The 56,580-nt window shown below is 72.4% G+C and carries 51 protein-coding genes and 1 tRNA gene (1 of these 52 cut by a window edge); 21 read left to right on the forward strand and 31 right to left on the reverse strand.

Features of this window, described 5'->3' with window-relative positions:
* The first annotated feature begins 80 nt into the window (after nt 1–80).
* Together ACWDAS_RS16870 and ACWDAS_RS16875 are read left to right on the forward strand one after the other, a co-directional pair.
* Nucleotides 81–1,064, forward strand: a complete 984-nt coding sequence (locus ACWDAS_RS16870) for a glycosyltransferase family 2 protein (RefSeq protein ID WP_450390915.1) — start codon at nt 81–83, stop codon at nt 1,062–1,064.
* On the forward strand, nt 1,061–2,410 hold the full coding sequence (locus tag ACWDAS_RS16875; protein WP_450390918.1) for a polysialyltransferase family glycosyltransferase: 1,350 nt from the start codon (nt 1,061–1,063) through the stop codon (nt 2,408–2,410). Before ACWDAS_RS16870 ends, ACWDAS_RS16875 begins: the two co-directional genes overlap by 4 nt.
* 60 nt (nt 2,411–2,470) lie before the next feature.
* Here the strand turns inward: ACWDAS_RS16875 and ACWDAS_RS16880 are convergent, their stop codons facing one another.
* The 5 genes from ACWDAS_RS16880 to ACWDAS_RS16900 form a co-directional block, all read right to left on the reverse strand.
* Nucleotides 2,471–3,577, reverse strand: coding sequence for an acyltransferase (locus ACWDAS_RS16880; RefSeq protein ID WP_450390921.1), 1,107 nt, complete (start codon nt 3,575–3,577; stop codon nt 2,471–2,473).
* A gap of 21 nt (nt 3,578–3,598) precedes the next feature.
* Nucleotides 3,599–4,057: a hypothetical protein gene (locus tag ACWDAS_RS16885; RefSeq protein WP_450390924.1), complete on the reverse strand. Its 459-nt coding sequence runs from the start codon at nt 4,055–4,057 to the stop codon at nt 3,599–3,601.
* A 170-nt stretch (nt 4,058–4,227) separates the two neighbouring features.
* The gene (locus ACWDAS_RS16890; protein ID WP_450390927.1) at nt 4,228–5,124 is read right to left on the reverse strand and encodes a hypothetical protein; all 897 of its coding nucleotides are present in this window, start codon (nt 5,122–5,124) and stop codon (nt 4,228–4,230) included.
* Nucleotides 5,121–5,975, reverse strand: coding sequence for a VTC domain-containing protein (locus tag ACWDAS_RS16895; protein WP_450390930.1), 855 nt, complete (start codon nt 5,973–5,975; stop codon nt 5,121–5,123). Before ACWDAS_RS16895 ends, ACWDAS_RS16890 begins: the two co-directional genes overlap by 4 nt.
* Nucleotides 5,972–6,619, reverse strand: a complete 648-nt coding sequence (locus tag ACWDAS_RS16900) for a DUF4956 domain-containing protein (protein WP_450390933.1) — start codon at nt 6,617–6,619, stop codon at nt 5,972–5,974. Before ACWDAS_RS16900 ends, ACWDAS_RS16895 begins: the two co-directional genes overlap by 4 nt.
* 428 nt (nt 6,620–7,047) lie before the next feature.
* Here ACWDAS_RS16900 and ACWDAS_RS16905 point away from each other — a divergent pair, with 428 nt between their 5' ends.
* Nucleotides 7,048–7,233, forward strand: coding sequence for a hypothetical protein (locus ACWDAS_RS16905; RefSeq protein ID WP_450390935.1), 186 nt, complete (start codon nt 7,048–7,050; stop codon nt 7,231–7,233).
* 100 nt (nt 7,234–7,333) lie between these two features.
* Here ACWDAS_RS16905 and mfd read toward each other — a convergent pair whose 3' ends face one another.
* The 3 genes from mfd to ACWDAS_RS16920 form a co-directional block, all read right to left on the reverse strand.
* Complete coding sequence (gene mfd, locus ACWDAS_RS16910; RefSeq protein ID WP_450390938.1) at nt 7,334–10,873, reverse strand: transcription-repair coupling factor; 3,540 nt, start codon at nt 10,871–10,873, stop codon at nt 7,334–7,336.
* Nucleotides 10,874–11,140: 267 nt separating this feature from the next.
* Complete coding sequence (locus ACWDAS_RS16915; protein WP_450390941.1) at nt 11,141–13,720, reverse strand: ABC transporter permease; 2,580 nt, start codon at nt 13,718–13,720, stop codon at nt 11,141–11,143.
* Nucleotides 13,717–14,505: an ABC transporter ATP-binding protein gene (locus tag ACWDAS_RS16920; RefSeq protein WP_450390943.1), complete on the reverse strand. Its 789-nt coding sequence runs from the start codon at nt 14,503–14,505 to the stop codon at nt 13,717–13,719. Before ACWDAS_RS16920 ends, ACWDAS_RS16915 begins: the two co-directional genes overlap by 4 nt.
* A gap of 331 nt (nt 14,506–14,836) precedes the next feature.
* On the opposite strand from ACWDAS_RS16920, the gene ACWDAS_RS16925 reads away from it, so the two are divergent.
* Nucleotides 14,837–16,357, forward strand: a complete 1,521-nt coding sequence (locus ACWDAS_RS16925; protein ID WP_450390946.1) for an MFS transporter — start codon at nt 14,837–14,839, stop codon at nt 16,355–16,357.
* A 4-nt stretch (nt 16,358–16,361) separates the two neighbouring features.
* The gene (locus ACWDAS_RS16930) at nt 16,362–16,946 is read left to right on the forward strand and encodes a Uma2 family endonuclease (RefSeq protein WP_450390949.1); all 585 of its coding nucleotides are present in this window, start codon (nt 16,362–16,364) and stop codon (nt 16,944–16,946) included.
* On the opposite strand, the gene ACWDAS_RS16935 is transcribed toward ACWDAS_RS16930, so the two are convergent.
* The 4 genes from ACWDAS_RS16935 to ACWDAS_RS16950 all read right to left on the reverse strand — a co-directional run bounded on the left by ACWDAS_RS16935 (nt 16,931) and on the right by ACWDAS_RS16950 (nt 22,008).
* Nucleotides 16,931–17,875, reverse strand: a complete 945-nt coding sequence (locus tag ACWDAS_RS16935; RefSeq protein ID WP_450390952.1) for a cellulose-binding protein — start codon at nt 17,873–17,875, stop codon at nt 16,931–16,933. The genes ACWDAS_RS16930 and ACWDAS_RS16935 overlap by 16 nt on opposite strands.
* A 91-nt stretch (nt 17,876–17,966) precedes the next feature.
* Nucleotides 17,967–20,360 (reverse strand): SUKH-4 family immunity protein, encoded by a 2,394-nt coding sequence (locus ACWDAS_RS16940; RefSeq protein ID WP_450390955.1) that lies wholly within the window; start codon nt 20,358–20,360, stop codon nt 17,967–17,969.
* Between the two features lie 8 nt (nt 20,361–20,368).
* Nucleotides 20,369–21,355, reverse strand: a complete 987-nt coding sequence (locus tag ACWDAS_RS16945) for an HNH endonuclease (protein WP_450390957.1) — start codon at nt 21,353–21,355, stop codon at nt 20,369–20,371.
* 77 nt (nt 21,356–21,432) lie between these two features.
* Nucleotides 21,433–22,008, reverse strand: a complete 576-nt coding sequence (locus ACWDAS_RS16950; RefSeq protein ID WP_450390959.1) for a hypothetical protein — start codon at nt 22,006–22,008, stop codon at nt 21,433–21,435.
* Between the two features lie 313 nt (nt 22,009–22,321).
* Between ACWDAS_RS16950 and ACWDAS_RS16955 the strand changes: the two genes are divergently transcribed.
* Complete coding sequence (locus tag ACWDAS_RS16955; RefSeq protein ID WP_450390962.1) at nt 22,322–22,816, forward strand: YwqJ-related putative deaminase; 495 nt, start codon at nt 22,322–22,324, stop codon at nt 22,814–22,816.
* Nucleotides 22,813–23,319, forward strand: a complete 507-nt coding sequence (locus tag ACWDAS_RS16960) for an SUKH-3 domain-containing protein (RefSeq protein ID WP_450390965.1) — start codon at nt 22,813–22,815, stop codon at nt 23,317–23,319. Before ACWDAS_RS16955 ends, ACWDAS_RS16960 begins: the two co-directional genes overlap by 4 nt.
* A gap of 308 nt (nt 23,320–23,627) precedes the next feature.
* Here the strand turns inward: ACWDAS_RS16960 and ACWDAS_RS16965 are convergent, their stop codons facing one another.
* The gene (locus ACWDAS_RS16965) at nt 23,628–25,007 is read right to left on the reverse strand and encodes a sensor histidine kinase (protein WP_450390967.1); all 1,380 of its coding nucleotides are present in this window, start codon (nt 25,005–25,007) and stop codon (nt 23,628–23,630) included.
* A 139-nt stretch (nt 25,008–25,146) separates the two neighbouring features.
* Here ACWDAS_RS16965 and ppc point away from each other — a divergent pair, with 139 nt between their 5' ends.
* Entirely contained in the window at nt 25,147–27,873 is a 2,727-nt protein-coding gene (gene ppc / locus ACWDAS_RS16970; protein WP_450390969.1) for a phosphoenolpyruvate carboxylase, read from the forward strand.
* Nucleotides 27,874–27,944: 71 nt separating this feature from the next.
* Here ppc and ACWDAS_RS16975 read toward each other — a convergent pair whose 3' ends face one another.
* A complete protein-coding gene (locus ACWDAS_RS16975; RefSeq protein WP_361800227.1) occupies nt 27,945–28,547 on the reverse strand; it encodes a TetR/AcrR family transcriptional regulator in 603 nt (200 codons plus the stop codon).
* 76 nt (nt 28,548–28,623) lie between these two features.
* Complete coding sequence (locus ACWDAS_RS16980) at nt 28,624–29,613, reverse strand: acyl-CoA desaturase (protein WP_450390971.1); 990 nt, start codon at nt 29,611–29,613, stop codon at nt 28,624–28,626.
* Between the two features lie 245 nt (nt 29,614–29,858).
* Between ACWDAS_RS16980 and ACWDAS_RS16985 the strand changes: the two genes are divergently transcribed.
* From ACWDAS_RS16985 to ACWDAS_RS17015, 7 genes are all read left to right on the forward strand, one after another.
* Nucleotides 29,859–29,929, forward strand: a tRNA-Gln gene (locus tag ACWDAS_RS16985).
* A gap of 106 nt (nt 29,930–30,035) precedes the next feature.
* On the forward strand, nt 30,036–31,475 hold the full coding sequence (gene glmU, locus ACWDAS_RS16990; protein WP_450390974.1) for a bifunctional UDP-N-acetylglucosamine diphosphorylase/glucosamine-1-phosphate N-acetyltransferase GlmU: 1,440 nt from the start codon (nt 30,036–30,038) through the stop codon (nt 31,473–31,475).
* A 141-nt stretch (nt 31,476–31,616) separates the two neighbouring features.
* Nucleotides 31,617–32,594 (forward strand): ribose-phosphate diphosphokinase, encoded by a 978-nt coding sequence (locus tag ACWDAS_RS16995; RefSeq protein WP_018559811.1) that lies wholly within the window; start codon nt 31,617–31,619, stop codon nt 32,592–32,594.
* A gap of 196 nt (nt 32,595–32,790) precedes the next feature.
* A complete protein-coding gene (locus ACWDAS_RS17000; RefSeq protein WP_450390978.1) occupies nt 32,791–33,399 on the forward strand; it encodes a 50S ribosomal protein L25/general stress protein Ctc in 609 nt (202 codons plus the stop codon).
* 66 nt (nt 33,400–33,465) lie between these two features.
* Complete coding sequence (gene pth / locus ACWDAS_RS17005) at nt 33,466–34,068, forward strand: aminoacyl-tRNA hydrolase (RefSeq protein ID WP_450390981.1); 603 nt, start codon at nt 33,466–33,468, stop codon at nt 34,066–34,068.
* A gap of 48 nt (nt 34,069–34,116) precedes the next feature.
* Nucleotides 34,117–34,611 (forward strand): hypothetical protein, encoded by a 495-nt coding sequence (locus ACWDAS_RS17010; RefSeq protein WP_450390983.1) that lies wholly within the window; start codon nt 34,117–34,119, stop codon nt 34,609–34,611.
* Between the two features lie 183 nt (nt 34,612–34,794).
* Nucleotides 34,795–35,511 carry an LPXTG cell wall anchor domain-containing protein gene (locus ACWDAS_RS17015; protein ID WP_450390986.1) on the forward strand — a complete coding sequence of 239 codons (717 nt, stop codon included), beginning with the start codon at nt 34,795–34,797 and terminating at the stop codon, nt 35,509–35,511.
* A 62-nt stretch (nt 35,512–35,573) separates the two neighbouring features.
* Here ACWDAS_RS17015 and ACWDAS_RS17020 read toward each other — a convergent pair whose 3' ends face one another.
* A complete protein-coding gene (locus ACWDAS_RS17020) occupies nt 35,574–35,939 on the reverse strand; it encodes a VOC family protein (RefSeq protein WP_450391177.1) in 366 nt (121 codons plus the stop codon).
* A 5-nt stretch (nt 35,940–35,944) separates the two neighbouring features.
* Nucleotides 35,945–36,766: a trans-aconitate 2-methyltransferase gene (locus ACWDAS_RS17025; RefSeq protein WP_450390989.1), complete on the reverse strand. Its 822-nt coding sequence runs from the start codon at nt 36,764–36,766 to the stop codon at nt 35,945–35,947.
* Nucleotides 36,767–36,887: 121 nt separating this feature from the next.
* On the opposite strand from ACWDAS_RS17025, the gene ACWDAS_RS17030 reads away from it, so the two are divergent.
* Together ACWDAS_RS17030 and ACWDAS_RS17035 are read left to right on the forward strand one after the other, a co-directional pair.
* On the forward strand, nt 36,888–37,385 hold the full coding sequence (locus ACWDAS_RS17030) for a MarR family winged helix-turn-helix transcriptional regulator (protein WP_361800145.1): 498 nt from the start codon (nt 36,888–36,890) through the stop codon (nt 37,383–37,385).
* A 240-nt stretch (nt 37,386–37,625) separates the two neighbouring features.
* Nucleotides 37,626–39,146, forward strand: a complete 1,521-nt coding sequence (locus ACWDAS_RS17035; protein ID WP_450390991.1) for a hypothetical protein — start codon at nt 37,626–37,628, stop codon at nt 39,144–39,146.
* Between the two features lie 75 nt (nt 39,147–39,221).
* Here the strand turns inward: ACWDAS_RS17035 and ACWDAS_RS17040 are convergent, their stop codons facing one another.
* Nucleotides 39,222–40,019, reverse strand: a complete 798-nt coding sequence (locus tag ACWDAS_RS17040) for a LuxR C-terminal-related transcriptional regulator (RefSeq protein ID WP_450390994.1) — start codon at nt 40,017–40,019, stop codon at nt 39,222–39,224.
* Between the two features lie 259 nt (nt 40,020–40,278).
* Here ACWDAS_RS17040 and ACWDAS_RS17045 point away from each other — a divergent pair, with 259 nt between their 5' ends.
* Nucleotides 40,279–40,728: a GNAT family N-acetyltransferase gene (locus ACWDAS_RS17045; RefSeq protein WP_450390997.1), complete on the forward strand. Its 450-nt coding sequence runs from the start codon at nt 40,279–40,281 to the stop codon at nt 40,726–40,728.
* Between the two features lie 33 nt (nt 40,729–40,761).
* On the opposite strand, the gene galK is transcribed toward ACWDAS_RS17045, so the two are convergent.
* From galK to galT, 3 genes are all read right to left on the reverse strand, one after another.
* A complete protein-coding gene (galK, locus tag ACWDAS_RS17050; RefSeq protein WP_450391000.1) occupies nt 40,762–41,907 on the reverse strand; it encodes a galactokinase in 1,146 nt (381 codons plus the stop codon).
* A complete protein-coding gene (gene galE / locus ACWDAS_RS17055) occupies nt 41,904–42,893 on the reverse strand; it encodes a UDP-glucose 4-epimerase GalE (protein WP_450391003.1) in 990 nt (329 codons plus the stop codon). The genes galK and galE overlap by 4 nt, the downstream gene beginning before the upstream one ends.
* 100 nt (nt 42,894–42,993) lie before the next feature.
* The gene (gene galT, locus ACWDAS_RS17060; RefSeq protein WP_450391006.1) at nt 42,994–44,058 is read right to left on the reverse strand and encodes a galactose-1-phosphate uridylyltransferase; all 1,065 of its coding nucleotides are present in this window, start codon (nt 44,056–44,058) and stop codon (nt 42,994–42,996) included.
* 103 nt (nt 44,059–44,161) lie between these two features.
* Between galT and ACWDAS_RS17065 the strand changes: the two genes are divergently transcribed.
* Together ACWDAS_RS17065 and ACWDAS_RS17070 are read left to right on the forward strand one after the other, a co-directional pair.
* Nucleotides 44,162–45,832, forward strand: a complete 1,671-nt coding sequence (locus tag ACWDAS_RS17065; RefSeq protein ID WP_450391009.1) for a sodium:solute symporter family protein — start codon at nt 44,162–44,164, stop codon at nt 45,830–45,832.
* An 11-nt stretch (nt 45,833–45,843) separates the two neighbouring features.
* Complete coding sequence (locus tag ACWDAS_RS17070) at nt 45,844–46,176, forward strand: hypothetical protein (RefSeq protein WP_450391012.1); 333 nt, start codon at nt 45,844–45,846, stop codon at nt 46,174–46,176.
* Here ACWDAS_RS17070 and ACWDAS_RS17075 read toward each other — a convergent pair.
* The 3 genes from ACWDAS_RS17075 to ACWDAS_RS17085 all read right to left on the reverse strand — a co-directional run bounded on the left by ACWDAS_RS17075 (nt 46,100) and on the right by ACWDAS_RS17085 (nt 50,568).
* Nucleotides 46,100–46,831, reverse strand: coding sequence for a helix-turn-helix transcriptional regulator (locus ACWDAS_RS17075; protein ID WP_450391015.1), 732 nt, complete (start codon nt 46,829–46,831; stop codon nt 46,100–46,102). The two genes, ACWDAS_RS17070 and ACWDAS_RS17075, sit on opposite strands and share 77 nt — an antisense overlap.
* 275 nt (nt 46,832–47,106) lie before the next feature.
* Entirely contained in the window at nt 47,107–48,672 is a 1,566-nt protein-coding gene (locus ACWDAS_RS17080; protein WP_450391018.1) for an outer membrane protein assembly factor BamB family protein, read from the reverse strand.
* A gap of 105 nt (nt 48,673–48,777) precedes the next feature.
* Complete coding sequence (locus ACWDAS_RS17085) at nt 48,778–50,568, reverse strand: ABC-F family ATP-binding cassette domain-containing protein (RefSeq protein WP_450391021.1); 1,791 nt, start codon at nt 50,566–50,568, stop codon at nt 48,778–48,780.
* Between the two features lie 92 nt (nt 50,569–50,660).
* Here ACWDAS_RS17085 and ACWDAS_RS17090 point away from each other — a divergent pair, with 92 nt between their 5' ends.
* Entirely contained in the window at nt 50,661–50,939 is a 279-nt protein-coding gene (locus ACWDAS_RS17090; protein WP_450391024.1) for a type II toxin-antitoxin system RelE family toxin, read from the forward strand.
* Between the two features lie 8 nt (nt 50,940–50,947).
* Here the strand turns inward: ACWDAS_RS17090 and ACWDAS_RS17095 are convergent, their stop codons facing one another.
* The 7 genes from ACWDAS_RS17095 to rsmI all read right to left on the reverse strand — a co-directional run.
* Complete coding sequence (locus tag ACWDAS_RS17095; RefSeq protein WP_450391027.1) at nt 50,948–51,148, reverse strand: hypothetical protein; 201 nt, start codon at nt 51,146–51,148, stop codon at nt 50,948–50,950.
* 153 nt (nt 51,149–51,301) lie between these two features.
* Nucleotides 51,302–52,240 carry a 4-(cytidine 5'-diphospho)-2-C-methyl-D-erythritol kinase gene (locus ACWDAS_RS17100; RefSeq protein WP_450391030.1) on the reverse strand — a complete coding sequence of 313 codons (939 nt, stop codon included), beginning with the start codon at nt 52,238–52,240 and terminating at the stop codon, nt 51,302–51,304.
* A gap of 54 nt (nt 52,241–52,294) precedes the next feature.
* The gene (rsmA, locus tag ACWDAS_RS17105) at nt 52,295–53,188 is read right to left on the reverse strand and encodes a 16S rRNA (adenine(1518)-N(6)/adenine(1519)-N(6))-dimethyltransferase RsmA (RefSeq protein WP_450391033.1); all 894 of its coding nucleotides are present in this window, start codon (nt 53,186–53,188) and stop codon (nt 52,295–52,297) included.
* A gap of 38 nt (nt 53,189–53,226) precedes the next feature.
* The gene (locus tag ACWDAS_RS17110; protein WP_450391036.1) at nt 53,227–54,465 is read right to left on the reverse strand and encodes a ubiquitin-like domain-containing protein; all 1,239 of its coding nucleotides are present in this window, start codon (nt 54,463–54,465) and stop codon (nt 53,227–53,229) included.
* Between the two features lie 240 nt (nt 54,466–54,705).
* A complete protein-coding gene (locus ACWDAS_RS17115) occupies nt 54,706–55,605 on the reverse strand; it encodes a TatD family hydrolase (RefSeq protein ID WP_450391039.1) in 900 nt (299 codons plus the stop codon).
* A gap of 30 nt (nt 55,606–55,635) precedes the next feature.
* Complete coding sequence (locus ACWDAS_RS17120) at nt 55,636–56,034, reverse strand: hypothetical protein (protein ID WP_450391041.1); 399 nt, start codon at nt 56,032–56,034, stop codon at nt 55,636–55,638.
* Between the two features lie 190 nt (nt 56,035–56,224).
* A protein-coding gene (gene rsmI / locus ACWDAS_RS17125) for a 16S rRNA (cytidine(1402)-2'-O)-methyltransferase (protein ID WP_450391042.1) crosses the window boundary here: on the reverse strand, nt 56,225–56,580 show its 3' end. Its footprint extends 529 nt past the window's final position; the window shows 356 of its 885 coding nt (coding positions 530–885); its start codon lies off the right edge, out of view; the stop codon is at nt 56,225–56,227.

A 56,580-nucleotide genomic window follows, 5' to 3' on the forward strand; every position in this document is an offset into this window, starting at 1 on the left:
TCACCCCGTGTACAGCGGGTGGCCGCACACCGAAAGCTAGCCTTTCGCTGGTTTCCGCTGTACGAGAACTAGGTGAACATGTGACCAATAGGCCGACGCTCTCCGTCGTCGTCCCGTGCTACAACATCCGGTATTACCTCTCCGACACGGTGTCCAGTCTCGTCAGAAATGATCGAGACGATTTCGAGTTCATCTTCGTCGAGGACCGGTCCTCCAAGGACGACACGTACGAAGCGCTAATCGACATGTCCAAGCGGTTGCGGAACAGCCGGGTCATCCGGCACGAGACGAACCAGGGACTCGCCACCGCCCGCAACACCGGGATCGACGTGGCGGAAGGGCGCTTCCTCACCTTCCTCGACGGGGACGACTGGCTCGCCCCCGGCTACCTGCCGAAGCTCGTCGACGCGATCGAGCGTCACGACGTCGACTTCGTGCGCACCGACCACGTCCAGGTCACCGGCGTGGAACGCAGGGTGCACCGCGCGCCTGAGGGACGCCGCGACACACCGCTGGATCCGCGCGGATCGATCCTGCCGACGGACGACACCACGATGGTCGACTACCCGTACGCCTGGGCGGGCATCTACCACCGCCGGCTGCTCGACCGGGGCCTGCTGCGCTTCCACGACGGGCTGCGCACCGCCGAGGACCGCCCGTGGATCTGGGCGCTGCACCGCAAGGCGGACTCCTACGCGGTGGCGAGTCTGCACGGCGTCTTCTACCGGCGCGGCATCACGACCTCGCTCACCCAGATCGGCGACGTCCGGCAACTGGACTTCATCCGGTCCTTCGAACTGGTCCTGCAGGAGCTGGCGAGCGACCCGGACGTCGCGGACCTGCGCCCCAAGGCCATCCGGAACTACTGCGTCGTGATCGCCCACCACCTGCGCGAACGGGACCGCTTCGAACGGCGGGTCGCCACCCGCCTGAAGGAGCTCAGCGCCGAGGCACTGCGCCGCATCCCGGAGAACGAACTCCATGCGGCCCTGGCCGGTATGGACGACCAGCGCAAGCGGACGCTGCGCCGGATACGCGGCGGTTTGAAGGAAGCCCTCGTATGACCCAGATCTTCTTCGCGGCCACCCAGTACGCCGCCGCGACCATCACCAGCGCCATCAGGGCGGGTCTCTTCGGACCACGTGAGGGCCGGCGGCTGCTCGTGGTGAGCAACACTTCCGCGATCCCCGAGCTGAGCACCCCGCTGGACAAGATGCCCGGCTTCGAGCAGCTGCGGCCGGAGTTCGACGCGGTGCACTCGTGGAACGAGACCATCGCTCCGCATCACCCGGTCGGCTGGTCGCCGCGCCCCGAGGACACCCTGCTCTGGGAGCGGGCCCTGCGCCTGGCGTGGGACTTGGGATCCGAGCCGGTCGAGATCGCGTGCGAGTCCATCCAGGCGAATCCGTCCCGTGCCATCCTGGAGATCTTCGCCGACAGCCCCGTCCACGTGTACGCCGACGGCCTGATGAGCTACGGCCCCACCCGTAACCGGATCCCGGTCGGCGTGAACAGCCGCATCAAGCGGCTGCTCCACCTCGACCTCGTGCCGGGGCTGCGCCCGATGCTGCTGTCCGAGTACGGCGTCGAGCCGGTCGTCATTCCCGACGAACCGTTCCTCCAGGTCCTGGAACAGATCGGCGGGAACGGCGTCGCCGCTCTCGAGGAGCATCTGCCCACCGACGACCGGCCCACGGCCGTGCTGCTCGGCCAGTACCTCTCCGCCCTCGAGCTGATCACGGTGGCCGAGGAGGACGCGCTGCACGTGAGGATGCTCCGCGGCGCCGTCGCGGCCGGACACCGGCATGTGCTGTTCAAACCGCACCCCAGTGCGCCGGCCCAGTACTCGCAGTCGCTGGAGCGGACGGCGGAGGAACTGGGGGTACGGCTCACCGTCCTCGACGTCCCCGTGCTGGCGGAGACGGTGTACCAGCACGTCCGGCCCGGCCTCGTCGTCGGATGCTTCTCGACCGCGCTGATGACCGCGGCCGCGTTCTACGGGATACCCGTCGCGCGGGTGGGCACGGAACTGCTGCTGGAGCGGATCACCCCCTATGAGAACAGCAACCGGGTGCCCCTCACCGTCATCGACGCCGTCCTGCCGGACCTCGAGCGGGACACCGCCCAGGTCGGCAAGCCACTCGACCTGTCACCGGAGCTCATCACCGGCGAACTGGCGCCCCTGGTCAGGACCGTGAGCTACTGCATGCAGTCGGCCAAGTACGCCGCACTGCGGGACGAGGCCGTGGCGTGGCTCACGAACCGCCTTTCCACGCACCCGAAGTACTTCAAGCGACGCCGGCTGACCAGTCTCGGGCTGCCGGGCGGCAGCGGGATCAGGGCCGAAGGCCTGCGCCGCAACCCGGCCGTCCGGCGCCTGGTGAGGACCATTCGGACCGCCCAGGGCTGAATCCGGTCGGGCCGGCCCACGCGTCTGCGGCCGGCCCGACCGGGTCCGGCCGGGCCGGGTTCAGCCCAGCCAGCGGTTCAGCCGCAGTCGCGTCCACAACAGGCTGGCGGCGAAGGACAGGGCGACGGTCCCCGCCACCAGCAGCGTGAGCAGACCGGCCGCGCCGAGCCAGCCCGCATCCGCCGTGACCATGTGCGGGGCGAGGGCGCGCAGGAACATCAGGTGCACCAGGTACGCGCCGAAGGCCCCGGCGCCCAACCGGGACAGCAGCGGCCGGAAGCGCGCGGGCACCGTGATCCGGTTCAGGGCCATCAGCAGCGCACCGGCCAGGAACGGCACGAACACCCCGGCATACGGGGACGGGTAGTGCACGAAGTGCTCGTAGCCGACCACCGCGGCCCATCCGCACACTCCGCCCGCCAGCCACAGCAGGCGCCGGCCGCGCCCGGTCGTGGCGGAGGGCGGCAGCGCCAGCAGGATGGCCCCGGCGGCGGCATAGGCGATCTGGTACGGGTCCGGGTTCCACGCGAAGGCGGGCAGCTTCACGTGCCGCAATCCGGCGGCGTCGTCCAGGAGGGTCGGCGCGATCGCGAGAGCGACGAACACGGCCGCCAGGCCGTAGGGCCGCTTCCCTTCCTTGACCAGGGCGACGAGCGACAGCAGCAGGATCACCGGCACGTAGGCGTACAGGTACCAGAGGTGGAAGGCGGGCTGGACCGCACCGAACAGCGACTCGTAGGCCACCCGGAGCGTGGGGCGGGGGTTGGCGTCCCGCACCCAGTCCCACACCAGGTACCCGGCCGTCCACACAGCCATCGGCACGATGATGCGCGTCAGCCGGATGCGCACCTGCGCCCCGTCGCGGGGCGGCGCGCCCGACAGCACGACCCAGCCGGCCATCGCGAAGAACAACGGCACGGCGCAACGGCTGAGGCCGTCGCCGGCCAGCGCGATCCAGTAGACGGGCCGCCCGCCCTCCGGCTGACGGCCGACCGCGTTGAGGAACTGGCCCGCGGAGTGGCAGACGATGACGCCGATCGAGCACAGGACGCGCAACAGGTCGATGTCGTATCTGTGTTCGCGCGGCCGGACGGCGGGCGGCGCGGAGCGCGCCTCGCTCGTCCCGGTCGCGTGACCGGCTGTCGGGGCGGTGGGGGCGGTGGTCATCGGCTGGGCGGAGATCGGCGGTCACTCCCGGTTGCACTCGCGGGGCCCGGCCGGTGTCCGGCCGGACCGCGGGATCGGATGGTTGCGCGGCACGCCCCCGCCGCGGACGGGGGCGTCCCGGTCCTGCCGGCGGGCGGACCGGCGCCCCGACGTGCGGGAGGTGGCGGCTCCGGCCCGCCATCGCGGGCACGGCGGGCAGGGGATCCGTGGACGGACCGGCCCGGCCGTCCGTGCCCGGTGGTCCGGGGCGAAACCCATCCGCTCTCCGAACCGCGCGATGTCGAACAGTTCCTGCGACCGCGTGTACCCCGGTTCGCCGGCTTCATGGCCGGGCGTCTCACCCGGCCCCGCGAGGGCCGGTCCGGGCGCGTACCCGGGCAGGACGGCCACAACGGCGGGCTCTCCGGACAGGTCGGCGTCGCGCGGTGCGGTGGCCGATCCGGCGGCCACCGGGGGCTCGGCGAGGACGGCGATGTGCATGGATCCACGTTCCGGTCGATGTCCGATATCACCTGTCCCGGCAGACTATGGGACGTCCCCGGGAGTGCGGGGCCCGAACGGGTGGGGAAGGCCGGCCGCCTCGGGGTGGCGTCCAGGTGAACCTGGCCCGGATGCGTGCTCCCTTGCCAGGTCAGCAGGGGTGCCGTCGGTCATGCACGACTTTTTCCCGTGCTGTCCGCCGCCCGGATGTAATCGCCGACCAGTGAGCCGAGCAGCACACCGGCGAGCAGGTCGTCCCTCAGGTGGTCGGCGGTGTACAGACGGGCGTGCACCACCTGGACCTGCATCCAGCGGTACTCGGCGGCGCGCTGCGGGGCCAGGGCGGTGAGGACGGCGACGGCGGAGGAGGAGAGGACCGCGGGGGCCGCCGGGTAGGCGCAGGCGCAGCCGTCGTCCCGGGTGGCCGCCGGGTCGGGGCGCAGGGCCGGGTCGAGGACAAAGGGGTACGGCTGCCGGTAGTGGCCGGCCAGCCGTACGCCGATCGTCCCGGCCAGTTGCAGCGCGGCGTCGAGGCGGGCCTGCGCGGCCTCGCCCTTGGTGCGCGGCAGCAGTTCGCGCTGGTCGGCCAGGTACAGGCGCCAGATGTCCTGCTCACCGTGGGCGGTGAGCCAGGCGGCGGCCGTCCGGCCCGCGGTGGTGCGGGTGCGGGCGAGACGGCGGACCTGCCCCAGTTCGGCGGCGCGTTCGGCCGCCGGGGGCGGGTCCGGTACGTGGTTCGCCGCCCAGCGGACGAAGCCCGGGTCGTCGCGGACGGTGCCGTGCCCCGCCCGCCATCGGGCGTAGAGCGCGTCGGCGGCCCGCCGCTGCTCGTCGAGCCGGGCCGTCCAGCCCCGTACGTCGGCGTCCGGGAACAGCGCGGGCGGCGGGCTCTGCTCGATCCGCCGGACGGCGTCGGCCTTGCCGGGGTCTGCGGGGGCGGGGTCGTGGGTGGAGATCAGGCCGAGGACGGCGGCCGCGGCGGCGATGACGGCGACGGCGGGGTATCGCCAGCCAGGCGTGCGGGGGATCCGCTGGTGGACCGGTGGCCTGCGGTGGGCCGTGCTCACCACACGGTTCCGGTGGTCTCGATCGGCGGCGGCCCGGGCGGGGCGGGGACCCTGGCCGCCGGTCCGGTGCTCGGGAGGGCGTGGAAGCACTGCCGCACCAGACGGCGTACGTCGTTGCCGGGGAGACCGGGGACGAGCAGGACCTGCCCCACGATGTACTTGCTGAGCGGCAGCGGCCGCACCCCCAGCCCGAGGAGCAGCCGGTCGGCGACGCCCGGACGAGGGCCGCCCTTGGTCTCGACGAGGACGAAGCCGTGGTCGAGCGCGGCGGTCGCCCGGCCGCAGTGGCAGGTGAGCCGGCCGTCGAGGGTGACCCGGCTGCCCGCTTCCAGGTCGGCGAGGGTCGCGCGGACGTAGCGGATCTCCCCCGCGGGAGAGAGGATCCCGGAGCGGACCGGGACCCCCGCTCCGCGGAGCACGTCGTCGACGAAGGAGGCCGCCCCGGCCCCCATGCGGCCGTAGTCCTGGGCGCCGAGCGAGCGGGCCTGCTTGACCGTGGCGCCGCGCCCGTCCTTGGTCTTGACCTCGACACGGCACAGCCCGTCCTCGACATAGAGCCGGGTGCGCACCTTCCAGCGCCGCCTGCGCCCCTGCACATGGGCGTGCCAGGCGCTCAGCCCGGCGGTGTCGAAGTACGTGCTGCGGTAGCCGGTGGTCCGGCGGCCGCCGAGGTCCAGCACGTGGTGCGTCGGCGCCAGGGCGGCGACCAGGCAGCGCGCCGACAGGAGCGGGAGCAGGTACTTGCGGTCCACCCGGTGCTGCAGCGCGGCCGCGGCGTCGACCTCGGCGAGTGTCGCGCCGCGCAACTCGGCCAGGCCGAGCGCCTCGGCGAAGGCCTCCGGGGCGGTCACACGAGCCTGCTCTCGAGCGGGCTGCCGTGACCGCCCCGCCCCACGGGCGGTCCCGCCCCGTCGTCGGGCAGGCTCCAGCTCACGGGCGAGTCGGCGCGGTAGCTCACCGACACCCGGGTGGTCTCCCGTACAAAGTCGACCTCGTCCACCAGCACCGCCACGGGTTCCTGGCCGAACCGCAGGACGACCTCCCGGTGGATCGCCGCCGGGTCGGCGTACAGCCGGTCCAGGGTGAGCCGCACCACCTGGGTCGGCTGGTGGGCGTGCGGATCGTCGACGACCAGCACCGCGACGAGCACCAGCGCGAACAGCGCCACGACGAGCCACATCTCCCGCTGCGGCAGTCCCCCGCACAGGGCGATGACCAGGGCCACGAAGGTGTACGCGACGTCCCGGGCGGTGAAGGCGGTACTGCGCAGCCGGACCAGCGAGAGCATGCCGAACAGCCCGAACCCCACTCCGGCGGGGAACTTGCCGGCGCCCATCGCGCTCATCGCCGCGAACAGGCCGATGTTGAGCGCGGTCAGCACCAGCGGCATCTGCGGGGCGGGGCAGCCGCGCCGGTACAGCAGGCCCACCAGGGCCATGAGGGCCAGTACGTCCAGTCCCCCGCGCGCGATCAGGTCCCAGGGTCCGTGGGTCATGCGCGGCACCGGGCGGGCGGGTGTGGTCCGGGCACTTCTTCCTCCGAAGAGCTGGGGCGTGAAGCCCGGGTCCTGGGGATCCGTCCTTGGAAAGGGGGATGGTCCGGCGGATCCCCAGGCCCGGGAGTCCGGCGCGCGCGGGGCGCACCGTCGCGGGCGTGGGCGGGCGTCGGCGGAGCCCCGGCGTCGTCCATCCACGCCGGACGATCCGTCTAGCGATGTTGGACGGTAGCCCCGCGCCCCACGCCGGGCAAGCTGCCCGGAGGGGCCCCCGAAACCCCGGACGGCGGGGGAAACACCAGGCGGGAGGGGCGGGTCCGGCACCACACACCCGTTCCGGCCGCCGGGTAACGTCACCCGAAGGGGTGACAGAGGGCCGGATCGCGATCCGAAGGCCGACGTGCACCCGAAGTCGGGGCGAACCAGGGGTGAACAACCGCCCGGCCGGACGGCGCGGCTTCGTCGGGGAACCGGCGCATCCCCTGGTGCCGCCGGACCTGAGCGGACCGGTGGCGGCGGTGCTGCTGGCCGGGCTGGTGGTCACGGTGATGACGCTGTGGTTCTCCGCCGGCCTGCTGCGGGGCCGGTTGAACCTGCGGCGCCTCCTGGGCTGATCCGCGGGGCACGTCCGGCACGAGGAGGCCCCGTCCCCGCGAGCCGTTCGGCTCGCGGGGACGGGGCCTCGCCGTATCCGGCGCCGGGGCGGCGGGCGCCTCAGCTGTCGAGGACAGCCGACAGCAACTCCGCCGTCCACGACAGCAGTTCGCGGCCCACCACCGGCTTGCCGCCGATCCGCGCCGTGGACGGACGCGGCACGAGGATCTGCTTGGCGGCCTGCTTGACGACCGTGCGCGGGTAGAGCCGGTTCAGCCGCAGCTCCTGCGACTCGCGCAACTCCACCGGGGAGAAGCGGACGTTGTTGCCCTGCAGGGTGATGTCGCAGACCCCGAGGCGGCGGGCCAGCAGCCGCAGCCCGGCGACGAGCAGCAGGTTCTCCACGGGCTCCGGGAGCTTGCCGTAGCGGTCGGTGAGCTCCTCGCGGACGGCCTTGATGTCCTCCTCGGAGTTCACCGCGGCGATCGACCGGTAGGCCTGCAGACGCAGCCGCTCTCCCGGCGCGTAGTCGTGCGGGACGTGCGCGTCGACCGGCAGCTCGATCTTCACCTCCAGCGGGGCCTCCTCGACCTCGCCGCCACCCGCCTCCAGGGAGGCGCGGTAGTCCGCGACGGCCTCGCCGACCATGCGGACGTACAGGTCGAAGCCGACGCCCGCGATGTGGCCGGACTGCTCGCCGCCCAGCAGGTTGCCCGCGCCGCGGATCTCCAGGTCCTTCATCGCGACGTACATCCCGGCGCCCATCTCGGTGTGCTGGGCGATAGTCGCCAGCCGCTCGTGCGCGGTCTCGGTCAGCGGCTTCTCCGGCGGGTAGAGGAAGTACGCGTAACCGCGCTCGCGGCCGCGGCCGACCCGGCCGCGCAGCTGGTGCAGCTGCGACAGGCCGAAGGTGTCGCCGCGCTCGACGATGAGGGTGTTGGCGTTGGAGATGTCGATGCCCGACTCGACGATCGTCGTGGAGACCAGCACGTCGAACTTCTTCTCCCAGAAGTCCACCACGACCTGCTCCAGCGCGGACTCGCCCATCTGCCCGTGCGCGGTGGCGATCCGCGCCTCGGGGACCAGGTCGCGCAGCCGCGCCGCGGCCTTGTCGATGCTCTCCACCCGGTTGTGGATGTAGAAGGCCTGGCCCTCGCGCAGCAGCTCGCGGCGGACGGCGGCGGCGATCTGCTTCTCCTCGTACGGTCCGACGAAGGTCAGCACCGGGTGCCGCTCCTCCGGCGGGGTGGTGATCGTCGACATCTCGCGGATGCCGGTGACCGCCATCTCCAGGGTGCGCGGGATCGGGGTGGCGGACATGGTCAGCACGTCCACGTTGGCGCGGAGCTTCTTCAGCTGCTCCTTGTGCTCCACGCCGAAGCGCTGCTCCTCGTCGACGATGACCAGGCCCAGGTCCTTGAACTTGGTCTCGGACGAGAAGAGGCGGTGGGTGCCGATGACGACGTCCACCGAGCCCTCGCGCAGGCCCTCCAGGACGGCCTTGGCCTCGCCGTCGGTCTGGAACCTCGACAGCGCCTTCACCACGACCGGGAACTGCGAGTAGCGCTCGGAGAAGGTGCCGAAGTGCTGCTGGACCAGGAGCGTGGTGGGCACCAGGACGGCGACCTGCTTGCCGTCCTGCACGGCCTTGAAGGCCGCCCGCACCGCGATCTCGGTCTTGCCGTAGCCGACGTCGCCGCAGATCAGCCGGTCCATCGGGACCGACTTCTCCATGTCCTCCTTGACCTCGGCGATCGTCGTGAGCTGGTCCGGGGTCTCCGCGTACGGGAAGGCGTCCTCCAGCTCCCGCTGCCAGGGGGTGTCCGGGGCGAAGGTGTGGCCGGGGGCGGCCATGCGGGCGGAGTACAGCCGGATCAGGTCCGCGGCGATCTCCTTGACCGCCTTCTTGGCGCGGGCCTTGGTCTTCGTCCAGTCGGCGCCGCCCAGGCGGTGCAGCGAGGGCGCCTCGCCGCCGACGTACTTGGTGATCTGCTCCAGCTGGTCGGTCGGCACGAAGAGCCGGTCGCCGGGCTGGCCCTTCTTCGCGGGCGCGTACTCGACCACCAGGTACTCGCGGGTGGCGCCCTGGACGGTGCGCTGCACCATCTCCACGTAGCGCCCGACGCCGTGCTGCTCGTGCACGATGAAGTCGCCCGCCTGCAGGGTCAGCGGGTCGATGGTCTTGCGCCGCCGGGACGGCATGCGGCCCATGTCCTTCGTGGAGGACTTCTGGCCGGACAGGTCGGTCTCGGTGAGGACCGCGATCCGCAGGGCCGGGTCGACGAAGCCGCTCTCGATCGAGCCGCAGGCCACATGGACGACAGAGGGCTCGATCGGGCCGTCCAGCCCGGTGTCCAGCCGGGCGGCGATGCCCTCGTTGCCCAGCACCTCCACGATGCGGGCGGCCGGGCCGTGGCCCTCGGTGACGTAGACCGCGCGCCAGCCCTCGGCGAGCCAGCCCTTGGTGTCGGCCAGCGCCCGGGCGGTGTCTCCGCGGTAGACCTCGGGGGCGTGCATGCCGAGCTTGAGGGTGTCCGCGTCGAGCTCCTCGTCGGCCGCGAAGGGGCTCACCGACCACCACGGAACGCCCAGCTCACGGGCCCGGTCACGGACGTCGGCGATGCTCCACAGCGAGGCCGCGCCCAGGTCGATCGGCGCCTCGCCGCCACCGGCGGAGGCCGCCCAGGAGGCCTCAAGGAACTCCCGGCTGGTCGCGACGAGGTCGGCGGCCCGGGTGCGGACCCGCTCCGGGTCGCAGACCACGGTCAGCGACCCGGCCGGCAGCACGTCCAGCAGCAGCTCCATGTCGTCCACCAGCACCGGGGCGAGGGACTCCATGCCCTCCACGGCGATGCCCTGGGCGATCTTGTCCAGCAGCTCGCGCAGCTGCGGATGCTCCTCCGCCAGCTCGGCGGCCCGCGCCTTCACCTCGTCGGTGAGCAGCAGCTCCCGGCAGGGCGGCGCCCACAGCCCGTGCTCGGCGACCTCCAGCGAACGCTGGTCGGCCACCTTGAAGTAGCGGATCTCCTCGACGTCGTCGCCCCAGAACTCCACCCGGAGCGGATGCTCCTCGGTGGGCGGGAAGACGTCCAGGATCCCGCCGCGCACGGCGAACTCGCCGCGCTTCTCCACCAGCTCCACTCGGGCGTACGCGGCGGCCGCGAGGGCGTCCACCACCCCGTTCAGATCGGCGGTCTGCCCGGTGCGCAGCGCGACCGGCACCAGATCGCCCAGGCCCTTGACCTGCGGCTGCAGCACGGAGCGGATCGGCGCGACCACGGCGCGTACAGGGCCGGCGGTGGGGTCGTCCGCGCTGGGGTGGGCGAGGCGGCGCAGCACGGCCAGGCGGCGGCCCACGGTGTCGGAGCGGGGCGACAGCCGCTCGTGCGGCAGCGTCTCCCACGCCGGGTACTCCACGACGGAGTCCGGGGGCAGCAGCGACTGCAGGGCCGCGACCAGGTCCTCGGCCTCCCGGCCGGTCGCCGTCACCGCCAGCACGGTGCGGCCGGCGCGGGCCGCGAACGCGGCGATGGCCAGCGGGCGGGCCGCGGGCGGGCCCACCAGGTCGACATGCGGGCGGTTGCCGTCCGCGGCACCGCGCACGGCCTCCGCGAGCGCGGGGTCGTCCACGACGACGTCGAGCAGACCGTTCAGGCTCATGTGGCTTTCCGTCCCAAGGGCAGACAGGCGGACAACGCGAACAGCCCGACGCGTCGAACGAGCCGGGGTGTCCCAGCGTACGACGCTTCGCTGACACCCGGTGCCGCCTCTTGTGGGGCTTGGCCTTGTGTACGTCGGCGGCTGCGGGTCGCTCGTGGCCGCGGTTGCGGCTTCTCCCCCGCAGCGACCACAACGGACCCGCACACGACAACGGCCCCGGGCACGCGAACCGCGTACCCGGGGCCGCGGGCCCCCGCTCCCCCCGGTCTACTCCGTGGCGATCGCGTTGAGCACGTTCATCCGCCCCGCCCGGAACGCCGGCACCAACGCCGCGACGAGTCCGACGAAGGCCGAGCCGATGAAGACGGTGATGATCGTGCCCCACGGGATCTCGAGGATCCCGAGCCCCTGGAGCGCCAGCAGCTGCTGGGCCGAGGCGCCCCAGCCCATGCCGAGCCCGAGGCCGAGCACGGCGCCGAAGAGGGCGATGACGATCGACTCCAGACGGATCATGCGCCGCAGCTGCCGGCGCGACATGCCGATCGCCCGCATGAGGCCGATCTCCCGGGTGCGCTCCACCACAGACAGGGCGAGGGTGTTCACGACGCCCAGGATGGCGACGATGATCGCCAGCGCCAGCAGGCCGTAGATCAGGTTGAGCAGCTGGCCGATCTGGTCCTTGAGCAGCTTCTTGTAGTCGGCCTGGTTGCGGACCTGGACCTGCGGGAAGTCGTGCAGCGCCTTCTTCAGCCCGGCGTACGCCGCGTCCTGCCGCCCGTCCTTGGCGGCGGCGAACATGATGTCGTTGATCGGCATCCGGTCGGCCGGCACGTAGTGCGCCGCGGTGGTGATGTTGGTGTACATCGCGCCGCCGTCGAAGACGGTGTCCTTCGAGGTGATCGCGGTGATCCTCAGCTTGGCGGTGTCGCCCTGCGCGAAGCGCACGGTGAGGGTGTCGCCGAGCTTGACGTGGTGCTTGTCGGCGAAGCTCTCGCCGACGGACATCGCGTCGCTCCCGTAGGCCGCCGAGAGCTCGCCGGCGACCGTCTTGACCTGGAGGTCCTGGGCGTACGTCGGATCCGCGGCCGAGAGGGAGGTGTCGGAGACCGCGCCGTCGGGGGTGGTGATCTTCACGTCGAGGGACTTGTAGTCGGTGACGTGCGCCAGGTCGGGCGCGGCCTTGACGGCCCGCTCGATCTGCGGGGTGATCGGCTGGCCGCTGTCGGAGGCGATGATGAAGTCCGCGCCGACCGACTTGTCGAGCTGATCGGTCGCCGAGGCCACCATGGAGGAGCCGACCACGGACAGGCCCGCCACGAGCGCGAGGCCGATCATGAGGGCGGCGGCCGTGGCACCGGTGCGGCGCGGGTTGCGCAGCGCGTTGCGCTCGGCGAGGCGCCCGACCGGGCCGAAGATCCGCAGGACGCCCGCGCTGATCACCCGGACGACGACGCCGGCGAGCAGCGGCCCGACGACCACGAAGCCGACCAGGGTCAGCAGGATGCCGAGGCCGAGGAACATGGAGCCGTCCGCGGCCTTGGTGGCCCGCGCGGCGGTGACGAGGGCGGCGGCGCCCGCCAGGGTGAGGACGAGGCCGAGCGCGGCGCGTACCTTGCCGGCGCGGCCGTCGGCGGGGGTGCCGGCGTCGCGCAGGGCGGCCATCGGGGAGACCTTGCCGGCCCGGCGGGCGGGCAGGTAGGCGGCGAGGACGGTCACCACGACGCCGAGGACCAGCCCGGCGACCGGGGTGGAGGCCTTGATCGTCAGGGAGGAGGTGTCGAGGTTCATCCCCATGCTGCCCATGAGCTTCATGAGCAGGACGGCGAGCCCGACGCCGCCGCCGATGCCGAGCACGGAGCCCACCACGCCGAGCAGCAGCGCCTCGACGAGGACCGAGCGGTTGACCTGGCGGCGGCTGGCGCCGATGGCCCGCATGAGCCCGATCTCGCGGGTGCGCTGGGCGACCAGCATGGAGAAGGTGTTGACGATCAGGAAGACGCCGACGAGGACGGCGATCCCGGCGAAGCCGAGCATCGCGTACTTGATGACGTCGAGGAAGCCGGCGATGTCCTTCTGGTTCTCGGCGGTCCACTCGGCCTGGGTCTGGATCTTGTAGCCGGCGGCGGAGCCGAGCGCGGCGGCGACGTTCTTCTTCAGCTGCTCGTCGGTGACCCCGGGCTTCGCGGTCAGGCCGATGCTGCTGAAGACGTCCTTGGCGCCGAGGAGCTTGGTCTGGGTGGTGGCGGTGTCGAAGTAGAAGACCGCCGCACCGGGGTTGGTGACCTTGAAGGTGGCGATGCCGCTGATCCGGGCCCGGAACTCACCGGGGATGGCGATGACCCGCAGCTCGTCGCCCAGCTTGAGGTGCTTCTTGTCGGCGGTGTCGGCGTCGACCATCACCTCGGTGGGGCCGCGCGGGGCGTGGCCGGAGGTGACGTCGACCGAACGCAGCTCGGTGGAGTCCCAGTTGGTGCCGATGGTGGGGGCGCCGGAGGTGGGACCGAGGTTTTCGCCGGCGGCGTCGGTCACCGTCAGGGTCTGGCTGTTGGCCTCGCCCGACGCGGACTTGACGCCCTCGACCCGCTTCAGCTCCTCGACCACGGAGGTGGGCACGGTGGCCGCCTTGGTGGTCATCTGCATCTCGTCGTTGCTGGGCGCGCCCTTCGGCGTGACGGTGACGTCCGAGGCGGTGGCGGCGAAGAGCTTGTCGAAGGTGGAGGTCATGGTGTCGGTGAAGACGAGCGTGCCGCAGACGAAGCCCACCGACAGCAGGACGGCGATGGCGGAGAGCGCCATGCGTCCCTTGTGCGCCAGGAAATTGCGCATCGAGGTCTTGACGACGGTCACGACGTCCTCCCGCGGGCGTCGAAGTCCTTCATGCGCTCCAGGACGGAGTCGGCCGTCGGGTCCAGCATCTCGTCCACGATCCGGCCGTCGGCGAGGTAGAGGACGCGGTCGGCGTACGAGGCGGCGACCGGGTCGTGCGTCACCATGACGATGGTCTGGCCGAGTTCGTCGACCGAGCGGCGCAGGAAGCCGAGGATCTCGGCGCCGGCGCGCGAGTCGAGGTTTCCGGTCGGCTCGTCGCCGAAGATGATCTCGGGGCGGGCGGCGAGGGCGCGGGCCACGGCGACGCGCTGCTGCTGGCCGCCGGAGAGCTGGCCGGGCCGGTGCTTGAGGCGGCCGGACAGGCCGACGGTCTCCACGACGCGCTGCAGCCACTGGGGGTCGGCCTTGCGGCCGGCGATGTCCATGGGCAGCGTGATGTTCTCGGCCGCGTTCAGGGTCGGCAGCAGGTTGAAGGCCTGGAAGATGAAGCCGATCTTGTCCCGGCGCAGCTGGGTGAGCTTCTTGTCCTTCAGCTTGGTGATCTCGGTGTCGCCGACCCAGATCTGTCCCTCGGTCACCGTGTCGAGACCGGCGAGGCAGTGCATCAGGGTCGACTTGCCGGAGCCGGAGGGCCCCATGATCGCGGTGAAGCGGCCCCGCTCGATGTCGGCGTCGACCGCGTCCAGGGCCACGACCCGGGTCTCGCCCGAGCCGTACGCCTTGGTGACCTGACGGGCCCTGGCGGCAACGGCCGTACGCTCTCCGCTACCCCCGGACTTGGGAATCGATACTGCCGTTGTCACTGGATTGCTCCTGTTCGAGTGGTCGTTGCCGCCGTTTCCCGGCAGGCGTCGTCGCGTACCAAGACTGGCTTCGGGGAGGGGGCCGGGACGATGGTGCGGGTCTCCGTATCGGCCCGGGGGTTAGCCCCACCAGAAGGCTAGGGAGCCCAGGGGGGCGCCCTCGTCCTCCGCCGGTACGAACCGGGGGTAGGAGAAAGTTCGGTGTGACCCCTAGGGGGTCTGCGACTTTCGGGTGACCCGGCTCGGGGTCGAGACTGCATCCTCCAGCCGGGGGAGGTTCAAGCCCCGCCGTCCGGCCTGCGGAATCCCCCTGTGCGCGGAGGCTCCCTGCATGGAATGGTGTGTCGTACACACACCAGGGGGTCCCGTGGAGCGCACCGAGCAGACCGCGACCGCAGCCGCCACCGCGGCCACGCGGGGACCGGCACGGCGCGGCCCGGTGGTCGCCGCGCTCATGCTGGCCATGGCGCTGGCGGCGATGGACTCCACGATCATCTCCACCGCGGTCCCGCAGATCGTCGGCGAGCTCGGCGGCTTCTCCGTCTTCTCCTGGCTCTTCTCCGGCTATCTGCTCGCGGTCACGGTGACCCTCCCGGTCTACGGCAAGCTCGCCGACACCTTCGGCCGCAAGCCGGTGCTGCTGGCCGGCATCGGGATCTTCCTGCTCGGCTCCGTGCTGTGCGCCGGGGCGTGGAACATGGCCGGGCTGATCGCCTTCCGCATCGTGCAGGGACTGGGCGGCGGCGCCATCCAGGGCACCGTGCAGACGGTCGCGGCCGACCTGTACGCGCTGAAGGAGCGCGGCCGCATCCAGGCGGCGATCTCCACGGTCTGGGCGGTCTCCGCCGTCCTCGGGCCGCTGTGCGGCGGGCTGCTCGCCGGGTACGCCAGCTGGCGCTGGATCTTCCTGATCAATCTGCCCGTCGGCGCGGTCGCGCTGTTCCTCATCTCGCGTCATCTGCGCGAGTCGATCGGCGAACGCACCCGGCACCGTGTCGACTGGCCCGGTGCCCTGCTGCTCTTCCTCTCCGGCGGGCTGCTGATCACCGGCCTCGTCCACGGCGGCCCCGCCCGGCCGTGGCTGCTGGGCGGCAGCGTCGTCCTCGGCACCCTCACCGTGTGGGCGGAACGGCGGGCCGCCGAGCCGATCATCCCGGGCTGGGTCTGGCGGCGCCGGGTGATCGTCGCCGTCAACCTGGCCCTCGGCATGCTCGGCGTCCTGATGGTCGCCCCGACCGTCTTCCTCCCGACGTACGCCCAGACCGTGCTCGGGCTCGGGCCGATCGCGGCGGGCTTCGTGCTGTCGGTGATGACGATCAGCTGGCCCATCTCGGCCGCCCTCAGCAACCGCGTCTATCTGCGCATCGGCTTCCGCAACACCGCCGCCCTCGGCATGGCCGCCGCCACCGCCGTGCTCGTCGCGCTCGTCCTGCTCCCCTATGGCGGTCCCGCCTGGCAGCCCGCCCTGGTGATGCTGCTGCTCGGGGCGGCCCTCGGCCTCTTCCAGCTCCCCCTGATCGTCGGCGTGCAGTCCACCGTTCCGTGGCGCGAGCGGGCCACGGCGACCTCGTCGATCCTCTTCTGCCGCCAGGTCGGCCAGAGCGTCGGCGCCGCCGTCTTCGGCGCCGTGGCCAACGCCACCCTCACCTCCCGCCTGCACGGCTCCGGCACCGACCTCGACGGCATCGCCGGCGCCGCCCGCCTGGACGAGCACGTGCGCCGCGCCGTCGCCGCCGCGGTCGACCACGTCTACGTCGGCGCCGCCGTGGCCGCGGCCCTGTCCCTGGCCGTCGTCCTGCTGGTGGCCCCCCGGCGCTTCCCGGTCCTGGAGGAGGACCCGGCGGTACGGTGAGGCCATGGACGCGAAGACCTACGCGCGCATGCGGGCCGTCGCCGAGGACCTCATGACCCGGGAAGAGGCCTGGGCCGTGGAGATCGGTGAGGGCGTCATCACGATGATGATGTCGCCGGTCAACCGGCACGAACTGATCGCCATGCGGTTGGCACGCCAAATTCAGCGCCAGATCGACGACGATGCCGAATGGGCAGGCCACACCGCCTGGAGCGGCCCCGAGATCGAGGCGCCCGCCATAGGGCGCATGCGTCGTCCGGACCTCGTCGTCGTGGCCGAACAGGCCCTCGACACGCCCGGGTTCCTCGACCCCGCCGACGTCGCCCTGGTGGCCGAGGTCGTCTCCACGTCCAACCCGGAGAACGACTACTGCGAGAAGACCCGGGACTACCCGGCCATGGGCATCCCGCTGTACCTGATCATCGACCCTCGCAACAAGACGCTCGCCGTCCTCTCCGACCCGGGGCCGGCGCCCGGTGACGACGGCCCGCGGTACCGGGCGCGCCACGACCACGCGTTCGGGGACGCCGTCCCCGTCGGGCCCTGGGTCGTGGACAGCGGGGAGTTCCCCGCCTACGACGGTTCCTGATCGTCCCCGGGGGACGGGGCCGGCACCTCGGGGGCGCCGGGCTCCGGGACCTCGCGGCCGGTGAGGGCGGCGAGGCTGCCGCGGACATGGGCGAGGTGCTCGCGGATCTCCTCGCGGCGGACCTCGTGCTCGCGCAGTTCGCGTTCGGCGGCGAGACGGATGCGCTCCTCCCGCACGCGGGCCTGGGCGAGGAGTTCGGCGGCGGCTGCGTCGGCCTCCTCCTGACGGCGCCTGGCCGCGTCCTCCGTCTCGGCGAGGGCGCGGCGGGCGTCGTCCACCATGGCCTCGGCATAGGCGGTCAGTTCGGCCAGGCGGGCGTCGATGCCGGCCTCGCCCTCGGCGAGTTCGTGCTCCTGGGTGTCGAAGCGCTCGCGGTGCTCCTTCTCCAGCTCGGCCAGGGCGCGTTCGCTCTCCTGGCGTGCGGCGTCGAGGGCCCGGGCGGCCTCGTCCCGCAACCGGCCGGCCTCCTCGCGGGCCTCGCCGACGACGTGCCCGGCGTCGGCGCGGGCCGCCTCCAGAGCCCGGGCGGCCTGCGCGTCGGCGTCGGCGCGGCGGGCGTGCGCGGCGGCACGTGCCTCGTCCATGAGCGTCCGGCGGGCCGCCTCGGCCGCGTCCTGCGCGTGCCGGGCCTCCTCCTCTGCCTGTTCGCGTACGGAGGCGGCCTCCTCCTCGACCAGGCGCAGCAGGTCCAGTGCGCCCTTCCCGAGGGATTCGTACGTGGGCGGCGAGAGCGTGGCGACCACGTCGCGCAGCGCGGCGCACTCCGCGGCCATCTCGTTGGCCAGGACGGTGAGCCGCGCGGCACGCTCCCAGGCGGCGTCGCGGTCCTCGGACAGCTCCTCGAGGAAGCGGTCGACCTGTTCGGTGCGGTACCCGCGGCCACGGACGGTGGCCAAGCCGTGGCCGCCACGGGGGTGTGCCGTACTCATACCCCCATTCTCGGGGGTTTGCCCGATTTACCCACAACGCGACACTCCGCCCGGCCCACCGGGCCGGGCGGAGTCCCGGCAGGGACGGGCCCTACAGCATCCCGTCCCACATCTGCTCGATGAGCACCGGCCACCAGTGCTCGGGCGACGCCACGGCCGCCGGGTCGAGCGCGGCCAGCTGGTTCTGGAAGTCGACGGTCCAGCGGCCCGCCTGCTCCGGCGTCAGGTTCAGCCGCCAGCGCCACATCTTCCCGAGCAGCGCCAGGCAGCGTGCGAACTCCGGCAGGCTGGAGTTGACGAACTGCGGCACGGCCGGAGCGCCGCTCGGCTCCGCCTCCAGCGGCACCGCGACGATGTGCGCCGTACCGTACTGGACGCACAACTGGCGGCCGAAGTCGTTGCCCATCACCAGATACGAGCCCGCGTCGGGCGCCGGCTGCACGCCGCGCTCGGCGGCCAGCTCCGCCAGGGTGGGCACCGGCCGTCCGGGCTGGGCCTGGGCCCAGAAGAACGGGCCGAAGTCCACCGGCAGCCCGGACCAGGTCAGGGTCTGCGCGACGATGTCCGGCACGCCCTGGCGGGCCACCGACCGCTGGTCGAAGCGGAACACGCCCTGCGGGCCGAAGGACTGCGCCATCTCGTGGCCGATCGCGTCCAGCGGGATCGGGGGGACCCGCTGGATCTGGTGCGGCTCGGGCATCGGCACCCGGTGCGGGTGGGCGTGCGCCGGGGCGCTCGCCACCTGGTGCAGCTCGCCGAGGTGCGTCAGCAGGTGCTGGACGCCCGCGCGGCGGCTCGCGTGGTCCTTGCCGTAGGGGGCGGTGCTGCTGATCCGGACCTGGGGCCAGGTCTCGCGGATCATGCGGGCGCAGTAACCGCCCGGCAGGTCGCACGACTCCAGCTCCGTGTGCAGCTCCAGCACCGCCTGCGGCGGCACGCCGAGGGCGCGCAGCTCGTGCAGGATCTGCCACTCCGGGTGCGGCGTGCCGGGTGCGGAGCGGCGGATCAGCTGCTGCTCGGAACCGTCCTGCGCGCGGTAGCGGAGTACGGCCATGTAGCCGGGGCCGACCGTGGGCGCCCCGGTGGGCGGCTGGGTCTGCGCGTGCGGCTGGGGCGGCTGCGGATAGCCGTACGCCGGGGGCTGCGGCGTGCCCGCCAGGGGGCCGGGCGGGGGCGGGGGCGGCGGTGCCGCACCGGCGCCGCCGTCGGGGCGGGACAGCATCGTCGCGGCCTGGTGCACGTCCCCGCCCGCGGGCTTCGACGGCGCCGGCGGTGCGGGCGGCTCGTTCGGGGGCAGCGCCTGCACGAGCTGTGTCGGCACGTATCCCGCGGCCGGGGTGCCGGGTACCCCGGGACCGGGCGGCGGCGGGGGCGGACCGGGCGGACCGGCCTTGGCGGTCTCTGCGGCGGCCACGTCGGCGGCGCCGCGGGCCGGACCGGGCGGCGGCGGGGGCGGCGGGCCGTCCGGGCGGGACAGCATCGTCGCGGCGTGGTGCACGTCGCCTCTCGCGGGCCTGACGGGGGTGGACGGCGCGGGCGGCGGCGGGGGCGGGCCCTGCTGGGCCGCGTGCGGTGACGGCACCGCCGGGCCGTCGAACGGAGAGGGCGCCGGCGGGGGCCCCGGCGGCGGAGGCGTGGCGGAGCCGCCCGGGTAGCCGTAGGCACCCGGGCCCGGAACGGGCGGAGGCGGAGGCGGAGGGGGCGGCGCACCCGTGGAGGCGCCCGGGTGGCCGTACCCGGCCTGCGCCTGGGGCCGCGGCAGCGGTGTGCCGGTCTCGGCCACGCCGGGCAGCCGCTCGGTGCTGGCCTCGGCACTGGTCATGGGCGGCGGTGTGTGGGCGTCGTCCGAGTCGCTGATCGGCGGCGCGTACACGGTCGCCGGCGGCGGCACGGACACCCCGGCGCCCTCGTTGTTGTTCGTGTCCCGCCACGCCGCGGGCGGCGGGGTCGGCGCGCCGCTGTAGGCCGTCGGCATCGGCGGGGTCGGGGTCGGGACGTACGGCTGGGTGGGCGCGTCGGAGCCGGACGTCGCGACCGGCACCGGCCTCACCGGGGGCGGCGTGGGCTCCCCCGCGCCCGCGGCGCCGGCCTCGCCGCGGCGGTCGGGGATGCCGAGCCGGTCGGCGGCGTCCTGCAGCCACTGCGGCGGGCTCAGCAGGAACGACGTCGCCTCCAGGTCGATCCGCCGGGGCGGCTCCGGAACCGCGTCCGCGACCGCGTCGGCCGCGGCGCCGTAGAGCTCCTCCCAGCGGCGGATGATCTCGCCCACCGGCAACGCGGGCCAGAGCGTGGCCTCGCCGCTGTCCCGGGCGATGACGAGGCGGGTCTCCCCGTCGTCCGAGGTCGGGCCGCCGTCCCTCGGCTCGGACCAGGCCACGAAGCCCTGGTCGAACTCCCGCACCTTCACCTCACGGGCGAGGTAGGCCGGGACGTCGGCGTTGATCCACCGCTCGGCACGCTCCTGCGCCTCCGCGAACGTGACCATTCCTGCCCTCACCCCTCCACCGGGACGGCACGGGCGAAGCCGCCGTCCACCATCAGGTTCGCCACCGTCGACAACTCCGGCGGGTCGCCGGCGAGCGCGGCCAGGAAGGCGTCGAAGTCCTCACCGCAGGGCAGCAGCAGCCCGGCGACCCGCTCCTCGGTGGAGCCGAATGCGCCGTCGGCGTCGCGCACGTCGTCGTACGGGCACATCCACATCGAGCCGAGGTCGGCGCCGCGCGCCTTCACGGCGAGCACGCCGCCCTGGACGTAGGAGATCGCGAGGTAGTCCTTGGTGAGGTGGTCCCGCAGGCACTTGTTGACGTAGACGAGGTCGTTGACGGACGCCTCGTCCCGCACGGTGAAGAAGGGCTGGTCGACCAGGAGTCCCAGCATGGGCAGCAGCGCGACGCCGCGCGGCGCGCTGCCGCCCGCCGCCTTGAGGAAGGTGCGGTACGCGCCGGGCAGCCGGTAGCCGAGCTCCTCCTCCACGTCCCGGACCTGCTGCTCGGTGACGGCGACTCCGTCCTTGCGCAGGCCGAAGTGGACCGGCCGGGTCTCCTGGAGCGGGCGGGTGCCACGCTTGTCGTGGTCGGCGGAGGCGGTGGTGGCCAGGCCACCGTGGTGCCGCAGCAAGGACTTGACCTCGGCGGGGATCAGTTCCAGACGACGGCTGCCGACGACGTGGTGCCAGGTCCAGCCGTGCGGTGTGGCGACGGGGGGCAGGCTGCCCCACAGCTCGTGACCCGCGGCGTGCAGCGCGGCGTTGGCCGACACGTAGTCGGTCAGCCGGAGTTCGTCGATGCCGAAGCCGTCCGGCGGCTCGGCGATCTCGGCCGCGGCGCGGGCGTAGGGCGAGAAGTCGGGGAAACCGCGCTCGTCCACGCGTACGCCCTGCGGATGGCGGGCGCGCCGCACCGGGTCGGGGAAGTGCACGATCTGACCGGCGTAGGCCGCGTTCGGTGGCGCGGCCCGATGCCCGAGCCGACCTGTCGTCATTGCGGATGCCCCCATGCTGGATCTGGTGTTGGGCACAGCCTATGGGGTGTGGCAATAGGCGCTTCCGCTGGTTCCGGTCACGGGTTCGCGGCGGCCGCCGCGAGTTTTCCGTGCTGGGCGCGGGCGACGGCGACGGACGGTCCGCCGGGGTCCCCGGACAGCTTGACGGTGACATAGGTGGCCGTGACCGCGCCGGTACGCACGACGGTGACGGTGGCGGTGCCGCTCGTCGTGTCGCCGGTGTCGGTCATCACGTACGCGATCGCGTCGTCGCCCACGGCGGGCGCCTTCGCGCGGCGGACGGCGAACTGCCGCGTGTGCCCGGCGCCGTCGGTCATCCCGAAGGCCGCGCACCCCTTCAGGGCGCCGGCGATCCCGCTCACGACCTTCCCGGCGTCGCCGGGCCGGTGGGCGGAGAGCAGCAGCAGGTCCAACTCGCCACCGCCTCCCAGCGCCTGCCGCGTGGTGACCGTGGCCGTCACATGGGCGGTCCGCGGCAGGGCGGGCCGGCTGCTCACGGGGTCGGACAGCGGCCGGCACGCGGGCCGGTCGGCGGTGAGGGCCTCGTCGGGGCCCAGCACTCCGGCGGCGCCGGCGCTCCCGGTCACCACATGGCCCGGAACATCGGCGGAGGTGATCAGCGCCGCCTGCAACTCCTCCTGAGTGAGCGCGTGTTGGCCGCGTCCGGCGGAGGCGGTGGTCGAATCCCGGCCGTTCTCGCGCGCCTTGGCAGCCTTTCCGTCCGGCCCGACGCTACTATCCGTACAACCACTGGCCAACGCAAGGAGCGCCACAGCGGCAGCACATCGGACTGCGATACACATCTCCCCACAGTGCCGTGACATCCGGCACAAAGTAAACCTCTCACCTCACAACAGACTTCCGTAACGCCTCGTCCGTTTGGCAGTCTTGCGCACATAGGGGGACGTCCTCCTCGGGAGGACGGATCGGAGGGCCGTACTGAAGATGCTGACGAGAGGCGCCGCGGACCCGCGGCTGAACTGGGGAGCGGACGAATCGCCACCGCCGCCGGTGCTGCGGCACCGCCGCGACGGCATCCTGCCGGCGGTCGCCGCCGCACTGTCCGTCAAGGACGAAGTCCTCACCTGCACCGGCGTCAAGGCCGACCTGCCGCCCCCGCTCCACCCCCTGGTCCAGGACGTGCTCGACGCCCTTCCCGTCGCTCAGCGTGAGCGTTTCACCGGGCGCTGCCCCGAGCCGCTGCTGCTGTCCCGGTACCTCACCACCGTCGACGGCGCCCGCAGCAAGCGCGCCGCGCGCAAGCCGCTCACGGGCGGCGAGGCCCGCAAGGCCCTCAAGGGCGCCAGGCTCACCGCCCGCCGCATACGCGAGGACGGCGATCCCGCGCACGGCACCTACGCCCCGCCGTGCCGCTCCTGCCAGACCCTGCTCGCGCACTTCGGCGTGCGGGCCTTCGACCCGGAGGCCGGTGCCGAATGAACCCCGCGAACACCAACACCCGGCACGCGTCGACCCGCTTCCCCGTCGGGGTCGACGCGGCCCTGCGCTCCGCAGGCTGGCAGCCCGGCCGCTGGGACATCCAGCAGGCCGAGATCTGGGCCGACACGCTGCGCGCCTATGTCTCCCCCGGCGGCCACCGGCACAGCGTCTTCCCCGCCGCGGTCGAGGCCTGGGCGGAATTCGGCGGCCTCACCGTGCCGGCCGTCTCCTCCCCGGGCCGCCACGTCGCGCCCAGCGCGGTCCGTGTCGACCCGCTGCACGGACTGCACTTCGCGCGCACCCTCGGCGACCTGGGCAGCGCGCTCGACACGGAGGTCGCACCCCTCGGGGAGGAGTCCGCGGGGCACGGCCAGCTCGCGATCGACGCCGAGGGACGCGTCTACTGCGTCGACCACACCGGTGACTATTACCTGGGCGCCACCATCGACGCGGCCCTGGGCACCCTCACGACGGGCTCCCGGCCCCACCGCCTCACGACCTGACGGCGCCGCCCGTTCGTTGTGTGCGGCGCCGTTGTGGTTGCTGTTGGGAGGTGCCCCTTGCGGCCCGTCGTCGTGTGCGGCTCGTTCGCGCCTGCGGCGGGCGGTTCTCCCGTCCACCCTCCCTCCCCCCACCTTCGGCCGGGGGTGCCTCCATCCGGCACGGTCAGTGACCGCCTCGCCGAGTGCGTGTGGGGTCGGTGCCGCGCCGGCGCACGTCCTCAGCGCTCGCGGTCCACGTCCACATCATTCGACGCCGCGCGCACCGCTCACACAACCGCGCCCCGCACAGACGCACCCGGGCCGTACCGCTACGCGGGAAGCATCGCGGAGACGCGGAACCCGCCCTCGCGCGTCGTTCCCGCGGCGAAGCCGCCGCCCAGCGCGGTGACACGTTCCTTCATGCCGACCAGCCCGTTCCCTCCGCTGGGCAGCACCAGCGCGGGCGCACCGTCGGAGGGACCGTTCTGCACCAGGACCGCGACCTCCGCCTCGCGGTAGGCGAGGCGGATGCGTGCCCGGGCGCCGGGCGCGTGCTTGTGGACGTTGGTGAGGGCCTCCTGCACGACCCGGTAGACCGTGGCCTCGACGCGGGCCGCCAGCGGGCGCTCCTCGCCCTCCACCGTGAGCTCGACCTCCATCCCCGCCGCCCGCGACTCGTCGAGCAGCCCCATGAGCTCCGCCAGGCACGGGCCCGAGTCGTCCTCGGGGACGGCCTCCACGACGGCGGCCGGCGCCGGCGCAATCGTTTCCGCACCCGCCGCCGGGGCCCGCGAGGCCCCCCGCACACCCGTGACCCCCGCCGCTCCCGGCCCGCCCGCCGCACCGGCCGCCCCCAGGGCCGCCGACACCGGCTCGGTCCGCAGGACGCCCAGCATCTCGCGCAGTTCGTTGAGCGCCTGCCGCCCCATGTCGCCCAGGAGCTGCGCGCTGGCCGAGGCCTTCTCCGGGTCCTTGACGGCGATCGCCTGGAGGGCTGCCGCGTGCACGACCATGAGGCTCACCCGGTGGGCGACCACGTCGTGCATCTCGCGCGCGATCCGGGTGCGCTCCTCCATGCGGGCCCGCTCGGCGGAGCTCGTGGCCGTCTCGGCCAGCAGCGACAGCTCCCGCTCCAGGCCGTCCGCGCGCTCCCGCAGACTCTCCACGAGCCGCCGCCGGGCGCCGACGTACAGGCCGAGCAGCACCGGCGGCGCGGTCACGCCGACCGCCGCGAGGACCGAGGTGAGCGCCACCACGGCGAGCGGGGCGTGGTAGGCCGCACCGCTGAGGTCGCCGTGCATCTCCAGGAAGGTGACGATCAGCGTGCCGAGCATGGTCATCCCCGACAGCACGGCGATGATCCGCCGCGGCACGTCGGACGCGGCCAGGGTGTAGAGGCCGACGACGCTCAGCAGTATCCCCATCTGGGCCGGCGTGACGGCGATGGAGACCAGGACGACCAGTACGGGCCAGCGTCTGCGGAGCACCAGCAGCGAGCCGACCAGCAGGCCGAACAGACCCGTGACGACCGGCGAGATCCCGGTCTTCTCGGCGAAGGCCACGCCCTCGACCAGACATTCCACCGCCGAGACGCAGGCCAGGGACGCGTCGAGCACCATGCTGCGCCGCCTGGCCCACCACCACGGCCCGGCGGCCCCCCGGCTTCGTCCGCCGGCCCCGTCCGGTACGTACTCCCCCGTCGTACTCATACGGACCAGCGTAGACGCGACGGTGTCCGCCTGGCGGTCAGCCCCGGTCCGGGGAGCGGCCCGGACCTATCCTTGTGCCGTCGGACAGCGCGGTCCTGACAATGCCGCCGCCCATCCCACTGCACTAGGAGCCGCACCTGTGAGCAGCGCCGACAACACCACCGGGAGTGCCCCCCTGCGCGCGGACATCCGCCGTCTGGGAGACCTCCTCGGCGGGACGCTCGTCCGGCAGGAGGGCCAGGAACTCCTCGATCTCGTCGAGAGGGTGCGGGCGCTCACCCGCACCGACGGGGAGGCAGCAGCCGCCCTGCTCGGGGAGACCGACCTGGAGACCGCAGCCAAGCTGGTGCGGGCCTTCTCCACGTACTTCCACCTCGCGAACGTCACCGAGCAGGTGCACCGCGGCCGTGAACTGCGCTCCCGCAGAGCGGCCGACGGCGGGCTGCTGGCCCGCACCGCCGACCTGCTCAAGGACGCCGACCCGGAGCACCTGCGCCAGACCGTGCGCAACCTCAACGTGCGCCCCGTCTTCACCGCCCACCCCACCGAGGCGGCGCGCCGCAGCGTGCTGAACAAGCTGCGGGTGATCGCCTCGCTGCTGGACTCGGCCGGCGAGGGCGGCGACCGCCGCCGCACCGACCTGCGCCTCGCGGAGAACATCGACCTGCTCTGGCAGACCGACGAACTGCGCGTCGTGCGTCCGGAGCCCGCGGACGAGGCGCGCAACGCCATCTACTACCTGGACGAGTTGCACGCCGGCGCGGTCGGCGACGTGCTGGAGGACCTCGCGGTCGAGCTGGAGCGGGTCGGGGTGCCGCTGCCGGCGGAGACCCGCCCGCTGACCTTCGGCACCTGGATCGGCGGTGACCGGGACGGCAACCCGAACGTCACCCCGCAGGTCACCTGGGACGTGCTGATCCTGCAGCACGAGCACGGGATCACCGACGCCCTGGAGCTGGTCGACGACCTGCGCGCGGCGCTGTCCAACTCGATCCGCAACGCCGGCGCCTCCCCCGAGCTGCTGGCCGACCTGGAGCAGGACCTCCAGCGCCTCCCCGAGATCAGCCCGCGCTACAAGCGGCTGAACGCCGAGGAGCCCTACCGCCTCAAGGCCACCTGCATCCGGCAGAAGCTGCTCAACACCCGGGACCGGCTGGCCGGCGGCACCCCGCACGTGCCCGGCCGCGACTACCTCGGCACCGGCGGCCTCCTGGCCGACCTGCGTCTGGTGCAGGACTCGCTGCGCGCCAACCGCGGTGAGCTGATCGCCGACGGCCGCCTCGACCGCACCATCCGCACGCTGGCCGCCTTCGGTCTGCAGCTGGCCACGATGGACGTCCGCGAGCACGCCGACGCCCACCACCACGCCCTCGGCCAGCTCTTCGACCGGCTCGGCGAGGAGTCCTGGCGGTACGCGGACATGCCGCGCGACTACCGGCGCAGGCTGCTCGCCAAGGAGCTGCGCTCGCGCCGTCCGCTGGCCCCCTCCCCGGCGCCGCTGGACGCGGCCGGGGCGAAGACGCTGGGTGTCTTCCACACCGTCCGGGAGTCCTTCGAGCGCTTCGGGCCCGAGGTCATCGAGTCGTACATCATCTCGATGTGCCTGGGCTCCGACGACGTCTTCGCGGCGGCGGTGCTGGCCCGCGAGGCCGGGCTGATCGACCTGCACGCGGGGATCGCCAAGATCGGCATCGTGCCGCTGCTGGAGACCACCGACGAGCTGAGGGTCGCCGACAAACTGCTCGACGAGATGCTCTCCGACCCCTCGTACCGCAAGCTCGTCTCGCTCCGCGGCGACGTGCAGGAGGTCATGCTCGGCTACAGCGACAGCTCCAAGTTCGGTGGCATCACCACCTCGCAGTGGGAGATCCACCGGGCGCAGCGCAGCCTGCGTGACGTGGCGCACCGCCACGGGGTGCGGCTGCGGCTGTTCCACGGCCGGGGCGGCACGGTCGGCCGGGGCGGCGGCCCGACGCACGACGCGATCCTGGCGCAGCCCTGGGGCACGCTGGAGGGCGAGATCAAGGTGACCGAACAGGGCGAGGTCATCTCCGACAAGTACCTGATCCCGTCCCTGGCCAGGGAGAACCTGGAGCTGACGGTCGCCGCCACGCTGCAGGCCTCGGCGCTGCACACCGCGCCGCGCCAGTCCGAGGAGGCGCTGACCCGCTGGGACGCGGCCATGGACGTGGTCTCCGACGCCGCGCACGCCGCCTACCGCCGGCTGGTGGAGGACCCGGACCTGCCCGCGTACTTCTTCGCCTCGACCCCGGTCGACCAGCTCGCCGAGCTGCACCTGGGCTCCCGGCCCTCGCGCCGCCCGGACAGCGGGGCGGGCCTGGACGGGCTGCGGGCCATCCCGTGGGTGTTCGGGTGGACGCAGTCGCGGCAGATCGTGCCCGGCTGGTTCGGCGTCGGCTCGGGTCTGAGGGCCGCCCGCGAGGCGGGCCGGGAGGCCGACATCGCCGAGGCCTACGAGCAGTGGCACTTCTTCCGCAACTTCCTGTCCAACGTAGAGATGACGCTGGCCAAGACGGATCTGCGGATCGCCGAGCACTACGTCGGCACCCTGGTGCCGGACGAGCTCAGGCACGTCTTCGACGTCATCAAGGCCGAGCACGAGCTCACGGTCGCCGAGGTGCTGCGGATCACCGGTGAGGCGGAGCTGCTGGACGCCCAGCCGGTGCTCCAGCAGACCTTCCGGATCCGGGACGCCTATCTCGACCCGATCTCCTACCTCCAGGTCGCGCTGCTGCACCGGCAGCGCGAGGCCGCCGCCCGCGGCGAGGAGCCCGACCCGCTGCTCGCCCGCGCGTTGCTGCTGACGGTGAACGGTGTGGCGGCCGGCCTGCGCAACACCGGCTGACCGCGGCGTACGTACGGCGAAGGCGGCGCCGCCCCGGTCCGGGTGCGGCGCCGCCTTCGTCGCGCCGGGTCTCAGTTCTTGCGGTGGCCGATCAGCCGGGGCCTGGGCTCCAGTCCCGACAGGCCGTTCCAGGACAGGTTGACCAGGTGGGCGGCGACCTCCGCCTTCTTGGGCTTCTGCGCGTCCAGCCACCACTGCCCGGTGAGCGCGACCATCCCGACCAGCGCCTGCGCGTACAGCGGGGCGAGTTTGGCGTCGAAGCCGCGCTGCTTGAACTCCATGCCCAGGATGTCCTCCACCTGGGTGGCGATGTCGCTGATCAGCGAGGCGAAGGTGCCGGTCGACTGGGCGACCGGCGAGTCCCGCACGAGGATCCGGAAGCCGTCCGTGTACTGCTCGATGTAGTCCAGCAGCGCGAAGGCCGCCTGCTCCAGCAGCTCGCGCGGATGGCCCCCGGTGAGGGCACCGGTGACCATGTCCAGCAGGCGCCGCATCTCGCGGTCCACGACGACGGCGTAGAGGCCCTCCTTGCCGCCGAAGTGCTCGTACACCACGGGCTTGGAGACACCCGCCTTGTGTGCGATCTCCTCGACCGAGGTGCCCTCGAAGCCGCGTTCCGCGAAGAGCGTGCGCCCCACGTCGAGCAGTTGCTCGCGGCGTTCCTTGCCCGTCATGCGCACCCGGCGGGCACGCCGCGACGGCGCGCCCTCGCTGCTTCTGCTGCTGTTGCTGCCCTCGCTCACCCGTCAATCATGCCGCTTCGCTGACGTTCTCCTTACGGCGGGCCGCGATACGGTCAGCGGTCGGCCACCGTACGTCACTGGCCCAGCCGAGCAGTTCGAACCAGCGGATGAGGCGGGCGCTGGAGTCGACCTGGCCGCGGAGCACTCCGTGCCGGGCGCTGGTGGGGTCGGCGTGGTGGAGGTTGTGCCAGGACTCACCGCAGGACAGGACCGCCAGCCACCACACGTTGCCGGACCTGTCGCGGGAGCGGAAGGGGCGCTTGCCGACCGCGTGGCAGATCGAGTTGATCGACCAGGTGACGTGGTGCAGCAGTGCCACGCGGACCAGGGAGCCCCAGAAGAAGGCGGTGGCGGCGCCGGTCCACGACATCGTCACCAGGCCGCCGACCAGCGGCGGGAACAGCAGCGAGACGGCCGTCCAGATCCAGAAGTCGCGGCTGATCCGGCGGATCGCCGGGTCCTTGATCAGATCCGGCGCGTACTTGCGCTGCGGGGTCTGCTCCTCGTCGAACAGCCAGCCCATGTGGGCCCACCACAAGCCCTTGAGCAGGGCGGGTACCGTCTCGCCGTACCGCCACGGGCTGTGCGGGTCGCCGTCGGCGTCCGAGTACTTGTGGTGCTTGCGGTGGTCGGCGACCCAGCGCACGACCGGCCCCTCGACGGCCATGGACCCGGCGATGGCGAGGGCGATCCTCAGCGGGCGCTTGGCCTTGAACGAGCCGTGGGTGAAGTGGCGGTGGAAACCGATGGTGATGCCGTGACAGCCGAGGAAGTACATCCCCACCATCAGGCCGAGGTCGAGCCAGCTCAGACCCCAGCCCCACGCGAGCGGGATCGCCGCCACGAGTGCGAGGAAGGGGATACCGATGAAGAGTCCGAGGGTGATCTGCTCGATCGACTGCTTCTTGTCAGCACCGAGTGTGGCGCGGGGCAGTGGGGCCCCGTCGCCCGTCCCGGGTTCCGGGGACTCGGTGATCACGTCGGTCTGTGTGGTCATGGTGGTCCCTCAATGAAGGTCGGGGGCTACGCCACCGTAACTTACGGCCTCGTAAGTATGGCAGGGCTAAGTGACGGCCGAACAGAGCGCGCGTGTCGGCGGGAATACGGCTCTTGGCACATGTACCCATGTTTGACGAGGGGAAGTACCGATCTTTCCCGTCGCATTGGAGGCGGTCGGTGCGGCATAGTGGTGGGGGCCAGACGGACACCCGTACCGGATGTCCTGTTTGATCAGTGTTTCCATCCGCTGTGGTGTAACGGCAGCACTGAGGGTTTTGGTCCCTTAAGTCCGGGTTCGAATCCTGGCAGCGGAGCATGAACGAGGGGTCGCGACGGTCGTCGCGACCCTTCCGTGTCTGCCGCCCGAAACGCCCCGGTATCCTGCGGGTGACTGTCACCCCACGCCGAGGAGCCCGTTCCGTGAGCGCCCACCGCCCGGCTGCCGTCATCGTCCTCGCCGCGGGTGAGGGCACCCGCATGAAGTCGGCAACCCCCAAAGTCCTGCATGCGATCAGCGGTCGCTCCCTCGTGGGTCATGTCGTGTCCGCGGCCCGCGCCCTGGAACCCGAGCACCTGCTGGTCGTCGTCGGTCACGCCCGCGAGCAGGTGACCGCCCACCTGGCCGAGACCGACGCCGCGGTCCGCACCGCCGTGCAGTACGAGCAGAACGGCACCGGCCACGCGGTCCGCGCGGGCCTGGCGGAGCTCCCCGAGCTGACCGGCACGGTGGTGATCACCGCGGGTGACACCCCACTGCTCACCCCCGACACCCTGCGCGCGCTGGTCGCCACCCACGCCGCCGACGGCAACGCCGTCACCGTGCTGACCGCCGAGGTGCCCGACCCGACCGGCTACGGCCGCATCGTGCGCGGCGCGGACGGTTCGGTGCTCGCGATCGTCGAGCAGAAGGACGCCACCGACGAGCAGCGGGCCATCGCCGAGATCAACTCCGGAGTGTTCGCCTTCGACGCGCGGCTGCTGGCGGACGCGCTGGCCAAGGTGACCACCGACAACGCGCAGGGCGAGGAGTACCTCACCGACACCCTCGGCATCCTGCGCGAGGCCGGCCACCGCGTCGGCGCGTCGATCGCCCCGGACCACCGCGAGATCGCGGGCATCAACAACCGGGTGCAGCTCGCCGAGGCCCGCCGCACCCTCAACGACCGCCTGCTGCAGCGGGCGATGCTCGAAGGCGCGACGATCATGGACCCGGCGTCGACCTGGCTGGACGTCACGGTGGAGTTCGAGCCCGACTCGCTCGTGCTGCCGAACACCCAGCTCTACGGCAACACCCGGCTCGCCTCCGGCGCCGAGGTCGGCCCCAACTGCACGCTCACCGACACCCTGGTCGGCCCCGGCGCCAAGGTGAGCAACACCGTGGCCGTCAGCGCGGAGATCGGCGAGGCCGCGTCGGTCGGCCCGTACGCCTACCTGCGTCCCGGCACCAGGCTCGGCCCCAAGGCGAAGGCCGGCACCTACGTCGAGATGAAGAACGCCTCGATCGGCGAGGGCACCAAGGTCCCGCACCTGTCCTACGTCGGTGACGCGACGATCGGCGAGTACAGCAACATCGGCGCCGCCAGCGTCTTCGTCAACTACGACGGGCAGACCAAGCACCACACCACCATCGGCTCGCACTGCCGCACCGGCTCCGACAACATGTTCGTGGCTCCGGTCACAGTCGGGGACGGCGCCTACACCGCCGCGGGCTCGGTGATCACCAAGGACGTGCCGGCCGGTTCGCTCGCCGTCGCGCGCGGCCAGCAGCGCAACATCGAAGGCTGGGTGGCCAGGAAGCGTCCCGGCAGCGCCGCCGCGCAGGCCGCCGAACAGGCGCAGCAGGCCGGGCCCGAGGCCTGACCGCACGCGGGGCGGCCGTCCGGGGTGGCCTTCCCCACGTGCGCGGTTGCGCCACGCAGCGCGTACCGTGTGAGGTGCACACAATTCCGCCAGCTGCCTTACCGAAGGCGAAGCTGCGTTGAACACCAAGGAGACGGTGCAGTGACCGGGATCAAGACGACCGGTGAGAAGAAGCTCATGCTCTTCTCCGGCCGCGCACACCCCGAGCTCGCGGAGGAGGTGGCACGTGAGCTGGGCGTCAACCTTGTGCCGACGAAGGCCTTCGACTTCGCGAACGGTGAGATCTACGTCCGCTTCGAGGAGTCTGCCCGCGGCTCGGACGCTTTCGTCATCCAGAGCCACACCGCTCCCATCAACAAGTGGATCATGGAGCAGCTGATCATGATCGACGCGCTGAAGCGGGCCTCCGCCAAGCGCATCACCGTGGTCGTGCCCTTCTACGGATACGCGCGTCAGGACAAGAAGCACCGCGGCCGCGAGCCGATCTCGGCCCGCCTGGTCGCCGACCTGCTGAAGACCGCGGGTGCCGACCGGATCCTCACCGTCGACCTGCACACCGACCAGATCCAGGGCTTCTTCGACGGCCCGGTGGACCATCTGTTCGCGCTGCCGATCCTGGCGGACTACGTGGGCGCCAAGGTCGACCGCTCGAAGCTGACCGTCGTCTCCCCCGACGCCGGCCGGGTGCGCGTGGCCGACCGCTGGTGCGACCGCCTGGGCGCGCCGCTGGCCATCGTCCACAAGCGCCGCGACCCGGACGTCGCCAACCAGGTCACCGTCCACGAGGTCGTCGGTGACGTGCGCGGCCGGATCTGCGTCCTGGTCGACGACATGATCGACACCGGCGGCACCATCTGCGCCGCGGCGGACGCCCTGTTCGCCAACGGCGCCGAGGACGTCATCGTCACCGCCACCCACGGTGTGCTCTCCGGCCCGGCCGCGGACCGGCTGAAGAACTCCAAGGTGAGCGAGTTCGTCTTCACCGACACCCTGCCGACGCCGGGTGAGCTGGACCTCGACAAGATCACGGTGCTGTCGATCGCGCCGACGATCGCCAACGCGGTCCGCGAGGTCTTCGAGGACGGCTCCGTGACGAGCCTCTTCGAGGACGCGCACTGATCACGCGCATCGCGTACTGATCGATTTCCGGGGCGGCCTCCCCGCCGGGTAGACTCTGCGAGTTGCTCGGCGAGGGAGGCCGTTTCCGTTTCGGCGGCGGACTCCGTTATCGACGCGCTCCTCGTAAGTGGAACGGCCCGTCGTGGGCTGGGCGACCGACCGAAGTCCCGTCGTCATTACGAGGAGTGTGATTCCCGTGTCCGAGGTGAAGATCTCCGCGCAGCTGCGCACCGAGTTCGGCAAGGGCGCCGCCCGCCGCATCCGCCGTGCCCACCAGGTCCCCGGTGTCATCTACGGCCACGGCCAGGAGCCGAAGCACGTCTCCATGCCGGGCCACGACCTGCTGCTCGCCCTGCGCACCCCCAACGTCCTGATCAGCCTGGACATCGAGGGTGACGGCAAGGAGCTGGTGATCCCCAAGGCCGTGTCGCGCGACCCGCTGAAGGGCTTCCTGGAGCACGTGGACCTGCTCGCGGTCAAGCGCGGCGAGAAGGTCACCGTCGAGGTCCCGGTCGTCACCGAGGGCGAGTTGGCCCCGGGCGGCAACCTGCTGGAGCACGTCCTCAACGCGCTGCCGGTCGAGGCCGAGGCGACCCACATCCCCGAGGGCGTCACCGTCTCCATCGAGGGCCTCGAGGCCGGTACCTCCGTCCTCGCCAAGGACATCGTCCTGCCGAAGGGCACCAGCCTGGCCATCGACGAGGACGCCGTCGTCCTCCAGGTCGTCGCCGCCCAGGCCGAGGCTCCCGCCGAGGGCGAGGAGGCCGAGGCCGGCGAGGCCGCCGAGGCTCCCGCCGCCGAGTAAGTACGGCAGCACGCTGTTTCCGGACGCCGCCCCGCTCCGCCAGGAGCGGGGCGGCGGTCCTGTTGAATGGACGCCATGAGCATGAGCGCAGCGGAAAGCGCCCCCGAGGGGCCCTGGCTGGTGGCCGGTCTGGGCAACCCCGGACCGGAGTACGCCGGCAACCGGCACAACATCGGCTTCATGGTGGCCGATCTGCTCGCCGACCGGATCGGCGGGCGCTTCAAGGCCCACAAGACCCGGTCCCAGGTCGTCGAGGGACGCATCAGCGGCCGCCGCGTCGTGCTGGCCAAGCCGATGACGTACATGAACCTGTCCGGCGGTCCGGTGACGGCGCTGCGCGACTTCTACAAGGTGCCGCTCGGCAACATCATCGCGGTCCACGACGAGCTGGACATCGACTACGCGACCCTGCGCCTGAAGAAGGGCGGCGGCGACAACGGCCACAACGGCCTGAAGTCGATCACCAAGTCCCTCGGCCCGGACTACCTGCGGGTGCGCTGCGGCATCGGCCGGCCGCCGGGCCGGATGCAGGTCGCCGACTTCGTCCTCAAGGACTTCTCCTCCGCCGAGCGCAAGGAGCTCGAGTGGTTCGTGGACCGGGCGGCCGACGCGGTGGAGTCGCTCGTCTGCGAGGGTCTGGAGCGGGCGCAGGGCACGTACAACGGTTGACCATCGAAAGGTTGACCGAGCGCCACGCGATGGCCAAGGATCGCCCGCATGGTCAAACGGAGTCTCGCCCGCCGCACCGCCGAGAGCACCTGGGGTCTGCTGCTGGTCGGCCGCATCGTCCTGCTGAGCGCGCTGATCCTCTTCATTCTGGCGGCGGGAGTGTGGACGTCGTGGAAGACCGCGCAGCACGTCATGCTCACCAAAGGCCGAGAGCAGGGCACGATGACGGTCTCCGCCTGCGGCGCCGACACCTGCACCGGGCCCTTCGTGCCGGAGGGCCTCGGCTCCGTACGGGCGAAGGTGACGATCGACAAGTCGGTCACGCACCGTACCGGTGAGCGGATCCCGGTGGCCGTGAAGCCCGGCACCGACGAGGTGGTCCGCCGCGGACTCGCCGGTGTGCTGCACGCCTGGATCCCGCTGGCCGGCGCCCTGCTGCTGGCCTCCCTGATACTGGCCGGCGGCCTGCGCTGGCCGCGCACCGCCTGGACGACGGCGATCGCCGGCGGCCTGCTGCTGGGGGCGGCCTTCTTCACGCTGTGACGGCCACGGCCCGGTCTTCACACTGCGAACCGGGGCGTGGCACGATCGTTACGCCGGACCTATGGGTCAGGTGTGACGTATGCGGACCAACGGGGTTTTGTTTCCCTTGACTCGCAGGTCGCGGGGGTGAAATCTGGCCACCTCCCCCCGCATTCCGTCCTCACACCCTCAGGTGGTACGCCCATGCGCGCCCTTTCCACGGCAGGTGCAGCGACGGCGGCCCTGGCAGCGTCCCTGCTGTTCGCGCCCGTCGCCCTCGCCCACAACGCCCCCGGGGACAACGGCAATGTGAAGATCCACGACGCGAAGACCGGCGAGGAGCTGCACAAGAACGAGCCGCACGTCTGCACCTTCTACCTCGACGGCTTCCAGTTCGACGGCGGTCAGCGGGCCGACTGGCACATCGAGCGATGGGCCCCCACGGACGGCGAGAAGGGCGAGACGGTGAAGTCCGGTTCGCTGACGCTCGACGGCTCCGGTCACGAGCGCACGGAGGACATCGCGCTCGCGGACGGCCACTACAAGTTGTTCTGGAACTTCGACGGGGAGCACGGCCGGGCCAAGCACAAGGTCTTCTGGGTCGACTGCGCCGACAACGGCGAGGGGAACGGCGGCACGGGCACCCAGCCCTCCGGCTCGGCCTCGCCCTCCGGTTCGGTGTCTCCGTCCGGTCCGGCCTCCCCGTCCGCCTCCGCCCCGGCGGGTGGTGAGCAGCCGAACGGCTCGGCCTCCGCGACGGTCGCACCGTCCGCCTCGGACTCCGCCGCCCCCGGTACGGACAGCGGCAATCTCGCCGAGACCGGCGCCCAGGTGGGCGGCATCGCCTTCGCCGCGCTGCTGCTGGTCGGCGCGGGTGCGGCGCTGGTGATGCGGCGCCGCAAGGGCGCCGGACAGCACTGATCACCGGACAGCGCCGGCCGGCGGCGCCGGGCCCCGTGACGGGGTCCGGCGCCGCCGCCGTTTCACCCGGCGCCGGGCTCCAGGAACTCCAGGCGGTTGCCGAACGGGTCCTCGGTGTAGAAGCGGCGGTGCCCCGGCAGATCACCGTCCCAGACGACCCCGGCGCCGCGGGACCGCAGCACGTCCGCGTACGCCTCGATACCGCTCACCCGTAATCCCGGATGGGCCTTCCGCGCGGGGCGGAAGTCCTCCTCGACGCCTATGTGCAGCTGTGCGGAGCCGGCGGCGAACCAGCAGCCGCCGCGGGCGGCGAGCACGGGCGGCTTGGGGACCTCGGTCATCCCCAGGACCCCCGCGTAGAAGGCGCGCAGCCGCTCCTCGGAGCCGGGCGGGGCGGCGAGCTGGATGTGGTCGAGGGCGGTTATCAACGGGATCACCCGGCCTTTCGTGCGACGGCGAAGATCCGCCGGAAGGGGAAGACGGTGCCGTGCGGCCCGGCCGGGTAGGCCTTGCGCAGCAGGTCCCGGTACTGGCCGAGGAACTCCTGGGTGGCCACCGGGTCGTCCGCCAGGGCGGTCAGGACGGGGCGCAGCGCCGTGCCCTTGGTCCATTCGAGCACCGCGTCCTCGCCCTGCAGGAGCTGTACGTACGTGGTCTCCCAGACGTCGACGTCCACCTCGACCTCGGGGATCTCGATGAGGCGCTCCAGGTAGCCGGGAGGTTCGAGGATGTGGACGTAGCGGCGGCCGTGGCCGTCGCCGAGGCGGTCGCGCCAGGCCGGGGAGTCGCAGAGCTCGCCGAGCAGGGCGTGGCTGGGCGAGGTGAAGTTGCCGGGGACCTGGAAGGCCAGGACCCCACCGGGGGCGAGCTGCTCGACCCAGACGGGGAAGCGCTCGGCATGGCCCTCGACCCACTGGAGCGCGGCGTTGGAGACGATCAGGTCGTAGGGCCCGTCGGGGATCCAGTGGGCGGCGTCGGCGGCCCGGAACGTGAGGCTGCCGCCCCCGGGGGTGGGGCCCTCGTAGGCCCGGGCGGCCTCGAGCATGTCGGCGGAGCTGTCGAGACCGGTGATCCGGGCCCCGGGCCAGCGCTGCGCGAGCAGCGCGGTCACATTGCCGGGGCCGCAGCCGACGTCGGCGATACGCGGGCTCGCCCCCGGGAGCTCCGGTATCCGGGCCAGGAGGTCGTGGAAGGGGCGGGTGCGGTGGGTGGAGTGGCGGAGGTACTGCGTGGGGTCCCAGGTTGCTGCGGGCATGTTTCGAACTCCCTGGCGAGAAATGGATCTCTTCCTGCCGCCGACATTGCCCACAAGGTTCCAGAGCTAATCTCTTGACGTCAAGAGACTTCATGTCGACACAACCACTACACTGATCTCCATGGAGGACGAGGTCGACCGGCTGGTCGCTGCATGGCGCAGGGAGCGCCCTGACCTCGACGTCGAGCCGCTCGAGGTGCTCAGCCGGGTCAGCCGGCTGGCGAGGCATCTGGACCGGGCGCGCCGGCTGGCGTTCTCCGAGCACAGTCTGGAGCCCTGGGAGTTCGACGTGCTCACCTCCCTGCGCCGCGCGGGTGCGCCCTACCAGCTCTCGCCCGGGCAGCTGCTGACGCAGACACTGGTCACCTCGGGGACGATGACCAACCGGATCGACCGGCTCACCAAGAAGGGCCTCGTGGAGCGGCTGCCCGATCCCTCGGACCGGCGCGGCGTCCTCGTACGGCTCACCCCGGAGGGACGAGACCGGGCCGATCAGGCACTGGCGGGCCTCCTGGCCCAGGAGCGGGCGATCCTCGGCGAGCTCTCCAGCCGCCAGCGCGGGGAACTGGCGAATCTGCTCCGACAGTTGACCGCGCCCTTCGACAACATCCCCGGCTGACGCCGATTACCCGCCGTAACCATCAGGGAATGATCACAAACGGCCACGCTCCGCCACCGGTTGCGCACACAAAGTGGCGCATTTAGCGTGATGTCCGTGAACGCCGCATAAAGGCTCAAATGGCCACTTTTGCGGCTGCCGGCGCACCAAGTACCGACATCGTCAAGTGGAAGGCAGTCGGGCGCGCCGGCTTCCATTTCCCTGGACCCCGCCGGGTCCCGCTCCACCTTGGAGATGCAGATGACTCTGCACACCCGCGCAAGCAAGATAGCCGCAACCGCGGTGACCGGCGCCTTGGCCGGCACCCTCGCCATCGGCACCATGGGCACCGCCTTCGCCACCGACGGCCGGCCTGCCGCCGGGGTGCCTGCCGCTCCTGGACCGGACGGCCAAAGTGAAATCGTCTCTCCTTCCGAGCGCCTTCGCGATCTTTCCCGCGACGTAGCGGCGGCGTCCGCGCGCTCCCCCCACGTCGCCCTGTTCCAGGGCCGCGTCCTCGCCCGTACGGGTCTGCGGGTCCGCAGCGGACCCGGCGTGCAGTTCCCCAGCGTCGGCGTCGTTCCCTTCAACGCCTTGGTGGCCATCGTCTGCAAGGCCGTGGGCAGCCCCATCGGCGGCAACCCGCGCTGGTACCAGCTCAGCGGCAACCTCTGGGCCTGGTCCTCGGCCCGCTTCGTCGCCAACCTCGGCCCCGCGCCGGGCTGGTGCGGCGGCCCTGGCGGCGTCGGCGGGGTCGGCGGCGTCGGCGGCGTCGGCGGCATCGGCGGAATTGGCGGCATCGGCGGCATCGGCGGCATCAACTGCCGCGGCGGACACGGCGGCAGGGAGCACGGCCGCGGCGACGAGCGCTTCAACGGCGTGGAGGACCCCTTCCGCAACGACGACCGCACCGAGCAGCCCCTCGACAGTGTCGCCCTCGCCAAGCGCGGCGACGGCCCCGGCGGCCGCGGCGGCAACGGCCGCGGCGGCATCAACGGCGGTCCCGGCTTCGTGGGCGGCGTCGGCGGAGTCGGTGGAATCGGCGGCCCCGGCTTCGTCGGCGGCGTCGGCGGCGTCGGCGGCGTCGGCGGCGTCGGTGGAATCGGCGGCCCCGGCTTCGTCGGCGGCATCGGCGGAGTAGGCGGAGTAGGCGGAATCGCCGGTCCTGGCTTCGTGGGTGGCGTCGGCGGCCCCGGCTTCGTCGGCGGAGTCGGAGGAATCGGCGGCCCCGGCTTCGTGGCCGGCCCCGGCTTCAACAACGGCCTCGGCGGCTTCAACGGTCTCGGGGGCTTCAACTGCCGTAACAACGGCCTCGGCGGCAACCGCGGCGACAACGGGCGCGGCGGCAACGGCCGCGACAACGGCCGTGGAGACAACGGGCGCGGCGGCAACGGCCGTGGAGACAACGGGCGCGGCGGCAACGGCGGCGACAACGGCCGCGACCCCTTCGACAACCGCGGCGACAACGGCCGCGATCCCTTCGACGACCGCGGCGACAACCGCGGCGACAACGGCCGCGACCCCTTCGACGACCGCGGCGACAACCGGGGCAACAACGGCCACGGCGACAACAACGGCCACGGCGACAACCACGGCAACAACAACGGCCACGGCGACAACCACGGCAACAACAACGGCCACGGCGACAACCGCGGCAACGACAACGGCCGGGACCCGTTCGCCGGCCTCAACGACCGCGGTCAGGACAACGGTCATCGTGACCGTGCCAACGACCGTGACACCAGCCGCTCGGCGCCGGTCACCGGCGTCGGCGGTGAATAACCGCGGGACTCCGCGGTGACCCGGCGGGTCGCTCTCCCCGGTGACGGGGAGGGCGATCCGCCGCGCGACGTACCGTCAGGCGTGCTGGACGGGTGCCGCCGAGCCCACCCGGGCGGCCTCGCCCTCGGCCGGGGGCACCCCCGCCCGCCGGGCCAGTGCCACCGCGGCCAGCGTCGAGTGCACGCCCAGCTTGCCCAGCACGTTCTGCATGTGGGTACGGACCGTGTGCGGCGACAGATACAGCCGCTCGGCGACCGCCTTCCGGCCCAGGCCCGCCACCATGCAGCGCAGCACCTCCTGCTCGCGCGGGGTGAGCGACTCCACCAGTCGCTCGCTCTCCGTGCGATGGCGGCGCGCGGCGGTCAACTCCCGCAGCACCCCGGTGAGGAGCGCGGGCGGCAGATGCGTCTCGTCGCGCAGGACGCCGCGCATCACCGCCAGCAACCGGGACAGTGAGCAGTCCTTGGCGACCCAGCCGAAGGCGCCCGCCTGCAGGGCCCGGGCGGCACGGCGCGCGTCGTCCCGCTCGGCCAGTACGACCGTCCGGGTCGCGGGGTGTTCCGCGCGGACGCGTTCCACCAGGGCGATGCCGTCGAGCCCGGCCTGGGCGCCGCCGTCCACCGCGCCCAGCGGCGCGATCTTGGGCGTCCCCATGACCAGGCCCCCCGCCGTGGACGCCGTGCCCAGGTCGGCGTCGACCAGCAGCACGTCGTAACGGCGGCCGTCGGCAACCGCGCGTTCCAGGCAGCGCTGGGCGGCCGCCCCGCTCCCGGCGGCCGACACGTCGACATCGGGTTCCGCCGCGAGGGCGGCTGCGAGCGATTCGGCGAAGATGCGGTGGTCGTCGACGACGAGAACGCGGATTCGTCCCACGGGCCCCACTCCCGGCATTCGGCACTTTCCCCCACGGACAAGGTCGATGTGCACGGAGGGCCGGCACCTGGTGGGGGAGGCCGCACCCCGCCGGGCTAGCAGCCGTCCCCCACCAGGTGCCGAACTCTTGTGTCTGCCCCCTGATGCCGCCGGCCCCCACCGGCGCTGCCAAAAAGCCTAGGGGCAGGAGCAGACAAAGGCGCCCGAATGGAAAAACTTGCGGGACGGACTTCCCCGGGGACGTGCCAAGCTGTGGCCCATGGTGCGGTTTTCCACAGCGGTGGACGATGAGCGGCGTGCCGAACTGCGGCAGCGGCTGCGGGTGTCCAACACGGCCGGGTCGCCGGTGCTCGCGTCGATGCGCGGCACCGACGCGGAACGGGAGCTCCCCGTCGACGTCCACGCCTTCGACGAGGACGGGGAACTGGTCGGCGGCCTCGCGGGGCACACCTGGGCGCGGTGGCTCCACATCGACCTGCTCTGGGTCGCCGGGGCCGCCCGCGGCGAGGGTGTGGGCGGCGAACTCGTCCGCCGCGCCGAGGCCGCCGCCCGTGAGCGGGGCTGCCTCCACGCCCGCGTCAGCACCTGGGACTTCCAGGCCCCCCGCTTCTACGAGGGGCTGGGCTACGTCATCGTCTGCGCGATCCCCGACTACCCGCCGGGCGTGACGGACTTCCTGCTGACCAGGCGCCTCACCGACGGGAGCTGAGCCCGCGGGCTCAGCTCCCGGTCCCCGTCGGCGTCAGGTCAGCCGGCGCGCCCCCGCGGACGGCACCGCGGTGAAGACCCGGGGTTCGCGGTGGCCGGCCGTGGCGAAGGCGCTGACGATCGCGTCGGCGGTCTTCTCCGCGGCGGAGTCCTCCACCAGCACGATCGCCGAACCGCCGAAGCCGCCGCCGGTCATGCGCGCGCCCAGGGCGCCCGCCTCGACACCGGCCGAGACCACGAGGTCGAGTTCGGGGCAGGAGACCCGGAAGTCGTCCCGCAGGGAGGCGTGGCCCTCGGTCAGCACCGGCCCGATGCCACGGGCGTCGCCCGTCTCCAGCAGCTCGACGACCCGCTCGACCCGCCGGTTCTCGGTGACGACGTGCCGTGCCAGCGACCGCAGTCCGGGCTCGTCGATGCGCGCGAGGGCCTCGTCGAGCCCGTCGTACGGGACGTCCCGCAGCGCGTCCACGCCGAGCAGCGCCGCCGCCTCCTCGCAGCCGGCCCGCCGCCTGCCGTACTCGCCCTCGCTGTGGGCGTGGGCGACCCGGGTGTCGACGACCAGCAGCCGCAGGCCCTGGGACGCCAGGTCGAAGGGGATCTGGCGCTGCGCCAGGTCGCGGGTGTCCAGCCACAGTGCGTGCCCCTCGGTGCAGCACGCCGAGGCGGTCTGGTCCATGATCCCGGTGGGGGCGCCCACGTAGACGTTCTCGGCGCGCTGGCAGAGCCGGGCGATCCGCCAGCTTTCCAGGCCGAGGCCGTAGAGGTCGTTGACGGCGACGGCCGTGACGACCTCGAGGGCGGCCGAGGACGACAGCCCGGCGCCGGTGGGGACGGTGCTCTCGAAGTGGATGTCGGCACCGGTGATCTCGTGGCCGGCGTCGCGCAGCGCCCAGATGACCCCGGCGGGGTAGTCGGCCCAGCCCGCGCCGCCGCCGGGTTCGAGCTCGTCGACGTGGAGTTCCACGACGCCCGCGGGGACGTCCGGCGAGGCGGTGTGCAGCCGCAGCCGGCCGTCGGCACGGCGGGCGACCGCCGCGACGGTGGTGTGCGGCAACGCGAAGGGCATCACGAAGCCGTCGTTGTAGTCGGTGTGCTCGCCGATCAGGTTCACCCGGCCGGGCGCGGCCCAGACCCCCTCGGGCCCGGTGCCGTACGTCGCTCGGAAGCCGTCCTCGGTCACTTGCCGTCCTCCCGGTTCTGCAGGTCCTGTGCGAAGTTCCAGGCGTCGCGGACGATCTCGGCGAGATCGGTTCGCGAGGGGCGCCAGCCGAGCCGCTCCTTGGCGCGCTCGGCGGAGGCGACCAGGACGGCCGGGTCACCGCCGCGGCGCGCGGTCACGACCTCGGGGACGGGGTGTCCGGTCACCTGCCGGACGGTCTCGATGACCTCGCGCACGGAGAAGCCGTTGCCGTTGCCGAGGTTGCAGATCAGGTGCTCGCCGGGGGCCGGCGCGTCGACGGCGAGCAGATGCGCCTCGGCGAGGTCGGCGACGTGGATGTAGTCGCGGACGCAGGTCCCGTCGGGAGTCGGGTAGTCGTCGCCGAAGACGGAGATCGCCTCCCGGCGGCCCTGGGCGACCTGCAGCACGAGCGGGATGAGGTGCGACTCGGGGTCGTGGCGCTCGCCGAAGGCGCCGTAGGCGCCCGCGACGTTGAAGTAGCGCAGGGAGACCGCCGCCAGGCCGTGGGCGACGGCCTCGCTGGTGATCATGTGGTCGACGGCGAGCTTGGAGGCGCCGTACGGGTTGGTCGGCAGCGTCGGGTCGTCCTCCGTGATGGGGACGGACTTCGGCTCGCCGTAGGTGGCGGCGGTGGAGGAGAAGACCATGCGGCGCACACCGGTGTCGCGCATGGCCGTGAGCAGGTCCAGCGTGCCCGCGACGTTGTTGCGCCAGTACTTCTCGGGGTGGACGACGGACTCGCCGACCTGGGAGCTGGCCGCGAAGTGCAGCACGGCGTCGTACGTGGCGTCGAGCACCTTCGCCGCGTCCTGGACGCGGCCCTCGACGAAGTCGGCGCCCTCGGGGACGCCGGCCCGGAAGCCGGTGGACAGGTCGTCCAGGACGGTGACCCGGTGGCCGGCTTCCAGCAGATGGGCCGCCACGACGCTGCCCACGTATCCGGCGCCGCCGGTGACCAGAACCTTCTTCGTGCGGGGGTCGCTCACAGGGTCACAGCCTTTCTCGCATTCGTCTCGGGGCCACCGTAGTGGCGCCGGGTGAACACTCGCCGAGAGTGCGGCACCGTTCCGTTCACGAGCACGCGGCTCACGAGGAAGCGACCTCCCTCAGCCGGCTCGCGGCGGTCTCCGGCGGCACATCGTTGATGAACGCGCTCATGCCGGACTCGGAGCCGGCGAGGTACTTCAGCTTCCCTTCGGTGCGGCGGATCGTGAACAGCTCCAGGTGCAGCGCGAACTCGTCGCGCAGCGCACTGCCGAACGGCGCCTGGTGCCAGCCGGAGATGTACGGGGTCGGGGGCTGTCCCGGGCCGAACAGCCGGTCGAAGCGGCGCAGCAGTTCCAGGTACAGCCCCGGGAACTCCGCGCGGGCCGCCTCGTCCAGGGCCGTCAGGTCCGGCACCCGGCGAAGCGGGTAGAGGTGCACCTCGTACGGCCAGTGGGCGGAGTACGGCACGAAGGCGGTCCAGTGCTCGCCCTCCAGGACGACGCGGCTGCCGTCCTCGCGCTCGCGGGCCACCAGGTCGTCGAAGAGGTTGCGGCCGTCGGTGGCCTCACGGTGCCGCTCCAGGGAACGGAGCATCAGCTCGGTGCGGGGCGTGGCGTACGGATAGCCGTAGATCTGGCCGTGCGGGTGGCCGAGGGTGACGCCGATCTCCTCGCCGCGGTTCTCGAAGCAGTAGACCTGCTCGACGCCGGGCAGCCGGGAGAGTTCGGCCGTGCGGTCGGTCCAGGCGTCGAGGACCAGCCGGGCCTGCTCGGGGGTGAGGTCGGCGAAGGACTTGTCGTGCTCGTCGGTGAAGCACACGACCTCGCACCGGCCGTGTTCCCCGGTGAGCGAGGGGAAGCGGTTCTCGAAGACGACCACGTCGTAGTGGTCGTCCGGGATCTCTCCCCCATAGGGGGCACCCCCATGCCGGCCCTCCCGGGACGGGCACAGCGGGCACTCGTCCGCGGGCGGGTGGTAGGTGCGGGCCTGGCGGTGGGAGGCGACGGCGACGAAGTCACCGAGCAGCGGGTCGTGGCGGATCTCCGAGGCGGACGCGATCTCGTCCAGCGGCCGCCGGTCCACGGCGTCGCGGGGTTCGTCGTCGCGCAGGTCGTAGTAGATCAGCTCGCGCCCGTCGGCGAGCCGGGTCGATGTCTTCTTCACCCTGCGGGCTCCTCACGCCACGCCAACAAACAGAACCAAACACAATGAACCACAACGCAACAGCGGCGTCAACGAGGACCCCGTACCGGGGAGTGATCAAACCATGCAAAACCTGGCAGAAGGGCTACGGCTCCCCACCAACGCGCTCGACTACTCGATCCTCGCGATCTACTTCGTCGTCGTCCTCGGCATCGGCTTCGCGGCGCGCCGCGCCGTGCGGACCAGCCTCGACTTCTTCCTGTCCGGCCGGTCGCTGCCCGCCTGGGTCACCGGTCTGGCGTTCATCGCCGCCAACCTGGGTGCCACCGAGATCCTCGGGATGGCCGCCAACGGCGCACAGTACGGCGTGTACGTGGTGCACTGGTACTGGATCGGCGCCATTCCGGCCATGGTCTTCCTCGGCCTGGTGATGATGCCGTTCTACTACGGCTCCAAGGTCCGTTCCGTGCCGGAGTTCCTGCTTCACCGCTTCGGTCCCGCCTCGCACCTGCTCAGTTCGATCATCTTCGCGGTGTCGGCGCTGCTCATCGCGGGCGTCAACCTGTACGCGATGGCGATCGTGCTGGAGGCGCTGATCGGCTGGCCGCAGTGGGTGGCGATCGTCGTCTCCGGCTTCTTCGTGCTCTTCTACATCACCCTCGGCGGCCTCTCCTCCGCGATCTACAACGAGGTGCTGCAGTTCTTCGTGATCCTCGCGGCGCTGATCCCGCTCACCGTCGTCGGGCTGAAGCGGGTCGGCGGCTGGTCCGGCCTGAGGGACTCGCTGACCGACTCCCACGGCGCCGCGTTCCTCACCGCCTGGGACGGCACCGGCATCGGCTCGCCGAACCCGCTCGGGGCGAACTGGCTGACCATCGTGCTGGGGCTCGGCTTCGTTCTCAGCTTCGGCTACTGGACGACCAACTTCGCCGAGGTGCAGCGCGCACTGTCGGCGAAGAACCTCTCGGCCGCCCAGCGCACCCCGCTCATCGCCGCGTACCCCAAGATCTTCATCCCGCTGATCGTCGTCCTGCCGGGGCTGATCGCGCTCGTCATGGAGCCGGGCCTGGGCAAGCCGGGCAGCGGGCTGCAGTACAACGACGCGATCCCGGTGCTCATGCGCGACCTGCTGCCCAACGGCGTCCTCGGGATCGCCATCACCGGACTGCTGGCCGCCTTCATGGCCGGCATGGCGGCCAACGTCTCGTCGTTCAACACCGTCTTCACGTACGACATCTGGGGCGCCTACGTGCGGCGCGGCCGCCCCGACGGCTACTACATCACGACCGGGCGCGTGGTGACGGCGATCGGCGTGCTCATCGGCATGGGCACGGCCGTCATCGCCTCGTCCTTCAGCAACATCATGAACTACCTGCAGACGCTCTTCTCGTTCTTCAACGTGCCGCTGTTCTGCGTGTTCATCCTCGGCATGTTCTGGAAGCGCTCCACCGCGGCGGCCGGCTTCTGGGGGCTGCTGAGCGGCACGGTCGCCGCGATGATCAACTACTTCTGGTTCTACAAGGGCGGGCTGATCTCGATCCCCAGCGACCAGGGCGCCAACTTCGTCTCCGCCATCGCCGCCTTCGTCGTAGGCGGCGTGGTGATGATCGCCGTCTCGTGGTTCACGAAGCCGAAGCCCGTCGAGTCGCTGGCCGGCCTCGTCTACGGGACCACCTCACCGGGCATGGCCGAGCCGCCCGCCAAGGGCGACGACGCCTGGTACCGCAGGCCCGCGCTGCTCGGCTGGGGCGCGGTCATCCTGGCCGCCCTGTGCTACATCCCCTTCTCCCTCTGAGGTGACGTGTCGTGAGCCAGTACGGGAACGAGTCGGAGTTCCAGCACCGGATCGAGGAGCTGGAGCAGAAGTCGGCCTCCGCGGCACGGCTCTTCGACGTGCGCCGCGTCATCGGGGGCCTGTTCGTCGTCTACGGGCTGATCGTGACCATCGCCGGGATCACCGCCTCCGACGCGGCCATCGCCAAGGCCGAGGGCATCAACATCAACCTCTGGGCCGGGATCGGCATGCTGGTGCTCGGACTGCTCTTCCTCCTGTGGATGAAGCTCAGTCCGCCTCCTCCCCTGCCCCCTGCGGAGGACCCCCCTGAGCGGGGATCGCACCGCCCGGGAGACGATGGCTGACCCGGTCCAGCAGACCCGTGCGGGCCGCCAGCGCCGCGGCCTCCAGCCGGGAGCCCACCCCCAGCTTCATCAGCACCCGCTGCACATGCGTCCGGGCGGTGCTGGGCGCGATGCGCATGCCCGCCGCGATCAGCCGGGTGTCCTCGCCCTCCGCGACCCGCAGCAGCACCTCGACCTCGCGCGGGGTGAGCATCTGGAGGAGCCTGGTGCCCTCGTCGTCCGGCTCGGCCACCGGGTTGAGCAGCTCGGCGAACGCGCCCTGCAGCAGTGCCGGCGCCACGGCCACCTCGCCCGCGCGGGCCTTGGCCATCGCCCGCTCGACGCCCTCGATCCGCTCGTCGTGCCGTACGTACCCCGAGGCCCCCGCGGCGAAGGCGGCGGCTATCCCCCGCGGGTTGGGCACCGGCCCGAGGACCAGCACCGCCACCCCGGGCCGCTCCCGCTTGATGCGGACGACCGCGTCGAAGGCACCCGGCTCGGCCGGCGCCGCCGTCCCGATCAGGCACACCTCCGGCGACCGGCTCAGCACGAGATCCGCCGCCCCCGACGAGGGCGCGGCCGCCGCGAGCACCCGGTGCCCGCGCAGCTTCAGCGCCGAGGCGAGCGCCTCGGCCAGCAGACGATGGTCGTCGACGACGACGAGCCGTACGCCCATGGGCGTCCCCCTCATCCCCCCATGGACTGGCGCGGACCTGCCCACCGAGTCCAAGCCGTCCCCCTTCACATGCCGTGGCGAGGCCCGTCCGGCACGCCGCCTGTGCCCCCACGGCGGGCCCGGGCCATGCCCGGGAAGGTACACGCTTGTTCGACGCTTTGCGCCCCCTACTCGGCAGAAGCCTCCCTAAATCCGCATTATCTCCAAACATGGCCGACTTGCGACCGGGTGTGCTTGTTTGAGGCGCCCGGATGCGACGTCTTCCACCCGCCGTGTCAGCCGAAGGCGGCGATGGACTTGTCCGTCAGGTTGGACGAGGCGGAGATGTGGTCGGAGGTCAGGAAGAAGTGGTCCTTGTACAGCCACCAGCCCGAGTCGCTGTCGAGGAACTCGTTCTCCAGATCCTTGCCGCTCTCCGGGAGTTCCATGTACGAGGTGACCTTCCGGGACGCGGGATCGACCCGCACCAGGCGGCCCGGCTTGGCGTAGGTGTTCTTCTGGTAGGCGACGACCTTGCCGTCGCTCACCCCGATGATCTTTACCTCGCGCTCCTGGTCCGGCTTGGCGAGCCACTTCGGCTTGCCGGTGGTGAGATCGATCGCGGCGATCTCGTTCGTCTGGGTGTAGGAGTCGCCGTTGCCCGCGTGGGTCCTGGTCGGCAGGTAGATGGTCGTGCCGTCGATCGCGAAATCGGTGCACCGGTTGTCCTCGCAGCGGATCCGGTACGTGGCGTCCGCGCCGCCGGCGCCCAGCGAGATCCGGCTCTTCATCCTGCCGCCGTCGAGGTACACGATGTCGGACAGCGACACACTGCCGGCCGACAGCCCCACCACCACGGGGTCGGTGGAGATGATGCTGTTCACCTCGCTGCCGCTGGGCACCTGCCACGACCACTGCTTGGCGCCGCTCTCGCTCAGGCCCTGGACGTAGTTGTCACCGCCGTATCCGCCGCACTCGACGACCGCGACCAGCGCGCGACCGCCGTGGTAGCCCTTGTCGGTGCACTGCGAACCGGCCTTGGGCGTCCACAGCACCGCGCCGGTGCTGATCCGGTACGCGACCGAGCCGCCGATCCACGAGACGGCCGCCGTGTCGCCCGTGATGGCGATCTGCGAGAAGCTGTGCCTGGTCTGGCCGTTCTGGCTCGGCAGCTTCTTCGCCCACAGCTGCTTGCCGCGGGCGATGTCGACGGCGATCACGCTGCCGCAGTCGGTGCCGTACTGCAGCACCAGGCGGTCGTTCACCGCCGACTCCGGGCCGGGGCAGGACTCGCCGGACAGCGGGATCGACCAGTTCTCCTTGCCGCTGTCGATGTCGAAGGAGCGCAGCGCGTCCGGCATCGTCTTGACGACCGCGTTGCCGGTGAACCAGGCGTCCGCCACGGGGGCGGTGATCTCGGACTTCGGCGGCCGCACCGCCTGCTTGTCCCACAGCGCGCCGGCCTTCAGGGGGCCGTCGCCGGCGGGCCGGCTGCTACCGCCCTTCGCCGGGGTGTCCGAGGGCGCCTTGTCACCGCCCCTGGTCGCCAGGAAGACACCCGCGCCGACGACCAGGACCGCCGCGATCGCGGCCGCCACGATACCGACCACCTTGCCGTTGCCGCGCCTTGGCGGCTGCGGGTACGGCGGATACGGCTGGTAGCCGTACCCGGGGACCGGTTGGTTCGGCGGCGCCTGGGCGTACGGGTTGGGTCCGTACGGGCCCGGGGGCGGGGGCTGCTGCCCCTGGGGGTAACCGGGCGGCTGGGCGTAGGGGTTGGGCTGCTGAGCCGGGTAACCGTACTGCGGCGGCTGCGGCCCGAATCCGGGCTGGTTGCCGGGAGGAGGCGGCGGCTGCGACATCAGCGGGCACCTTTCGGGCACAGACGCGGAGGCGGACGGTGACCCTCTTTGTACCACCGGGGTCGCACGGTTCCGCCCCCGCGCCGATCGACCGTTACGGCACTGCTACACCTCGTCGGCGAGCTCCAGCCAGCGCATCTCCAGTTCCTCGCGCTCCGCCGCCAGCGAGCGCAGTTCCATGTCGAGTTCGGCCACCTTCTCGAAGTCGGTGGCGTTCTCGGCGATGGCGGCGTGCAGCTTCGACTCCCGCTCGCTGACCTTGTCCAACTGGCGCTCGATGCGCTGCAGTTCCTTCTTGGCCGCACGGCTGTCGCCGCCGCCCTTGGGCTTGGCCGGGGCGGCCGCGGGGGCCGCGGCCTCGACGGCCGCGCGGCGCCGCTCCAGGTACTCGTCGATGCCGCGCGGCAGCATGCGCAGCGTCGCGTCGCCGAGCAGGGCGAAGGTGCGGTCGGTGGTGCGCTCCAGGAAGTAGCGGTCGTGGGAGATGACCACCATCGAGCCGGGCCAGCCGTCGAGCAGGTCCTCCAGCTGGGTCAGGGTCTCGATGTCCAGGTCGTTGGTGGGCTCGTCGAGGAACAGGACGTTGGGCTCGTCCATCAGCAGCCGCAGCAGCTGCAGCCGGCGCCGCTCACCGCCGGACAGGTCGCCGACCGGGGTCCACTGCTTCTCGTTGGTGAAGCCGAACTTCTCGCAGAGCTGGCCCGCCGTCATCTCCCGGCCCTTGCCCAGGTCGACGCGGCCGCGCACCGACTCCACCGCCTGCAGCACCCGCATCGACGGGTCCAGCTCGGCGACCTCCTGCGACAGGTACGCCAGCCGCACGGTCTTCCCGACCACGACCTTGCCGGCCGCCGGCTGCTTCTCGCCGTCGCTCGCGGCGGCGTCCGCGAGCGCCCGCAGCAAGGAGGTCTTGCCCGCGCCGTTGACGCCGACCAGGCCGACCCGGTCGCCGGGGCCCAGTTGCCAGGTCAGGTGCTTCAGCAGCAGCTTGGGGCCGGCCTGCACGGTCACGTTCTCCAGGTCGAAGACCGTCTTGCCCAGCCGGGTCGTCGCGAACTTCATCAGCTCGGCGTTGTCGCGCGGCGGCGGAACGTCGGCGATGAGCTCGTTGGCCGCCTCGATGCGGAAGCGCGGCTTGCTGGTGCGGGCGGGGGCGCCGCGGCGCAGCCAGGCCAGCTCCTTGCGCATCAGGTTCTGCCGCTTGACCTCCTCGGTCGCGGCGATCCGCTCGCGCTCGGCGCGGGCGAAGACGTAGTCGCTGTAGCCGCCTTCGTACTCGTGGACGTCGCCGCGCTGCACGTCCCACATCCGCGTGCAGACCTGGTCCAGGAACCAGCGGTCGTGGGTCACGCACACCAGTGCCGAGCGGCGTGCCCGCAGATGGCCGGCGAGCCAGGAGATGCCCTCGACGTCGAGGTGGTTGGTGGGCTCGTCGAGCACGATCAGGTCCTGCTCGGCGATCAGCAGCTTCGCCAGCGCGATCCGGCGGCGCTCGCCACCGGACAGCGGCCCGATCACCGTGTCGAGTCCCTGCGGGAAGCCGGGCAGGTCCAGCCCGCCGAAGAGCCCGGTCAGCACGTCCCGGATCTTCGCGTCGCCGGCCCACTCGTGGTCCGCGCGGTCGCCGACCACCTCGTGCCTGACGGTGGCCTCCGGGTCCAGGCTGTCGTGCTGGGTCAGCACGCCGAGCCGCAGGCCGGAGGTGTGCGTCACGCGCCCGGTGTCCGGCCCCTCCAGCTTCGCCAGCATCCGGATCAGGGTCGTCTTCCCGTCGCCGTTGCGGCCGACGACACCGATGCGGTCGCCCTCCGATACGCCGAGCGAGATCCCGTCCAGCAGGGTGCGCGTGCCGTACACCTTGCTGACGGACTCGACGTTGACCAGGTTGACGGCCATGGGACTCCTGTCACTACGAAAGAACGACCTCCCAGGGTAGTGCGGGCGCCTCCCGCCCCGGGCACGGCGGCCGCCCCCGGGCACCCGTGCGGGTGGGCCCGGCCGCCTCAGGTGAATCACCAACCGTACACAGCCGCAGGGCAGCACCAGGCCGTGGCCGGGTTCCGCCGCCCGCGCCTCCTCGATCCGGTGGGTGCGAAGGCGCGCGCGGCTGCCGTCCGGGATGCGGCCGGGGAACCGCGTCCCCGGACGGCGCCCGCCCCTGGGGCTCGGGGTACTGGCGGCTGTCCGTCGGCGACTGGCGTGTTCTGTACCGGCCTGACGCCGAGACCGTCACCGTGCTCGTCCTCAAGGTCGGCCGGGGGGGCTGAAGCCCGGCTCAGCCCCTGACGCGGCCCGCCCGTTCGACCAGGGCCCAGCCGGCGGCGGCCATGAGGAGCGCGGCCGGGGCGGTGACCCGGAAGGCCATCAGGGTGGCCGAGTGGCCGTCGAGGAGGCCGCCGAAGCCGACGGCGGACGGGCCGAGGACACCGCCGCCCGTCAGCCAGTGCCCCCGCACGGCCGTCGCCAGCGAGGCCACCCGCGGGAAGCCGGCGTATCGGTCCCGTCGCGGGCGTGGCCGCGGCCGTCTCTCCGGCTGTCATCCCCATACCGGCACGATGCCGCGCCGGGGTGCCGGGGCCGTCAGGTCGCGCGTACTCGACCCGCCCCGGGACAGGGTGGGTACGGGTACTCAGAGCAGGGTCGCGCCCTGCGCGGGGCCAGTGGCGGGCCGTACCGCGCGGCAGGTGCCGGAGGCGGCGAGGGCAGCGGCGACGGCCCGTGCCGACTCGGCGTCCTTGGCGAGGAAGGCGGTGGTGGGACCGGAGCCGGAGACCAGGGCGGCCAGGGCGCCCGCGTCGGTGCCGGCGGCCAGCGTCGCGGCGAGGGACGGGCGCAGGGACAGCGCCGCCGGCTGGAGGTCGTTCGACAGGGCGGCGGCCAGGGCGACGGCGTCACCGGCCCGCAGCGCGCCGAGCAGGGCCGGGGAGGCCTCCGGGTCGGGCACCGGGGCGTCGCCGCGGAGCCGGTCGCACTCGCGGTAGACCTCGGGGGTGGACAGGCCGCCGTCCGCGACGGCGAAGACCCAGTGGAAGGTGCCGCCGGTCTCCAGCGGCTCCAGCAGCTCGCCGCGACCGCGGCCGAGTGCCGCGCCGCCGACCAGGCTGAAGGGGACGTCGCTGCCGAGCTCGGCGCAGATCGCCAGCAGTTCCTCGCGGCTCGCGCCGGTGCCCCACAGCGCGTCGCAGGCGACCAGCGCGCCCGCCGCGTCGGCGCTGCCGCCCGCCATGCCGCCGGCGACGGGGATGTCCTTGGCGATGTGGATGTGGACGTGCGGGTCCAGGCCGTGCCGCGCGGCCAGCGCGATGGCGGCGCGGGCGGCGAGGTTGCCCGCGTCGACGGGGACCTGGTCGGCGTCCGGGCCGGCGACCGTGATCCGCAGCCCTTCGGCGGGAGCGACGGTGACCTCGTCGTACAGGCCGACGGCCAGGAAGACGTTCGCCAGGTCGTGGAAGCCGTCGGGGCGCGGCCCGCCCACCGCGAGCTGGACATTGACCTTGGCGGGGACGCGGACGGTCACGGACGCGGGTCGGCGGGTCACTTGCGCGGATCTCCTCGATACGTGGGGCATGCGGTGCGGGCACGCGGTGCACGGGGCACGGCGGCGCCCCCATTGTGCCCTCTGCTACCTCCGGGCAGCTCCACCGCGGCCGTGCTCGGCGATCGCCGCGAACTCCTCGACCGTCAGCGACTCCCCCCGCGCCTGCGGCGAGACGCCGGCGGCCACCAGCGCCTCCTCGGCGGCGGCCGCGGAGCCCGCCCAGCCGGCCAGCGCGGCCCTCAGCGTCTTGCGGCGCTGCGCGAAGGCGGCGTCCACCACCGCGAAGACCTGCTCGCGGGTGGCGGTGGTGGCGAGCGGCTCCTTTCGGCGCACGAGCGAGACGAGCCCGGAGTCCACGTTCGGCGCCGGCCAGAAGACGTTGCGGCCGATGGCACCGGCCCGCTTCACCTCCGCGTACCAGGCGGCCTTCACGGACGGCACCCCGTACACCTTGGAGCCGGGACCGGCGGCCAGCCGGTCGGCGACCTCGGACTGGACCATGACCAGCGTGCGCTCGATGCCCGGGAAGGTCGCGAGCATGTGCAGCAGCACCGGGACCGCCACGTTGTACGGCAGGTTGGCCACCAGCGCGGTGGGCGGCGGGCCGGGCAGCTCCTCGACGCGCAGCGCGTCGGAGTGCACGAGCGCGAAGCGGTCGGCCCGGCCGGGCAGGCGCGCGGCGACGGTCGAGGGGAGTGCGGCGGCGAGGACGTCGTCGATCTCGACGGCGGTGACGTGCTTCGCCACCTCCAGCAGCGCCAGTGTGAGCGAGCCGAGTCCGGGGCCGACCTCGACGACCACGTCCTCGGGCCCGACGTCCGCGGTGCGCACGATGCGGCGCACGGTGTTCGCGTCGATGACGAAGTTCTGACCGCGCTGCTTCGTGGGGCGCACGCCCAGCGCGGCGGCCAGCTCGCGGATGTCGGCGGGGCCGAGCAGCGCGTCGTCGGCGGGCCCGGAGTGGTCGGTGGTGCTCACCGCTCAAGGGTATCCGGGCCGGCCGGGGCTCCCGCGGGCTACGAGTAGAGCCTGCGGCCGCAGACCGGCCAGGGGCTGGCGCCGCGCTGGATGTAGAGGCGCTTGGCGCGGTAGGTCTGCTCCTTGGCGGAGGCGTCCTGTGGGCGGCCTCGGCCGCCCAGGTTGCGCCAGGTGCGCCGGTCGAACTGGTAGAGGCCGCCGTAGGTGCCGGAGGCGTCCACCGCGTTCGGTCTGCCGCCGGCCTCGCACTGGGCGAGGGCCTTCCAGTTGAGGTGGTCGGCTCCCTCGACGCTGTCGGGGAGCCGCTTGGTACCGACGCGCTCGATCTGCCGCACGGGCTCGCGCAGCAGCTTCTCGGCGAGGCGGCGCGGCTTCTGCCGTACGCCGTCGACCGTGCGGTACGCGTACGTGACGCGGCGCAGCCCGTTCCTGCCCCGGGTGTCGACGGCGGTGGTGCCCTCGAAGAGCGAGGGGTCCTCCGTCCGCTCGACGGGGAAAGGCACCGGCTCCTCGTGGATCTCGTCGTGGCCCCGGATACGCATGACGGAGATCGTCTGGCCCTCGCGCGGGAAGCTGTCGGGGTCGACGGAGGTGGCGTCGAGGCCGTGCAGCTCGATGCCGGCGTCGCGCAGCGCCTCGCCGACCGTGGCCGCGTTGGTGCTGACCGGCCGTTCGCGGCCGTCGACCAGGAAGGTCACCTGACGCTCGGTGCGGACGTCCAGCTCCAGCCCGTGCCGCCCGATCGGCTCACCGCGGGAGGCCGACAGGTACGCGCCGTCGGCGCGCACGCCGAGCTGGCGCAGGGCGTCGTCGACGGTGCCGGCCGTGGTCCAGATGCGCCGGGGCCGGCCGTCGAGGGTGAGGGCGACGGGGCGGCCGAAGCGGACGGCGACCGTGTCGCCGTCGTGCAGCGCGGCGTCGGGTCCGGGGGCGACGATGTCGTGGTCGCCGACCTGGATGCCCTGGCGCCGCAGCAGCTCCTCGACGCTCCCCGCGAAGGTGTGCAGGGTGCGCGGCTGTCCGTCGACGCTCAGCTGCACGGCCTTGCCGCCGGCGAGGTAGGCGGTGCTGCCGCCCGCCAGGCACGCCACGACCAGGGCCCGGGGCAGCAGCCTGCTCAGGGCGTCGGGGCGGCGCGCGGCGCGCCTGCGCCGGGCGGCAGCCCGTCCGGGACCCGGTTCGGCGTCCCCGGCGGCAGGGGCCCGGTCCGGCGTCCCGCGGTACGGGCGGTCCGCGTACGACCGCGCTCCGGCCTGCTTCGTGTCCGCGTTGCTCATGTCGCTCACGGCGTACCTCCGGCCCGGTCCGATCGGACCGAACCGGGACCATAGCGGAGGATTCGCCACTCTCCCAAGCCGTCCGGTCACGCCGTGTCGCCGCCCGGGATCCCGCTCCGTCCCTCGCGGCCGTGGTCAGCCCGCCCTTCGCCGTCCCCGGCGCCGCCGCCGCACACCGCCGGACGTCCGGAATCGGACACCCGGCGTTAGGCCGACCGCGCGACGGCGCGTGGCGCCCCGTCAGTAGCCGAAGACGCGGGCCGTGTTGGCCCCGATGGCCGCCGCCAGTTCGTCCTCCCCGGCCCCCCGGACCGCGGCCATGGCCCGCACCGTGACCGGGATCAGGTACGGGGCGTTGGGGCGGCCGCGGTGGGGGACGGGGGTGAGGAAGGGAGCGTCGGTCTCGACCAGGAGAAGCTCGGCGGGGGCGACGGCGACCGCGTCGCGCAGTTCCTGGGCCGACTTGTAGGTGACGTTGCCGGCGAAGGACATGTAGTAGCCCTTGTCGGCGCAGAGCTTGGCCATCTCCGCGTCGCCGGAGTAGCAGTGGAAGACGACGGTGCCGGGCGCCCCCTCCTCGTCGAGGATGCGCAGTACGTCGGCGTGGGCCTCGCGGTCGTGGATGACCAGCGCCTTGCCGTGCCGCTTGGCGATGTCGATGTGGCGGCGGAACGAGTAGTGCTGGGCCTCCACCCCCTCGGGGCCCGTACGGAAGTAGTCCAGCCCGGTCTCGCCTACGCCGCGCACCTGCGGCAGCGCGGCGAGGGTGTCGATCTCCGCGAGGGCGGCGTCCAGCGCGGGCATGCCGCCCGGCTCGCGGGCGCCCTGCCGGGACCGATTGTCGGGATCCCCGTGGACGATCCTGGGGGCCTCGTTGGGGTGCAGGGCGACGGCCGCCCAGACGTTGCCGTACGCCCCTGCGGTGCGCGCAGCCCAGTGGGAGCCGTTCACGTCGCAGCCGACCTGGATCACGGTCGTCACACCGACGGACGCCGCCTTCGCCAGCGCCTCCTCGACACCGCCCTCCTGCATGTCGAGGTGGGTGTGCGAGTCCGCCACCGGGACCGCGAGGGGCTCGGGGAGGGGAGGGGCGGCGGACGCGTCCTTCTTCGGACGCCGGCTCTGGCTCTGCTCGGGCATGCCCCAGATCCTAGGCGGGCGGCGGTGGGGCTACGCGGTGTCCCTCCTGCGGTGCAGCAGGTTGCGGGGCGACCAGTGCCGGGCCCGGCGCTCGGCGCCCTCCACGGCGGACGAGGCCGCCACCCGGCGCACGTCGGAGGCGGGCGGCAAGGGGCCCGCGGCCGCGGTGGTCGACCAGGACCCGGCGACATCGGAGACCTGTCCGGCCCGCATGATGCGGACCTTGTGGCTCTCGCACTCCAGGCACGTCGGCCGGGTCAGCGGGGACGGCACACGCTTGCCGTCCGCCATGTACCAGACGACCTCGTGCCCCTGCGCGTCGACGTGATGCTCGATCTCGTACGCCTGCTCCCATCCGCGCCCGCAGCTGATGCAGACGAAGGCGTACTCCTCACGAACCGTGCCATCGGTTCCGATGGTCTCGCTCATGGCAGCTCCTGTTGCCCTCCGGACGAGGCGTCCGGAGCGGGACTTCCACTGTCAGCGAACGCCCGGGTGGGCGTCGGCGATAGCGGGGGTGCCCTTTCTTGAGCCAGTTTTGGGGTGTGTGTGACACGGGGCCGACGACGCGGCCCAGGTTTTTCCCTCTCCCACGATAGGACTTTGCCCGGTGCCGTGTTTACCCGTTTGTGGGATGGTTCGCGGCGTGCTTGGCGGACACCACGGCGTCGAAGACCTCCCGCTTGGGCAGCCCCGCCTCCGCGGCGACGGCCGCGATCGCCTCCTTGCGGCGCTCACCCGCCTCCTCACGGACCCGCACCCGGCGCACCAGCTCGGCGGGGTCGAGCTCCTGGGGGCCGGTCTCCGGGGCGCCCTCGACGACGATCGTGATCTCCCCGCGCACCCCCTCGGCGGCCCATGCCGCCAGCTCCTTCAGGGGGCCGCGCCGGACCTCCTCGTAGGTCTTGGTGAGCTCTCGGCAGACGGCGGCCCGGCGTTCCGCGCCGAACGCCTCCGCCATCGCCGTGAGGGTCT

The sequence above is a fragment of the Streptomyces sp. NPDC001070 genome, assembly GCF_053598835.1.

Bases quoted from the DNA above. Each gene is read 5' to 3' on its own strand.
- ACWDAS_RS16875 (WP_450390918.1), top strand. From the start codon at position 1,061: ATGACCCAGATCTTCTTCGCGGCCACCCAGTACGCCGCCGCGACCATC.
- ACWDAS_RS16880 (WP_450390921.1), bottom strand. From the start codon at position 3,577: ATGACCACCGCCCCCACCGCCCCGACAGCCGGTCACGCGACCGGGACG.
- ACWDAS_RS16885 (WP_450390924.1), bottom strand. From the start codon at position 4,057: ATGCACATCGCCGTCCTCGCCGAGCCCCCGGTGGCCGCCGGATCGGCC.
- ACWDAS_RS16900 (WP_450390933.1), bottom strand. From the start codon at position 6,619: ATGACCCACGGACCCTGGGACCTGATCGCGCGCGGGGGACTGGACGTA.
- mfd (WP_450390938.1), bottom strand. From the start codon at position 10,873: ATGAGCCTGAACGGTCTGCTCGACGTCGTCGTGGACGACCCCGCGCTC.
- ACWDAS_RS16925 (WP_450390946.1), top strand. From the start codon at position 14,837: ATGGAATGGTGTGTCGTACACACACCAGGGGGTCCCGTGGAGCGCACC.
- ACWDAS_RS16930 (WP_450390949.1), top strand. From the start codon at position 16,362: ATGGACGCGAAGACCTACGCGCGCATGCGGGCCGTCGCCGAGGACCTC.
- ACWDAS_RS16935 (WP_450390952.1), bottom strand. From the start codon at position 17,875: ATGAGTACGGCACACCCCCGTGGCGGCCACGGCTTGGCCACCGTCCGT.
- ACWDAS_RS16940 (WP_450390955.1), bottom strand. From the start codon at position 20,360: ATGGTCACGTTCGCGGAGGCGCAGGAGCGTGCCGAGCGGTGGATCAAC.
- ACWDAS_RS16945 (WP_450390957.1), bottom strand. From the start codon at position 21,355: ATGACGACAGGTCGGCTCGGGCATCGGGCCGCGCCACCGAACGCGGCC.
- ACWDAS_RS16955 (WP_450390962.1), top strand. From the start codon at position 22,322: ATGCTGACGAGAGGCGCCGCGGACCCGCGGCTGAACTGGGGAGCGGAC.
- ACWDAS_RS16960 (WP_450390965.1), top strand. From the start codon at position 22,813: ATGAACCCCGCGAACACCAACACCCGGCACGCGTCGACCCGCTTCCCC.
- ACWDAS_RS16965 (WP_450390967.1), bottom strand. From the start codon at position 25,007: ATGAGTACGACGGGGGAGTACGTACCGGACGGGGCCGGCGGACGAAGC.
- ACWDAS_RS16975 (WP_361800227.1), bottom strand. From the start codon at position 28,547: ATGACGGGCAAGGAACGCCGCGAGCAACTGCTCGACGTGGGGCGCACG.
- ACWDAS_RS16980 (WP_450390971.1), bottom strand. From the start codon at position 29,613: ATGACCACACAGACCGACGTGATCACCGAGTCCCCGGAACCCGGGACG.
- pth (WP_450390981.1), top strand. From the start codon at position 33,466: ATGGACGCCATGAGCATGAGCGCAGCGGAAAGCGCCCCCGAGGGGCCC.
- ACWDAS_RS17010 (WP_450390983.1), top strand. From the start codon at position 34,117: ATGGTCAAACGGAGTCTCGCCCGCCGCACCGCCGAGAGCACCTGGGGT.
- ACWDAS_RS17015 (WP_450390986.1), top strand. From the start codon at position 34,795: ATGCGCGCCCTTTCCACGGCAGGTGCAGCGACGGCGGCCCTGGCAGCG.
- ACWDAS_RS17025 (WP_450390989.1), bottom strand. From the start codon at position 36,766: ATGCCCGCAGCAACCTGGGACCCCACGCAGTACCTCCGCCACTCCACC.
- ACWDAS_RS17030 (WP_361800145.1), top strand. From the start codon at position 36,888: ATGGAGGACGAGGTCGACCGGCTGGTCGCTGCATGGCGCAGGGAGCGC.
- ACWDAS_RS17035 (WP_450390991.1), top strand. From the start codon at position 37,626: ATGACTCTGCACACCCGCGCAAGCAAGATAGCCGCAACCGCGGTGACC.
- ACWDAS_RS17045 (WP_450390997.1), top strand. From the start codon at position 40,279: ATGGTGCGGTTTTCCACAGCGGTGGACGATGAGCGGCGTGCCGAACTG.
- ACWDAS_RS17065 (WP_450391009.1), top strand. From the start codon at position 44,162: ATGCAAAACCTGGCAGAAGGGCTACGGCTCCCCACCAACGCGCTCGAC.
- ACWDAS_RS17075 (WP_450391015.1), bottom strand. From the start codon at position 46,831: ATGGGCGTACGGCTCGTCGTCGTCGACGACCATCGTCTGCTGGCCGAG.
- ACWDAS_RS17080 (WP_450391018.1), bottom strand. From the start codon at position 48,672: ATGTCGCAGCCGCCGCCTCCTCCCGGCAACCAGCCCGGATTCGGGCCG.
- ACWDAS_RS17085 (WP_450391021.1), bottom strand. From the start codon at position 50,568: ATGGCCGTCAACCTGGTCAACGTCGAGTCCGTCAGCAAGGTGTACGGC.
- ACWDAS_RS17100 (WP_450391030.1), bottom strand. From the start codon at position 52,240: ATGCCCCACGTATCGAGGAGATCCGCGCAAGTGACCCGCCGACCCGCG.
- ACWDAS_RS17110 (WP_450391036.1), bottom strand. From the start codon at position 54,465: ATGAGCAACGCGGACACGAAGCAGGCCGGAGCGCGGTCGTACGCGGAC.
- ACWDAS_RS17115 (WP_450391039.1), bottom strand. From the start codon at position 55,605: ATGCCCGAGCAGAGCCAGAGCCGGCGTCCGAAGAAGGACGCGTCCGCC.
- ACWDAS_RS17120 (WP_450391041.1), bottom strand. From the start codon at position 56,034: ATGAGCGAGACCATCGGAACCGATGGCACGGTTCGTGAGGAGTACGCC.